Source organism: Myceligenerans crystallogenes, from assembly GCF_039529775.1.
GTDB lineage: Bacteria > Actinomycetota > Actinomycetes > Actinomycetales > Cellulomonadaceae > Myceligenerans > Myceligenerans crystallogenes.
In genome coordinates this window covers 25662-81872 of sequence record NZ_BAAANL010000003.1, presented here as the reverse complement: position 1 = coordinate 81872, position 56211 = coordinate 25662, and the positions used below count along the sequence as shown (strand labels likewise).

At 71.2% G+C, this 56211-nt stretch carries 54 protein-coding genes, 2 tRNA genes and 1 other RNA gene (1 of these 57 cut by a window edge); 32 read left to right on the top strand and 25 right to left on the bottom strand.

Going from position 1 to position 56211, the window contains the following annotated elements; genetic code table 11:
- From ABD208_RS08055 to ABD208_RS08035, 5 genes are all read right to left on the bottom strand, one after another.
- Positions 1-521, bottom strand: the 5' portion of a protein-coding gene (locus ABD208_RS08055; RefSeq protein ID WP_344101382.1) for a LuxR C-terminal-related transcriptional regulator. Its footprint begins 1498 nt before the window's first position; the window shows 521 of its 2019 coding nt (coding positions 1-521); its start codon is at positions 519-521; its stop codon lies beyond the left edge, outside the window.
- A 140-nt stretch (positions 522-661) separates the two neighbouring features.
- On the bottom strand, positions 662-1087 hold the full coding sequence (dtd, locus tag ABD208_RS08050) for a D-aminoacyl-tRNA deacylase (RefSeq protein WP_344101381.1): 426 nt from the start codon (positions 1085-1087) through the stop codon (positions 662-664).
- Positions 1088-1146: 59 nt separating this feature from the next.
- A complete protein-coding gene (locus ABD208_RS08045) occupies positions 1147-2208 on the bottom strand; it encodes an asparaginase (RefSeq protein ID WP_344101379.1) in 1062 nt (353 codons plus the stop codon).
- Positions 2202-2525, bottom strand: a complete 324-nt coding sequence (locus tag ABD208_RS08040; RefSeq protein WP_344101377.1) for a DUF2516 family protein — start codon at positions 2523-2525, stop codon at positions 2202-2204. Before ABD208_RS08040 ends, ABD208_RS08045 begins: the two co-directional genes overlap by 7 nt.
- A 64-nt stretch (positions 2526-2589) precedes the next feature.
- The gene (locus tag ABD208_RS08035) at positions 2590-2961 is read right to left on the bottom strand and encodes a DsrE family protein (protein ID WP_344101375.1); all 372 of its coding nucleotides are present in this window, start codon (positions 2959-2961) and stop codon (positions 2590-2592) included.
- Between the two features lie 134 nt (positions 2962-3095).
- On the opposite strand from ABD208_RS08035, the gene ABD208_RS08030 reads away from it, so the two are divergent.
- From ABD208_RS08030 to ABD208_RS08020, 3 genes are read left to right on the top strand one after another with little or no spacing between them, the layout of a single operon-like run.
- Positions 3096-3629, top strand: coding sequence for a heme-binding beta-barrel domain-containing protein (locus tag ABD208_RS08030; RefSeq protein WP_344101373.1), 534 nt, complete (start codon positions 3096-3098; stop codon positions 3627-3629).
- Positions 3630-3684: 55 nt separating this feature from the next.
- Positions 3685-4854 carry a CAF17-like 4Fe-4S cluster assembly/insertion protein YgfZ gene (ygfZ, locus tag ABD208_RS08025; protein ID WP_344101371.1) on the top strand — a complete coding sequence of 390 codons (1170 nt, stop codon included), beginning with the start codon at positions 3685-3687 and terminating at the stop codon, positions 4852-4854.
- A gap of 31 nt (positions 4855-4885) precedes the next feature.
- Complete coding sequence (locus ABD208_RS08020) at positions 4886-6013, top strand: FUSC family protein (RefSeq protein ID WP_344101369.1); 1128 nt, start codon at positions 4886-4888, stop codon at positions 6011-6013.
- A 110-nt stretch (positions 6014-6123) separates the two neighbouring features.
- Here the strand turns inward: ABD208_RS08020 and ABD208_RS08015 are convergent, their stop codons facing one another.
- Positions 6124-6909, bottom strand: a complete 786-nt coding sequence (locus ABD208_RS08015; protein ID WP_344101367.1) for a winged helix-turn-helix transcriptional regulator — start codon at positions 6907-6909, stop codon at positions 6124-6126.
- Positions 6910-7006: 97 nt separating this feature from the next.
- Between ABD208_RS08015 and ABD208_RS08010 the strand changes: the two genes are divergently transcribed.
- Positions 7007-7750, top strand: a complete 744-nt coding sequence (locus ABD208_RS08010) for a hypothetical protein (protein WP_344101365.1) — start codon at positions 7007-7009, stop codon at positions 7748-7750.
- Positions 7751-7767: 17 nt separating this feature from the next.
- Here ABD208_RS08010 and nth read toward each other — a convergent pair whose 3' ends face one another.
- The gene (gene nth, locus ABD208_RS08005) at positions 7768-8505 is read right to left on the bottom strand and encodes an endonuclease III (protein WP_344101363.1); all 738 of its coding nucleotides are present in this window, start codon (positions 8503-8505) and stop codon (positions 7768-7770) included.
- Positions 8506-8649: 144 nt separating this feature from the next.
- On the opposite strand from nth, the gene ABD208_RS08000 reads away from it, so the two are divergent.
- From ABD208_RS08000 to ABD208_RS07985, 4 genes are all read left to right on the top strand, one after another.
- Entirely contained in the window at positions 8650-10182 is a 1533-nt protein-coding gene (locus tag ABD208_RS08000; protein WP_344101361.1) for an MmgE/PrpD family protein, read from the top strand.
- On the top strand, positions 10182-11105 hold the full coding sequence (prpB, locus tag ABD208_RS07995) for a methylisocitrate lyase (RefSeq protein ID WP_344101359.1): 924 nt from the start codon (positions 10182-10184) through the stop codon (positions 11103-11105). The genes ABD208_RS08000 and prpB overlap by 1 nt, the downstream gene beginning before the upstream one ends.
- A gap of 67 nt (positions 11106-11172) precedes the next feature.
- Positions 11173-12306, top strand: a complete 1134-nt coding sequence (locus ABD208_RS07990; protein WP_344101357.1) for a bifunctional 2-methylcitrate synthase/citrate synthase — start codon at positions 11173-11175, stop codon at positions 12304-12306.
- A gap of 282 nt (positions 12307-12588) precedes the next feature.
- The gene (locus ABD208_RS07985; RefSeq protein ID WP_344101355.1) at positions 12589-13266 is read left to right on the top strand and encodes a Crp/Fnr family transcriptional regulator; all 678 of its coding nucleotides are present in this window, start codon (positions 12589-12591) and stop codon (positions 13264-13266) included.
- Between the two features lie 126 nt (positions 13267-13392).
- Here the strand turns inward: ABD208_RS07985 and ABD208_RS07980 are convergent, their stop codons facing one another.
- Both ABD208_RS07980 and ABD208_RS07975 read right to left on the bottom strand, forming a co-directional pair.
- Positions 13393-14340, bottom strand: coding sequence for a metallophosphoesterase (locus tag ABD208_RS07980; protein ID WP_344101353.1), 948 nt, complete (start codon positions 14338-14340; stop codon positions 13393-13395).
- A gap of 3 nt (positions 14341-14343) precedes the next feature.
- A complete protein-coding gene (locus tag ABD208_RS07975; RefSeq protein WP_344101351.1) occupies positions 14344-16662 on the bottom strand; it encodes a transglycosylase domain-containing protein in 2319 nt (772 codons plus the stop codon).
- Positions 16663-16769: 107 nt separating this feature from the next.
- Between ABD208_RS07975 and sp36 the strand changes: the two genes are divergently transcribed.
- From sp36 to ABD208_RS07950, 5 genes are all read left to right on the top strand, one after another.
- The gene (sp36, locus tag ABD208_RS07970; protein WP_344101349.1) at positions 16770-16934 is read left to right on the top strand and encodes a Sp36 family protein; all 165 of its coding nucleotides are present in this window, start codon (positions 16770-16772) and stop codon (positions 16932-16934) included.
- Positions 16931-17413, top strand: a complete 483-nt coding sequence (locus ABD208_RS07965) for a RidA family protein (RefSeq protein WP_344101347.1) — start codon at positions 16931-16933, stop codon at positions 17411-17413. Before sp36 ends, ABD208_RS07965 begins: the two co-directional genes overlap by 4 nt.
- A 114-nt stretch (positions 17414-17527) precedes the next feature.
- Positions 17528-17601, top strand: a tRNA-Pro gene (locus tag ABD208_RS07960).
- Between the two features lie 158 nt (positions 17602-17759).
- Positions 17760-19046 carry an NAD(P)/FAD-dependent oxidoreductase gene (locus ABD208_RS07955; RefSeq protein WP_344101345.1) on the top strand — a complete coding sequence of 429 codons (1287 nt, stop codon included), beginning with the start codon at positions 17760-17762 and terminating at the stop codon, positions 19044-19046.
- Positions 19047-19422: 376 nt separating this feature from the next.
- The gene (locus tag ABD208_RS07950) at positions 19423-20553 is read left to right on the top strand and encodes a 3-deoxy-7-phosphoheptulonate synthase (protein WP_344101343.1); all 1131 of its coding nucleotides are present in this window, start codon (positions 19423-19425) and stop codon (positions 20551-20553) included.
- Between the two features lie 74 nt (positions 20554-20627).
- On the opposite strand, the gene ABD208_RS07945 is transcribed toward ABD208_RS07950, so the two are convergent.
- From ABD208_RS07945 to ABD208_RS07905, 9 genes are all read right to left on the bottom strand, one after another.
- Positions 20628-21362, bottom strand: coding sequence for a glutamine amidotransferase (locus ABD208_RS07945; RefSeq protein ID WP_344101341.1), 735 nt, complete (start codon positions 21360-21362; stop codon positions 20628-20630).
- A gap of 66 nt (positions 21363-21428) precedes the next feature.
- On the bottom strand, positions 21429-22184 hold the full coding sequence (locus ABD208_RS07940; RefSeq protein WP_344101339.1) for an ABC transporter permease: 756 nt from the start codon (positions 22182-22184) through the stop codon (positions 21429-21431).
- A complete protein-coding gene (locus tag ABD208_RS07935; RefSeq protein WP_344101337.1) occupies positions 22181-23221 on the bottom strand; it encodes an ABC transporter ATP-binding protein in 1041 nt (346 codons plus the stop codon). Before ABD208_RS07935 ends, ABD208_RS07940 begins: the two co-directional genes overlap by 4 nt.
- 20 nt (positions 23222-23241) lie before the next feature.
- The gene (locus tag ABD208_RS07930; protein WP_344101335.1) at positions 23242-24012 is read right to left on the bottom strand and encodes a hypothetical protein; all 771 of its coding nucleotides are present in this window, start codon (positions 24010-24012) and stop codon (positions 23242-23244) included.
- Positions 24009-24956 (bottom strand): ATP-binding cassette domain-containing protein, encoded by a 948-nt coding sequence (locus tag ABD208_RS07925; protein ID WP_344101333.1) that lies wholly within the window; start codon positions 24954-24956, stop codon positions 24009-24011. The genes ABD208_RS07930 and ABD208_RS07925 overlap by 4 nt, the downstream gene beginning before the upstream one ends.
- A complete protein-coding gene (locus ABD208_RS07920; protein WP_344101332.1) occupies positions 24953-25348 on the bottom strand; it encodes a GntR family transcriptional regulator in 396 nt (131 codons plus the stop codon). Before ABD208_RS07920 ends, ABD208_RS07925 begins: the two co-directional genes overlap by 4 nt.
- Positions 25349-25529: 181 nt before the next feature.
- Entirely contained in the window at positions 25530-26633 is a 1104-nt protein-coding gene (locus ABD208_RS07915) for an aspartate-semialdehyde dehydrogenase (RefSeq protein ID WP_344101330.1), read from the bottom strand.
- Positions 26634-26638: 5 nt separating this feature from the next.
- Positions 26639-27964, bottom strand: a complete 1326-nt coding sequence (locus ABD208_RS07910) for an aspartate kinase (protein ID WP_344101328.1) — start codon at positions 27962-27964, stop codon at positions 26639-26641.
- Between the two features lie 162 nt (positions 27965-28126).
- Entirely contained in the window at positions 28127-28927 is an 801-nt protein-coding gene (locus ABD208_RS07905; protein ID WP_344101326.1) for a TSUP family transporter, read from the bottom strand.
- A 75-nt stretch (positions 28928-29002) separates the two neighbouring features.
- Here ABD208_RS07905 and recR point away from each other — a divergent pair, with 75 nt between their 5' ends.
- Both recR and ABD208_RS07895 read left to right on the top strand, forming a co-directional pair.
- On the top strand, positions 29003-29602 hold the full coding sequence (gene recR, locus ABD208_RS07900; RefSeq protein WP_344101324.1) for a recombination mediator RecR: 600 nt from the start codon (positions 29003-29005) through the stop codon (positions 29600-29602).
- 16 nt (positions 29603-29618) lie between these two features.
- A complete protein-coding gene (locus ABD208_RS07895; protein WP_344101322.1) occupies positions 29619-30188 on the top strand; it encodes a DUF5063 domain-containing protein in 570 nt (189 codons plus the stop codon).
- A 22-nt stretch (positions 30189-30210) separates the two neighbouring features.
- Here ABD208_RS07895 and ABD208_RS07890 read toward each other — a convergent pair whose 3' ends face one another.
- The 3 genes from ABD208_RS07890 to ABD208_RS07880 form a co-directional block, all read right to left on the bottom strand.
- On the bottom strand, positions 30211-31362 hold the full coding sequence (locus ABD208_RS07890) for an ABC transporter permease (protein ID WP_344101320.1): 1152 nt from the start codon (positions 31360-31362) through the stop codon (positions 30211-30213).
- Entirely contained in the window at positions 31359-32276 is a 918-nt protein-coding gene (locus ABD208_RS07885) for an ABC transporter ATP-binding protein (protein WP_344101318.1), read from the bottom strand. The genes ABD208_RS07890 and ABD208_RS07885 overlap by 4 nt, the downstream gene beginning before the upstream one ends.
- Positions 32277-32377: 101 nt before the next feature.
- Positions 32378-33901 (bottom strand): serine hydrolase domain-containing protein, encoded by a 1524-nt coding sequence (locus tag ABD208_RS07880; RefSeq protein WP_344101316.1) that lies wholly within the window; start codon positions 33899-33901, stop codon positions 32378-32380.
- Positions 33902-34044: 143 nt separating this feature from the next.
- On the opposite strand from ABD208_RS07880, the gene ABD208_RS07875 reads away from it, so the two are divergent.
- The 4 genes from ABD208_RS07875 (at position 34045) to ABD208_RS07860 (ending at position 40997) form a co-directional block, all read left to right on the top strand.
- Positions 34045-37026, top strand: coding sequence for a DNA polymerase III subunit gamma and tau (locus ABD208_RS07875; RefSeq protein ID WP_344101314.1), 2982 nt, complete (start codon positions 34045-34047; stop codon positions 37024-37026).
- A gap of 19 nt (positions 37027-37045) precedes the next feature.
- Positions 37046-37522 carry an NUDIX hydrolase gene (locus tag ABD208_RS07870; RefSeq protein ID WP_344101312.1) on the top strand — a complete coding sequence of 159 codons (477 nt, stop codon included), beginning with the start codon at positions 37046-37048 and terminating at the stop codon, positions 37520-37522.
- A gap of 501 nt (positions 37523-38023) precedes the next feature.
- Complete coding sequence (locus tag ABD208_RS07865; protein WP_344101310.1) at positions 38024-40132, top strand: HNH endonuclease signature motif containing protein; 2109 nt, start codon at positions 38024-38026, stop codon at positions 40130-40132.
- Between the two features lie 58 nt (positions 40133-40190).
- A complete protein-coding gene (locus ABD208_RS07860; protein ID WP_344101308.1) occupies positions 40191-40997 on the top strand; it encodes a nucleotidyltransferase domain-containing protein in 807 nt (268 codons plus the stop codon).
- A gap of 32 nt (positions 40998-41029) precedes the next feature.
- Here ABD208_RS07860 and ffs read toward each other — a convergent pair.
- An RNA gene (gene ffs, locus ABD208_RS07855) (signal recognition particle sRNA small type) lies at positions 41030-41126 on the bottom strand.
- A 190-nt stretch (positions 41127-41316) separates the two neighbouring features.
- On the opposite strand from ffs, the gene ABD208_RS07850 reads away from it, so the two are divergent.
- The 6 genes from ABD208_RS07850 to ABD208_RS07825 all read left to right on the top strand — a co-directional run bounded on the left by ABD208_RS07850 (position 41317) and on the right by ABD208_RS07825 (position 44943).
- A tRNA-Ser gene (locus ABD208_RS07850) sits at positions 41317-41401 on the top strand.
- A gap of 163 nt (positions 41402-41564) precedes the next feature.
- On the top strand, positions 41565-42731 hold the full coding sequence (locus tag ABD208_RS07845) for a tyrosine-type recombinase/integrase (protein WP_344101306.1): 1167 nt from the start codon (positions 41565-41567) through the stop codon (positions 42729-42731).
- 267 nt (positions 42732-42998) lie between these two features.
- Complete coding sequence (locus tag ABD208_RS07840; protein WP_344101304.1) at positions 42999-43226, top strand: helix-turn-helix domain-containing protein; 228 nt, start codon at positions 42999-43001, stop codon at positions 43224-43226.
- Positions 43226-43894: a hypothetical protein gene (locus tag ABD208_RS07835; RefSeq protein ID WP_344101302.1), complete on the top strand. Its 669-nt coding sequence runs from the start codon at positions 43226-43228 to the stop codon at positions 43892-43894. The genes ABD208_RS07840 and ABD208_RS07835 overlap by 1 nt, the downstream gene beginning before the upstream one ends.
- Positions 43891-44109, top strand: coding sequence for a hypothetical protein (locus ABD208_RS07830; RefSeq protein ID WP_344101300.1), 219 nt, complete (start codon positions 43891-43893; stop codon positions 44107-44109). The genes ABD208_RS07835 and ABD208_RS07830 overlap by 4 nt, the downstream gene beginning before the upstream one ends.
- A gap of 150 nt (positions 44110-44259) precedes the next feature.
- The gene (locus ABD208_RS07825) at positions 44260-44943 is read left to right on the top strand and encodes an HAD family hydrolase (RefSeq protein ID WP_344101298.1); all 684 of its coding nucleotides are present in this window, start codon (positions 44260-44262) and stop codon (positions 44941-44943) included.
- Positions 44944-44946: 3 nt separating this feature from the next.
- Here the strand turns inward: ABD208_RS07825 and ABD208_RS07820 are convergent, their stop codons facing one another.
- On the bottom strand, positions 44947-46287 hold the full coding sequence (locus ABD208_RS07820) for a helix-turn-helix transcriptional regulator (RefSeq protein WP_344101296.1): 1341 nt from the start codon (positions 46285-46287) through the stop codon (positions 44947-44949).
- Between the two features lie 180 nt (positions 46288-46467).
- Here ABD208_RS07820 and ABD208_RS07815 point away from each other — a divergent pair, with 180 nt between their 5' ends.
- Genes ABD208_RS07815 through ABD208_RS07800 form a run of 4 tightly spaced genes read left to right on the top strand, consistent with a single transcriptional unit; the run spans position 46468 to position 50344 of the window.
- Positions 46468-47715, top strand: a complete 1248-nt coding sequence (locus ABD208_RS07815) for a methionine adenosyltransferase (protein WP_344101294.1) — start codon at positions 46468-46470, stop codon at positions 47713-47715.
- A 1-nt stretch (position 47716) separates the two neighbouring features.
- Positions 47717-48607, top strand: a complete 891-nt coding sequence (locus ABD208_RS07810; protein ID WP_344101292.1) for a sulfatase-like hydrolase/transferase — start codon at positions 47717-47719, stop codon at positions 48605-48607.
- Positions 48604-49392: a nucleoside/nucleotide kinase family protein gene (locus tag ABD208_RS07805; RefSeq protein WP_344101290.1), complete on the top strand. Its 789-nt coding sequence runs from the start codon at positions 48604-48606 to the stop codon at positions 49390-49392. Before ABD208_RS07810 ends, ABD208_RS07805 begins: the two co-directional genes overlap by 4 nt.
- Positions 49382-50344, top strand: a complete 963-nt coding sequence (locus ABD208_RS07800; RefSeq protein ID WP_344101288.1) for a nucleotidyl transferase family protein — start codon at positions 49382-49384, stop codon at positions 50342-50344. Before ABD208_RS07805 ends, ABD208_RS07800 begins: the two co-directional genes overlap by 11 nt.
- 52 nt (positions 50345-50396) lie before the next feature.
- On the opposite strand, the gene gltX is transcribed toward ABD208_RS07800, so the two are convergent.
- Positions 50397-51803: a glutamate--tRNA ligase gene (gene gltX, locus ABD208_RS07795; protein WP_344101286.1), complete on the bottom strand. Its 1407-nt coding sequence runs from the start codon at positions 51801-51803 to the stop codon at positions 50397-50399.
- A gap of 116 nt (positions 51804-51919) precedes the next feature.
- Complete coding sequence (locus ABD208_RS07790) at positions 51920-52396, bottom strand: NUDIX domain-containing protein (protein WP_344101284.1); 477 nt, start codon at positions 52394-52396, stop codon at positions 51920-51922.
- 455 nt (positions 52397-52851) lie between these two features.
- Here ABD208_RS07790 and ABD208_RS07785 point away from each other — a divergent pair, with 455 nt between their 5' ends.
- The 3 genes from ABD208_RS07785 to ABD208_RS07775 all read left to right on the top strand — a co-directional run.
- Positions 52852-54426 carry a type I restriction-modification system subunit M gene (locus ABD208_RS07785; protein ID WP_344101282.1) on the top strand — a complete coding sequence of 525 codons (1575 nt, stop codon included), beginning with the start codon at positions 52852-52854 and terminating at the stop codon, positions 54424-54426.
- Entirely contained in the window at positions 54423-55526 is a 1104-nt protein-coding gene (locus ABD208_RS07780; RefSeq protein WP_344101280.1) for a PDDEXK nuclease domain-containing protein, read from the top strand. The genes ABD208_RS07785 and ABD208_RS07780 overlap by 4 nt, the downstream gene beginning before the upstream one ends.
- A 166-nt stretch (positions 55527-55692) precedes the next feature.
- On the top strand, positions 55693-56211 hold a 519-nt coding region (locus ABD208_RS07775), incomplete at its 3' end, for a restriction endonuclease subunit S (protein ID WP_344101278.1).

Genomic DNA, 56211 nt, shown 5'->3' with positions numbered 1-56211 from the left:
GTGCTCAGCGCGGTGTGCCAGAGGGCGACCTCGGGCCGCCCGACCACGCGGAGCACGTTCGCCAGCCCGGCGTGGACGGCGGTGCGGGTCGCGAGGTCGGCGTCGTCGTGCACGATCTGGCGGACCCGCGGGTCGCGGAACCGGAACCGGCCGCCGACCAGGTGCAGGTAGTGGCCGGCGGAGCCGGACACGACGTCGGCGATCCCGGCTCCGGTCGCGGCCAGCAGCACGTCGGTCCGGTCGACGACGGCGACGGCGGCGGTGAGCAGGATGCGCCGGGTGCCGTCGTCCAAGCCGGCCAGGCCCGGATGGGCGGCGCGCGCGGCAGGGACCGCCGGCAGCGGGTCCGGGAGCAGCGCGACACCGCGCAGGTGGTCCGCGGTGAGCAGGTTCTCGAGCTGGGTGCGGGCGGCCAGGTCACCGTTGACCAGGTCGGACAGTGTGACCGAGACGTGCGGCGCGACATTGCGCCACTGGATCCCGGCCGTGTGCTCTTCCGTGCGGGGGGTTGCGGAAGTCATCGGAAATCCTCCGAACTTTGTTCACGGCAGGAACAAGTATGCACCCGAAGCGCGCAAATTTCACCCAGCGTCAAAAGAACCCTGGTCGCTCGTCCAAGCCTGCGGTGCCGCCTTCGGCCCGCCCAGGGCCCGTGGGCCCCTCACGCCTCCAGCAGGAGGGTCACCGGACCGTCGTTCACCAGGTCAACGGCCATGTCCGCGCCGAACCGCCCCGTCGCGACCTCCAGCCCACGCCCGCGCAGCCCGGCGACGACGGCGTCGACCAGCGGCTCCGCGACCGGTCCGGGCGCGGCCGCCTGCCAGGTGGGCCGCCGCCCCTTGCGCGCGTCCCCGTACAGCGTGAACTGGCTGACCACGAGCACGGGCGCGCCGGCGTCGACGGCCGACCGCTCCTGGCGCAGGATCCGCAGCTCGGCGATCTTCCGCGCGATGGTGGCGGCCTGCTCCGCGCCGTCGTCGTGCGTCACCCCCACGAACGCCAGCAGACCCGGCCGGTCGATCTTCCCGACGATCTCCCCGTCCACCACGACGGACGCGCGCGTGACCCGCTGCACCACAGCCCTCATGCGCGCGATCCTACGTCCCCCCGACCCGCCGGGCAGGCGCCCCGGGCGGTTCCGCGCGGCTACGTCGCGGACCAGGGCTCGACGTGGCCGACCGGGTGGCCGCCGCCGAGGACCGGAGTGGCCGCCATCTCCTCCAGGGCCCGGAGGTCGACGCCCTCGATCTGCTCCGCGCCCGCCACCCGGAGGGCCGCCGCGAGAACGGCCGGGCGGGGGCGGGAGCCGCCGTCGAGGACCTTGAAGGCCAAGGCCGAACCGTCGGGGAGGCCCGCGCCGTAGACGCCGTCGGCGCCGTCCTTGGCGACGAGGCCGGGGACCGCGCGCATCGCGAGCGTGGCCTCGCGGCCGTCGCCGCCGACCATCTCCGGGTGGGCGTTCATCGCCCGGGCGAGGCGCGCCTCGGGGCTCGCCGCATCCCGGCCCGGCGCCCCCGCGATCCGGCCGAACGCCCGGGCGAGACCCGCCGGCGTCGTGCTGAACAACGGCGCCCCGCAGCCGTCCACGGTGACGTGCTCCGGTGCGGCGCCGGTCAGGTCCGCGATCCTCGCCCGGATCGCGACCTGCAGGGGGTGCGCTTCCGCGAGGTAGGACTCCAGGTCCCAGCCCGCGGCGACGCAGGTCGCCAGCATCCCCGCGTGCTTGCCCGAGCAGTTCTGCGCGATCGGCGCGGGCCCCGGCCCGTCGCCCTCCTCGACGTGATCCGCGACCTGCCAGGCGTACGCCGACGGCGCGTGCAGCGGCATGTCGGGCGTGTTCCGCAGGGACGACGGCGTCAGCCCGGCGCGCCGCAGGACCTCGCGCGCCGCGGCCCGGTGGAACGGCTCGCCGTTGTGACTCGCGGCGACCAGCGCGAGCAGCGGGTCCGGCAGATCGAGGCCGTGCTCCAGCATCGCGAGCGCCTGCAGCGGCTTGACCGAGCTACGCGGCCAGATCGTCACGTCCGGATCGCCGATCGCGAGCCGCACCGTGCCGTCGGGCGCGAGCACCACGAGATGGCCCAGGTGCACCGACTCGACGACGCCGCCGCGCACCACCCGCGCCAGCGGCGCGGCGCCGTCGGCGACCGTGCGCGCGGCCGCCGGTCCCGTCGTCCCCGGGGACGACGACGCCGGGCCGCTCACCATCCGCCGGACGTGCCGCCCGGGCGCCGCGGGCCGCGCCCGGTGCCGTAGTGCAGCAGGCGCGGGCGGACGTCGACCCAGTAGATCGCCGCGGGGACGATCGCGACGAGGTTGAGGAACACGTCGATCAGGAGCAGCACGCCGAGCAGCCCCACGACGCCGGCGAAGCCCAGGATCAGCAGCCATTTCGTCTTGTCGAGCTTGCCCTCGGACTTGTAGCCCCGGTCCGGGCGCCGCGCGGCGTCGATGATCGCGACGACCAGCGCGACGAAGACGCCCCACGCGATGATCAGGACGACGATGCCTTGTGGTGAGAACACGACCCCGAGCCTACGGCAGCGGGCCGCCCCAGGGCAGTGCACCCGGCGCGGTTCCCGCAGCTCGTCAGTACATCAGCGCCTGCGCCGCCGGCCGCAGGATCTCCTCCGTGAAGACGGGCGCGCCCGCGATGCGGATGCCGGGGAGCACGTCGCCGGGCGCGATGCCGCGGCGGGCCGCGCACTGCGTGCAGAGCGTCACGGTGCCCTCGGCGAGCACCGCCTCCAGCAGGTCCTGCAGCGGGGCGGCGTGCTCCAGCTCCAGTTCCGCGGCCTTGCCCGGCAGCGCGAACCACGCGGCCTCCCCCGCGAGCCACAGGCTGACCTCCGCACCCGCGGCGACGGCCGCGGCCGCGACGGTGAACGCCTGGTTGACGGTCTCGGGCCGGTCCAGGCCCGAGGTGGTCTTGATCACGAGGGGCCGGTGCGTGTCGGTCATGCCGTTTAGGATCGCACCATGGATGAGTACCAGGCGCTCGAGGCCGTGTTCACGGGCCTCCTCATTGCCGCAGTCCTGACCATCACCTGGTTCGCCGGGTACACCGTGTACAAGCTCTTCTCCGGCCAGCGCTGATGGCGTTCGAGTTCCCCGAGGGGCTCGCACCCGAGGTCTACCCGCTCGCCTGGCTCGTGGGCCGCTGGAGCGGCAGCGGCGTGATCGACCACCCCGCCACCGGCAAGAAGGACTTCACGCAGGAGCTCACGTTCGACCACGACGGCGGGCCGTACCTGCGTTTCGAGTCGACGCTGCGCGTCGTCAGCCTGTCCGACGACGGCGTGTCCGGCGACGACGGCGTCTGGTCCACCGAGACCGGGTACTGGCGGGTGTCGACCGACCGGCCCGACGGGCTCGAGGACGACCGCCACCCCCTGGAGGTGGTGGTCGCCGACGCGTCCGGCCGCATGACGATGTACGTCGGCGCCGCGGGCAGCGGCCGCATCGACCTGGTGAGCGACGCGATGGCCCGCACGGCGACGTCGGCCGACGTGCGCGCCTCGAAGCGCCTCTACGGACTCGTCGAGAGCCGCCTGATGTGGGTGGAGGAGCTGGCCGCGTTCGGCGAGCCGCTCCGCAACTACGCGTCGGCCGAGCTCGACCGGCAGTGAGGTGCCGCCCGGGAATTCCCGGGCGGCCGGCAGTGCTGACGAGAGGGTGACTGACGTGACGTACTCCAGCCCGTTGCTGAGCCGATCCGGGGCGGTCGCCGCCACCGGCGCCGACGAGGGTGTCGCCTGGCACTACGGCGACCCCGTGGCCGAACAGCGGGCGCTGGCGCGCGGCGGCGCCGTCGTCGACCAGTCGCACCTCGGCGTCGTGCGCGTCTCCGGGCCAGACCGGCTCGGCTGGCTGCACTCGATCACGTCGCAGGACGTCGAGCACCTGGCGCCGCGGCAGTCCACGGAGCTGTTCGTGCTCTCCCCGCAGGGGCACCTGGAGCACGCCGTCGGCGTGGTCGACGACGGCGAGGCGACCTGGCTGATCGCCGAGCGCGCGTCCGCCCCCGGCCTCGCGGCCTGGCTCGAGCGCATGAAGTTCATGATGCGCGTCGAGATCGAGGACCTGACGGGCCAGTACGTCGCGATCGGCGAGGCGGTCGACGCCGAGGGGACCGAGGACGAGCCCCTCACCTGGCACGACACCTGGCCGCGAGTGGTCGGCGGCGGCACCCGCTACGGGCCGCCCGAGGACGAGCACCCCGGCGCGGACCGGCCCTGGCGGCTCGTGCTGGTCCCCGCGGCCTCCCTGACCGACGAGATCGCCGCCCGTGAGGCGGCGGGCTGGCGCCTCGCGGGCACCTGGGCCACCGAGGCCCTGCGCATCGAGGCGTACCGCCCGCGCCTCGGCCGCGACGTCGACGAGCGCACCATCCCCCACGAGCTCGACTGGCTCCGCACCGCCGTGCACCTGGCCAAGGGCTGCTACCGCGGGCAGGAGACCGTGGCCCGCGTCCACAACCTCGGCCGGCCGCCGCGCCGGCTCGTGTTCCTGCACCTGGACGGCTCGAGTCACCTGATCCCGGAGCCCGGTGCCGAGGTGCGGGTCCGGCCGGCCGACGCCGCGGCCGCCTCCGGCGCACCGGGCAAGGTGATCGGCACGCTGACGTCGGTCGCGCGGCACCACGAGCTGGGGCCGATCGGCCTGGCCGTGCTCAAGCGCAGCGTCCCGGAGGACGCGGAACTGCTCGTCACGTCCACGGCGGGGGGCGACGTCCTCGAGATCGCGGCCACCCAGGAGACCGTCGTGCCCGGCGAGGGCGTCTCGGCGGACCGTCCCGAGTCCCACCGCGACCGCCTCACCCCCGGCCTGCGCGGAGGCGACGGGCTGCTGTGAGCACCACCGCCCGTCCCGCGCGCCGCCGGCCGTGAGCACCCCGGCCGCCGCGGGCCCGGGCGACGCCGTCGGTCGTCCGGCGCTGCGCAGGCTCGTCCTGCGCACGCGGGCCCGGCAGGGGTGGACGCGGATCCGGGCGGGTCTGCTGCCGATCGGCCAGGCCGCCGTCGCGGCGGGACTCGCCTACCTGGTCGCCACCGGGCCGCTCGGTCACGAGCAGCCGTTCTTCGCGCCGGTCGCGGCCTGGCTGTGCCTCGGGTTCTCCTCGCAGCGCGACCTGCGCAAGGTCGCCGAGATGGCCGTCGGGGTGGCCGTGGGCGTGGGGATGGGCGATCTGGTCGTCCATCTCATCGGGTCGGGCTGGTGGCAGCTCACCGTGGTCCTGTTCACCTCGGCCGTGCTCGCGCGGTTCATCGACTCCGGGCCGCTGCTGGTCATGCAGGCCGGTGCGCAGGCGATCATCGTCGTCGGGCTGCCCGCGGTGGCCGGCGGCCCGCTGGGACGCTGGACCGACGCGCTGGTCGGCGGCGCCGTCGCGCTGCTGGTCGCGGTGCTCGTCCCGGGCGACACGCGCCGTCGTCCCCGGGCGCTCGGCGAACGCGCGCTCACCGAGCTCGCGGAGACCCTGGAGGGCATCGCACGCAGCCTGTCCGAGGCCGACGCCTCCGAGGCCCGCGCCGCCCTCGTGCGCGGGCGGGCGTCCGAGCCGGTGCTCGACGAATGGCAGACCGCCGCCCGCAGCGCCCGCGACCTGGCGCGGGTCAGCGTCGGCCGCCGGCACCGGGAGGAGCTGGGCCGGCTCGAGGAACAGGCGGTGCTCACCGATCGCGCGATGCGGTCCGTCCGGGTGCTCGCCCGGCGCACCGCCGCCCTCGTCTCCTCCGGGGACGCCCACGAGGTGGAGTCCGTGGCCGAGCTGGTCGGCCGGTTCGCCGCGGGCGTCCGCCTGCTCGCGTCCGACGTCGGCCGGGGCGGCTCGGCCGGACGCGCCCGCGAGGTCCTGCTGGAGACGGCGTCGCTGGCGGACCCGCACTCCGTCGGCGACGGCGACTGGCAGGTCCAGTCCCTGGTGATGCTGCTCCGCTCCCCGCTGGTGGACATCCTGGAGACGGCGGGCCTGGCCCCGGAACCGGCGCGCGCGGCCCTCCCCGAGCTGTGACGAGCGTCGCCGTGCGACCACGAGCTTTCCGTTGATGTCTCTCGGCGGATGCTCGCCGATCTCGTGGTCGCGCAGCTAACCTCGTGGCGCGGCAGCCCGCCGGGCGACGATTACGACGAGCGGGTCGGGTCGCGGGTCGCCGTGGCGCCGTTCCCGGCTTCCGTTCCCGCACCGCGGCCCGGCTCGCGAGCGGCGTCGTCCGCCGGGACCTCCGCGGCCCGCTCCTTCGGCGGGTCGAACCGGTAGCCCACGTTCCGCACCGTCCCGATGAGCTGCTCGTGCTCGGGCCCGAGCTTGGCGCGCAGGCGCCGCACGTGGACGTCCACGGTGCGCGTGCCGCCGTAGTAGTCGTAGCCCCAGACCTCCTGCAGGAGCTGGGCGCGCGTGAAGACCCGGCCGGGATGCTGCACCAGGTACTTCAGGAGCTCGAACTCCTTGTACGTCAGGTCGATCGGGCGCCCGCGCAGGCGGGCGGTGTAGCCGCCGGCGTCGATCGCGAGATCGCCCGCGGCGATCTCCTGCTGCGAGTCCTCGGCGGGACCGCGCGACGAGCGTTCGACGACGAGCCGCAGCCGCGCCTCGACCTCGGCCGGCGACGCGGAGTCCAGCAGCAGGTCGTCCGCGCCCCACTCGTGCGTCACGACGGTGAGCCCGCCCTCGGTGAGCACCAGCACCAGCGGGACCGTCAGGCCCGTGGCGTGCAGCAGCCGGCAGGTCGTGCGGGCCGCCACGAGATCGCGGCGCGCGTCGAGCAGGACGACGTCGGCGTCCGGGGCGTCCACGAGAGCCGAGGGTTCCATCGGGAGCACCCGCACCCGGTGCGACAGGAGCCCCAGGGCCGGGAGTACATCTGCAGATCCGCCGTTGGCGGGTGTGAGAATCAACAGCTCTGCCATCGACCCACCTCCTCTCGCCGTTCAGGGCACTGCGGAAGTCTGCCTTGTTGCTTGTTGCGTGCATGTTACACGGCTCATTCATGGAACACTCTGGTGCGTGTCAGTGTCATCCCGGGCCGTGACGACCGCCGTGCTCGCAGCCGCCGTGGCGGCCGGTGCCTACGTGGAACCCCGCCCGCTCGTCCTCATCGGGGTCGCTGCCCTGCTGGTGATCCTGGTGTCGCTCGGCTGGCCCCACATCCTGCGGCTGCCCGCCCCCGGGGGCTCGCGGCTGGTCGTCCTCATCGGCGGCCTGGGCGCCGCCGCCACGACCTGGTACACCCCCAGCGAACCCGTGCTGCGGTTCCTGCCCGCGATCATCGCGATCTCGATCGTGCTCGCGTTCGTCGCCGAGATGATGCGGCGCGACGGACGCCGGCAGCTGACCGAGTCCATCACCGGGACCACCGCCGGGATCGTCGTGGCGGTCTGCGCGTCGGGCTGGGTCGCCGCCGCGCGGACCGACGCCGGCCCGAATCTCGTGGCGACGGCCGCGGTCGCGCTGGCCGTCGCGGCCGCGAGCGCCGCGCTCCCGCTGAAGGGCTGGCGCGCGCTGGCGGTGGCCGTCGGCGCCGCGATCGTGACGGGCGCGGGCGTGGCGACGGTGCTGGCACCGGCCGTCGACACGGTGAGCGGCGCCTGGACCGGCGGCGTCACCGGGATCGTGGTGGGCGGCCTGCACCTGCTCCTGGAGCGCCTGCCCGCGCTGCGGGGCAAGCTCGCGGGGATCTCGGCGGCGACGGTGCCGGTCGCCGTGACGGGGATGTTCGTGTTCGTGGTGGGGCGGCTGGTGATCCTGTAGGGCCCGGCGGGCCGGCGTCAGTTCGGCCCGGCCGTCCGGACCAGCCGCGCCGCCGCCGTCGGGTCCTGTTCGCCGAGGTCCGACGACGGGCACCACCGCGCGACCGGGCACGCCCCGCACGCCGGGCGCATGGCGTGGCAGACGCGGCGGCCGTGCCACACCAGGTGGTGGCTCAGCATGGTCCAGTCCTTCCTCGGGAACAGCTCGCCGACGGCGTGCTCGACCTTGACCGGGTCGTCCTCGCCGGTGAGGCCGAGCCGGCGGGCGAGCCGGCCGAAGTGGGTGTCCACGGTGATCCCCGGCACGCCGAACGCGTTGCCCAGCACCACGTTGGCCGTCTTGCGGCCCACGCCCGGGAGGGTGACGAGGTCCTGGAGCCGGCCCGGGACCTCGCCGTCGTACCGTTCCTCGAGCGCCTTGCCGAGGCCGATGACGGCCTTGGCCTTGGCGCGGAAGAAGCCGAGCGGCCTCAGGATCTCCTCCAGGTCCTCGGGGTTCGCCTCGGCGTAGGAGGCGGCGTCCGGGTACCTCGCGAACAGCGTCGGCGTCGTCGCGTTGACGCGGACATCGGTGGTCTGGGCGCTCAGGACCGTGGCGACGAGGAGTTCCAGCGGCGTCGTGAAGTCGAGCTCGGCACGGGCGTCCGGGTAGGTCCCGGCCAGGACGCGGTCGATCCTGCGGGCGCGGCGGACCAGGCCGGTGCGCGTCTCGTCCGCGAACTTCTCGGCTCGCGTTCCCCGGGTGCCAGTCGCCATGCCTGCCAGGGTACGGGTCCGATTTCCGGTTTCGCGAAGCGGGCGGGTAGTTCCGGGCGGTTCCGGGAACCTGGCTGTCAGGGTCACCGCATAGGCTGGACGACGCTACGACGTCGTACCGCAGAAGCCTGGGGAGAGCACAGAATGCCGTACACCCATCACCTCCGCGTCCACAAGAGTGCGGAGCACCTCGCGCGGCCGGACCAGCTCGCGTGGAAGCTCGCGGAACTCGCGACCGACCCGGTCGCGCCCACGAGCGAGGTCACCGACATGGTGATCAACCGCGTGATCGACAACGCGTCGGTCGCGGCGGCCAGCCTGACGCGCGGGCCCGGCGCGGCCTCCCGCGCACAGGCCGAGGCGCACCCTTACACGCCGGGTTCCACGGTGTTCGGCCTGCCCGCCGGCCAGACCTTCAGCCCCGAGTGGGCGGCGTGGGCCAACGGCGTCGCCGTGCGTGAGCTCGACTTCCACGACACGTTCCTGGCCGCGGAGTACTCGCACCCGGGCGACAACATCCCGCCGGTCCTGGCCGTCGCGCAGCACGCGGGCCGCGACGGCGCGGCGCTGGTGCGCGGCATCGTCACCGGTTACGAGATCCAGGTGGACCTCGTCAAGGCGATCAGCCTGCACCAGCACAAGATCGACCACGTCGCGCACCTCGGCCCGTCGGCCGCGGCGGGCATCGGCACGATGCTCGGCCTCGACACGGAGACCGTGTTCCAGGCGATCGGCCAGGCGCTGCACACCACCACCGCGACGCGGCAGTCGCGCAAGGGCCAGATCTCCACGTGGAAGGCGCACGCCCCCGCGTTCGCGGGGAAGATCGCGGTCGAGTCGGTCGACCGCGCGATGCGCGGCCAGACCTCCCCCGAGCCGATCTACGAGGGCGAGGACGGCGTCATCGCGTGGCTGCTGGACGGCCCGGAGGGCGCGTACGACGTCGTCCTGCCGGGTCCGGGCGCGCCGCGCACCGGCATCCTCGACACGTACACCAAGGAGCACTCGGCCGAGTACCAGGCGCAGGCGATCATCGACATGGCGCGCGCGCTCGGCACCGAGCGGCCGGAGCTGCGCGACCCCGCGAACATCGCCTCGATCGTGCTGCACACCAGCCACCACACCCATTACGTCATCGGCTCGGGCGCGAACGACCCGCAGAAGTACGACCCGACGGCGTCGCGCGAGACGCTGGACCACTCGATCCCGTACATCTTCGCGGTCGCGCTGCAGGACGGCGCCTGGCACCACGTGGACTCGTACGCGCCGGAGCGGGCGCAGCGGCCGGACACGGTGGAGCTGTGGAAGAAGGTCACCACCACGGAGGACCCGGGGTGGACGCGGCGCTACCACTCGACGGACCCGGCCGAGAAGGCGTTCGGCGGGCGCGTGGTGATCACGACGACGTCGGGTGAGGTGGTCACGCGCGAGATCGCCGTCGCGGACGCGCACCCGCTCGGCGCCCGCCCGTTCGCCCGGGCCCAGTACGTGGCGAAGTTCCGCACGCTGGCCGACGGCGTCCTGGAGGACAAGGAGATCGACCGGTTCCTGGCGCTGGCCGAGCGGCTCCCGGAGCTGTCCGCGGCCGAGGTCCGGGAGCTGACGGTCGTCGCGCGGCCGGGGCTGCTCTCCGCGGCGCCCGCGCCGCGCGGTCTGTTCGACATCGAGGCCCGCTGATGCTGTTCAGCCGGGTGACGGCCGCCGAGAAGCGCCGGGCGTTCCGAGAGTCGCTCGCCTCGGGCGAGATCCTGCAGTTCCCGGGCGCGTTCAACCCGCTGTCCGCGCGCCTCGTCCAGGACAAGGGGTTCGACGGCGTGTACGTGTCCGGGGCGGTGCTGTCGGCGGACCTCGGGCTGCCGGACATCGGGCTCACGACGCTCACGGAGGTGGCCGGCCGGGCCGCGCAGATCGCGCGCGTCACCGACCTGCCCGCGCTGGTCGACGCCGACACCGGGTTCGGCGAGCCGATGAACGTGGCCCGGACGGTGCAGACGATGGAGGACGCGGGCGTCGTCGGCATGCACCTCGAGGACCAGGTGAACCCCAAGCGCTGCGGGCACCTGGACGGCAAGGAGGTCGTGGAGCTGGGCGAGGCGGTGCGCCGCGTGCGGGCCGCTGTCGACGGGCGCCGCGACCCGGACTTCCTCGTCATGGCGCGCACGGACGTGCGCGGCACGGAGCCGGGCGAGCGCGGGCTGAGGCTCGCGATCGACCGGGCCAGGGCCCTCGCCGACGCGGGGGCGGACGCGATCTTCCCCGAGGCCATGAACGATCTGTCGGAGTTCGAGGCCGTGGCGGCCGCGGTCGACGTACCGGTGCTCGCCAACATGACCGAGTTCGGCAAGTCGGAGCTGTTCACCGTGCGGCAGCTCGCGGACGCCGGGGCGCGCATCGTGATCTACCCGGTGACCCTGCTGCGCAGCGCGATGGGCGCCGCGGAACGCACCCTGGACACGCTGGTCGCGCACGGCACCCAGGCCGCCGCCGTCGGCGACATGCAGACGCGCGCACGGCTGTACGAGCTGACCGACTACGCGGGCTACAACCATTTCGACTCGTCGGTCTTCACCTACGAACCGGCGCAGAATCACACGCACTGATCCTGACCGGCCGCGGCAGCCGCCGTCGTCGGACAGGAACCTGGAACACCTCACGAAGGAGTGAAAGATGACCGCTACACCCACGAGCGAGATCCGCAAGGGACTGGCCGGCGTCGTCGCCGACACCAGCGCGATCTCCAAGGTGAACCCCGCGACCAACTCGCTGCTCTACCGCGGCTATCCCGTCCAGGACCTGGCGGCGCGCGTCAGCTTCGAGGAGGTCGCCTACCTGCTGTGGCACGGTGAGCTGCCGACGGCGGAGCAGCTGGCCGAGCAGACGCGCGCCGAGCGCGCGGCCCGCACCCTGCCGGACGACGTCAAGGCCGCGATCCTGGAGCTACCGACCGCCTGCCACCCGATGGACGTGTGCCGCACGGCCGTCTCGCAGCTCGGCGCGCACGACCCGCAGGCCGAGGACTCCTCGGTGGAGGCCGAGCTGGCGAAGGCGCTGCGGCTGTGGGCCGTGATGCCGTCCGTGGTGGCGCTGGACCAGCGCCGGCGGCGCGGGGAGCTGGGCGTCGAGCCGCGCGACGACCTCGGGTACTCCGCGAACTTCCTGTGGATGGCGTTCGGCGCCGAACCGGAGCCGGCCGTGGTGAAGGCGTTCGAGGCGTCGATGGTGCTGTACGCGGAGCACTCGTTCAACGCGTCGACGTTCACGGCGCGGGTGATCACGTCCACGCTGGCGGACATGCACTCGGCCGTGACCGGCGCGATCGGCGCGCTCAAGGGCCCGCTGCACGGCGGGGCGAACGAGGCGGTGCAGGAGACGTTCGAGGAGATCGGGTCCGCGGACCGCGCCGTCGCGTGGCTGGAGGACGCGCTGGCCTCGAAGAAGAAGATCATGGGCTTCGGGCATCGCGTGTACAAGAACGGCGACTCGCGCGTGCCGACCATGCGGTCCGTGCTGGGCGACATGGTGGAGCACTACGGCGAGCCCGGGGTGCTCGACCTGTACGACACCCTCGAGCAGGCGATGTTCGAGCGCAAGAACATCCGGCCGAACCTCGACTACCCCGCCGGCCCGGCCTACCACCTGATGGGGTTCGACACGAACATCTTCACGCCGCTGTTCGTGGCGTCGCGGATGACGGGCTGGACCGCGCACGTCATGGAGCAGCGAGCGGCGAACGCGCTGATCCGCCCCGTGTGCGAGTACAACGGCCCCGAACAGCGCGAGGTCCCCGGCTCCGCGCGGTAGGGCCTCCGGGCCCGGCGTCGCGACGGCCGGCGCGTCGCAGGGCCCGGCGCGGCGCGGCGTGGGGCCCGGCCCCGCGAGGCACGGCCGCGTGCCGGGTCCTGCCTCGGCGTGCGCCCCTGCGCCGGGCGGCACGCCGGGGTGCGGCAACACGCTCCGATCGTGGGTTTTCCCGGAGAGTGCGGCACACTGGGTACAGGTACAACACAACACACGGACGCGGGATGTCGCGTCGGCAACAGCCGCACGCGGCACCTGGGTCCCCGACGAGTGAGGACTCCACTGGTGGACGACGAGGTCGTACTCTCAGCACCCCTGTTCGCGGACATGGAGAGCGGTGAGTCGCGCGCGCTCTTCGAGTCGATGGTCCCGGTGGACCTCGTCCGCGGCGACGTTCTCTTCCGCGAGGGCGAGCCCGGGGACCGGCTCTACGTCATCGCGTCGGGCAAGATCAAACTCGGCCGCCGCTCGGCCGACGGCCGCGAGAACCTGCTGTCGATCCTCGGGCCGGGCGAGATGTTCGGCGAGCTCTCGCTGTTCGACCCGGGCCCCCGCACGGCGTCGGCGTCCTCCGTCTCGGACGCCCTGTGCTACGAGCTGCGGCACGAGGCCCTGGTGAAGTGGATCGGCGAGCACCCCTCGGTCTCGATGCAGCTGCTCGGCGCGCTCGCGCGGCGCCTGCGCCGCACCAACGAGACCCTGGCCGACCTGGTCTTCTCCGACGTGCCGGGGCGCGTCGCCAAGGCGCTGCTCGACCTGTCCGCCCGCTTCGGCGAGCCGAACGACGACGGCGTCCGCGTGGCCCACGACCTCACCCAGGAGGAGCTGGCCCAGCTCGTGGGTGCCTCCCGCGAGACCGTGAACAAGGCCCTGGCCGACTTCGCGACCCGCGGCTGGGTCCGCCGCGAGGGCCGCGCCGTGGTGCTGCTGGACATGGACCGCCTGGAGCGCCGCGCCCGCTGAGCCCGCCTGCTGAGATCGCCTGCTGAGATCGCCTGCTGACCAGGCACGATCGCCCGGACCACCAGCCGTACGGTCCGGGCCGTCGGGGTCCGGGCGGACTACCGCCGGGTCCAGGACCGCCGCGGCTCAGTCGACCTTGGCGGTGAGGGTGAGCAGGGTCGCCTCCGGGCGGCAGGCGAAGCGGAGCTGCCAGTAGGGAGAGGTACCCGCGCCGGCCGAGACGTGCAGCCAGGTGGAGCCCTCGCCGCCCTGGTCGTCGGGGCGCTTGCCCGGCCAGCCGTGGAGGCCCGAGGCGCGGCCGCGGTCGAGGTCGCAGTTGGTGACCAGGGCGCCGACCACCGGGAGGCAGAGCTGGCCGCCGTGGGTGTGGCCCGCGAAGATGAAGTCGACGCCGTCGTCGCGGAGCTGGTTGAGGACGCGGCGGTAGGGCGCGTGGACGACGCCGAGGCGCAGGACCGGGTCCTCGCCCGCGTCCGCCGGCTCCGGCTCCGCCCGCGGCTCCGGCATCACGTCGCGGTCCAGGTGCGGGTCGTCCATGCCGACCAGGTCGAGGACCCGGCCGTCGCGGAGGGTGATCCGGTCGCGGCGGTTGGTGAGGTCCGCCCAGCCCGCCTCCCGGAACGACTTCGCCAGCGACTCCGTGGGAAGCGGGACGAGATCGTCCCGCTTCTCGCGGGCGTCCGGCAGGAGGTAGCGCGCCGGGTTCTTGAACACGGGCGCGAAGTAGTCGTTCGAGCCCATGACGAACGCACCCGGGATCTCGGTCAGCGGGCCGAGCACGTCGAGCAGGGGCGCGAGCGAGCGCAGGTGCCCGAAGTTGTCACCGGTGTTGATGACGACGTCGGGCGAGTAACCGGCGAGCGACCGCACCCACTCCTGCTTGGTGCGCTGCCCGGGCGTGAGGTGCAGGTCGCTGACGTGCAGGATGCGGATCGGCCGCTCCCCCGGCGCCAGCACCGGCACCGAGAAGCGCCGCACCGTGAACAGCTTCGACTCGAGGTGGGCGTAGGCGATCCCCGCGGCGGCCGCACCGCCGACGGCGGCAAGCGTGGTCAGTGCGGTGCGTGCGCCCACGGATCAGCCGTCCTTCTTCTCGCCGCCGCCGGCGTTCCCGCCGCCGGTGTCGCCACCGCCCTCGGAGCCACCCTTGTCACCGCCGCCGTCCGGGTCGCCGCTGCTGCGGGGCGGCGGAGGCGGTGATCCGACCATCGCGGGATTCGGCGCGGCGAACGTGGCGGCGGGCAGTCCTGCCACCGCCTGATCCATGTACCTCCGCCAGGCCGGCGTGGCGACGGTGCCGCCGTACAGCGGTCCGGACTTCGCGTTGGGGTTGTACCACGAGGTGGCCGGGAGGTAGACGTTCCCGTGCGGGACGTTACCCCCCTCCTCACCCACCCAGACCGAGGTCGACAGATTGGGCGTGTACCCCGTGAACCAGCTCTGGGAGGCGCTCTGGGTCGTCCCGGTCTTTCCGGCGACCTGGCGGCCGTCGGCCAGGCCCTTGATGGGATAGGCGGTACCCCACGGCTGACCGGTGAACACCTTCTGCATCGCCCAGGCGACGGTGTTGGCGACGTCCGTCTCGATCGTCTTCTTGCACTCCGCGCCCGGCACGTCCATCTCCTTGCCGGACGCCTGGGTCACCTTCAGGATGGCGACCGGCTTGCAGTAGGTACCGCCGGTCGCGAAGGTCGCGAAGGCCGCCGCCTGGTTGACCGGCGTCGACGACTGGATCCCCAGGGTCATCGACGCGACGACGTCGATGTCGCTGGGCTTCGGCGTGTCGATCGTCCGGAACGAGGGAACCGCCGAGGTCATCGGGCGGAAGCCCACGTCGAAGGCGGTCTTCTGCACGTCGCAGAGGTTGAGCTGCTGCGACATGCGGGTGTAGACCGTGTTCAGGGACTGGAACGTCCCCTGGAGCACGCTCACCGTTCCGCTCGGCCCGCCCTCGACGTTCTGCACCGGATACGGCTGATGGGTGAAGTAGCTCTGGCAGCCGGACGCGTTGAAGGTCGTCTCGTAGGCGCTGAAGTTCGAGGCGCTGATGGGGTCGTAGAGCTGCCGCCCGCTGCGCAGCCATTCCGCGAGCACGAACGGCTTGAAGTTCGAGCCCACCTGGAAGCCGCGCGAGTTGCCGTGCAGGTAGTCCGCCGAGTAGTTCAGCGCCGTGTGCCCGGGAGCGGGTTCCGCGGCCGGGTCGTACGGAACGTTCTGCGCCATCGACTTGATGCGCCCGGTACCGGGTTCGACCGACGTGATCGCCGCCTCGAGCCCGTAACCGTTGCCTGCGGGGACCGCCGCGTTGATCGTCTCGTCGGCGGCCTTCTGCATCTTCACGTTGAGCGTGGTCACGATGTCGACACCGCCGCGGTACAGCAGTGCGTAGCGGTCGTCACGGGTCTTGCCGAACTCCTCGTGGAGCAGGAAGTCCTTGACCACGTAGTCGCAGAAGAAGGCCGAACCCGCGGGCGCCTCCTGGCAGCCGAGCTGCAGCTTGCGCGGCTTGAGCGTCTCCTTGATCGGGATGCTCTGCGCGTCCTTCATCTCGTCCTTCTCGATGTACCCGAGGGAGTACATCTTGTGGAGCACGAGATTCCGGCGCTCCTCGTTGCGCTCCGGGTTCTCGAGCGGATCGAACCCGCTCGGCTCCTTCGTGACGCCCGCGATCGTCGCCGCCTCGACGATGCTCAGATGCGCCGCGCTCTTGCTGAAGTAGCGCTGCGCGGCGACCTCCACGCCGTAGATGCTCTCGCCGAACTGAGCGATGTTGAGGTATCCCATGAGGATCTCCTCCTTGCTCATCTTCTTCTCGAGCGCGATCGCCAGCTTCGCCTCACGGAGCTTGCGCTGGATCGTCGACTCCCGCGCCTCGAGCACGCCGAACGGGTCCCGCTCCTTGAGCGCCTCCTCGATCAGCACGTTCTTCACGTACTGCTGCGTCAGCGTCGAGGCACCCTGCGTGTTGCCGCCCGTCGTGTTGCTCACGGCGGCACGCACCATGCCCTGCGGGTCGACCCCGTTGTGCTTCCAGAACCGCTCGTCCTCGATCGCCACCGCCGCGTGCTCCATGTGGTCGGAGATCTCGTCCAGCGGCTTCACGATCCGGTTCTGCTCGTAGATCCGTGCCAGCAGCGTCTTGCCGTCGCTCGCGAAGATCCGCGACTGCTCGGCCAGCGGGGACGGTTCCAGCTCCGCCGGCACCTCCTCGAACAGTTCCACGCCCGAGTCCACCGTGGTGTCCATCCCGGCGGCCAGGGGGATCAGCATCCCCGCGCCGATGAGCCCGCCGGCCCCCGCGACCAGGACAAAGGCGAGAAGAAGAGCGACGAGCTGGGTGGCGGGGATCTTGCGGGTGATCCGCCGCTCGGGTTCCACGGGGTGAGCCGACGACATGCCCTCAGGGTAGTGCGCGCCCCTGACATCGCACCCTCATCCGGACCCTGGCGGTGTGCGGGTCGTGTGTACGGTGCGAGCACCCCGGCCGGGCTACGATCCTCAGCATGGCTACCACGTGGGAGTACTCGACGATCCCCCTCCTGATCCACAACACCAAGGCCGTCCTCGACCAGTGGGGCGCCGACGGCTGGGAGCTCGTCCAGGTCGTGCCGGGCCCGGACGGCACCGGGCTCGTCGCCTACCTCAAGCGCCCGACGGGCGAGAAGTGAGCGAGACTCCCGGGGCCGCCGGCCCCGAGGCACGGCTCGCCGCCCTCGGCATCACGCTGCCCGACGTCGTCCCGCCCGTCGCCTCGTACGTCCCCGCGGTCCGCGCCGGACAGTACGTGTACACGTCGGGCCAGCTCCCGATGGCCGACGGCGCCCTCCTGGCGACGGGCAAGGTCGGCACCGGCGCAGGGCTCGTGGACCCGGAACTGGCGAAGGACCTCGCCCGTACCTGCGCGCTGAACGCCCTGGCGGCGGTCCGCTCGCTCACGGGCAGCCTCGACACCGTCGCACGCGTGGTGAAGGTGGTCGGCTTCGTCGCGAGCGACCCGTCGTTCACCGCCCAGCCGGCCGTGATCAACGGCGCGAGCGACGTCCTCGGCGAGATCTTCGGCGAACCCCACGCCCGCTCCGCGGTCGGCGTCGCCGTCCTCCCGCTGGACGCCCCGGTCGAGGTGGAGATCACCGTCGAACTGGCCTGAACCCGGCGCCGGCCGGACGTGATCCGGCTCACCGGTTATTCGGTTTCGTGCCTGGCCCTCGGGTCGGCTATGCTGAGCAGGCTTCCGCAGCCCCAGGGCACGTGGACGGCACATCGGGGTGTGGCGCAGCTTGGTAGCGCGCTTCGTTCGGGACGAAGAGGTCGCAGGTTCAAATCCTGTCACCCCGACCCGCAGAAGGGCTCTCTGACCAGTAGAAATACTGGGTCAGGGAGCCTTTCGCGTTGCCGCCGGAGCCGGTTCCCCGGCCACGCGACCCCTCCCACCGCACACCGCGCCGCCCGCCGTGAGAACCTGGACCGGCCCACACGCGATCCAGGAGGCCGCGATGGAACCGATCGTTCTGGTAGGCGGTGGCCTGGCGAGCGCCCGGGCCGCCGAGACGCTGCGCGACGAGGGGTACGACGGCGACGTCGTCGTCGTGACCGCCGAACCGCACCACCCGTACGAGCGACCGCCCCTGAGCAAGGACCTGCTGCGCGGGGACGCGGAACGCGACGTCGTCTTCCCGCTCGACGGGACCTGGTACGGCAGGCACGACGTCGAGGTGCGACGCGGAACCCTCGCCGTCGGCCTCGACCCCGCCGCGCACACGCTCACGTTCGCCGACGGCGGCAGCCTGGCCTACTCGCGGTGCCTGATCGCGACCGGCTCCTCGCCGCGGTCGCTCGACATCCCCGGCACCGACCTCGGCGGCGTGCACTACCTGCGCACCCTCGACGACTGCGACCGCCTCTCGCAGGTGCTGCTCGACGCGTCGCTCGAGGGCTCGGGCCGGATCGCCGTGATCGGCGACGGCTGGATCGGGCTGGAGGTCGCGGCGTCGGCGCGGACGCTGGGGCTGGAGGCCACGGTCATCGGGCGCGGGGCCGTGCCGCTGGGCCGGGTGCTCGGCGCGGAGATGGGCGAGCTCTTCGCCGGCCTGCACACCGAGCGCGGTACCCGGGTGATCCGGAACACCGACGCCGTGCGCATCCTGGGGGCGGACTCCCGGGTGACCGGCGTCCAGCTGCCGGACGGCACGCGGGTGGACGCCGACATCGTCGTCATCGGCGTCGGCGCGACGCCGAACGTCGGGCTGGCCGAGGTCGCGGGCCTGGACCTCCGCTCGGGCGAGCTGGGCGGAGGCATCGCCGTGGACGGCACGCTCAGCACCTCGCACCCCGACGTGTTCGCCGCGGGCGACGTCGCGAGCATCCCGTCGCCGCACTACGGCAGGCCGCTGCGCGTCGAGCACTGGGCGGGCGCCAGCGACGGCGGCACGCACGCCGCCCGCGCGATGCTCGGGAACCGCGCGCCGTACGACAGCCTGCCGTTCTTCTACACGGATCAGTACGACCTCGGCATGGAGTACATCGGCTGGGTCGGCCCGGGCGACGGAACCGGCAGCGGTTCCGGGGGCGGGCAGGGCAGGGTCACCCGCGACGGGTACGACGACGTCGTCGTGGCGGGGTCGGTCGCGAAGCGTGAGCTGGTGGCGTTCTGGGTGCTCGACGGGCGCGTGCGTGCCGGGATGGCGGTCAACGTCTGGGAGCAGGTGGACCGGATCAAGGAGCTGATCCTGTCCGGGCGCCAGGTGCCGCGCGAGGAACTGGAGGGATTCACCGCGGCGTGACGGTACGCCGAGGAAAGGGCGGGGAAAGCCGTCACCGCGTCGTCATCCGGTCGCGAACGTCACATGAACACTCCGCCCACATGGCGGATCCGGCTGGACACGACGCGCGGGCGCGGCGTAGCTTCGTGGACGTGAACATCCGTTGGTATCAGCGCTTTACGTCGGCTCCTGGTGGAGCCTGGCGCGCTGACGCCTGATCACATCCACCGGAGCCGCAAGAGGGCCTAGGACACCGACCGTGTCCAGGCCCTTCGTCATTCCAGACGGGCCGCTCCGGACACGAGGCGGTGGCGGAACCCGCCTGGGCACAGGTCAGCACCGATCAGTACAGCCCAGCCCTGCCGAGCACCATCGAGACCTCAGGAGATCCGATCCCATGAGCACGCCCGCCACCGAACCCGCCCTCGATCCCGCCGACCGGTCCGTCCCGGCCGAGGTGCGCGCCCGCACGTCCGACCTCCGCGTCCGCGCGCTGGAGCCACTGCCCGCACCGGCCGACGTCCTGGCCGAGATGCCGCTGGGCACCAGCTACGGCGACCTGGTGGCCACGTCCCGCCGGGAGGTGCGTGACGTCCTGACCGGAGCCGACGACCGGCTGCTGACCATCGTGGGCCCGTGCAGCGTCCACGACCCTGTCGCCGCCCTGGACTACGCGGGCCGGCTCGCCAGGACCGCCCGCGAGCTCGCCGACGACCTGCTGATCGTGATGCGGGTCTACTTCGAGAAGCCCCGCACCACCGTCGGCTGGAAGGGCCTCATCAACGACCCGCACCTGGACGGCACGCACGACGTGAACCACGGGCTGCGCCTGTCGCGGGAGGTGCTGCTCGGCGTGCTGGACGCCGGGGTGCCCGCCGCGTGCGAGTTCCTCGAACCCACCAGCCCGCAGTACATCGCGGACGCCGTGACCTGGGGCGCCATCGGCGCCCGCAACGTCGAGTCCCAGGTCCACCGGCAGCTCGCGTCGGGCCTGTCCATGCCCGTCGGGTTCAAGAACGCCACGGACGGGAACGTCAAGATCGCGGTCGACGGCTGCGTCACCGCCGCGAGCGAGCACACGTTCTTCGGGATGGACTCCGCGGGCCGCGCGGCGGCCGTGGAGACCTCCGGCAACCCCGACTGTCACATCATCCTGCGCGGCGGCCGCGGCGGCCCGAACTACCACCAGGACGACATCACCGCGGCCCTGGAGGTGGCGCGCAAGAGCGGGCTCGGCGGCGCCGTGGAGCACGGCCTCGTCGTGGACGCCAGCCACGGCAACTCCGGCAAGGACCACCTGCGCCAGGCCGAGGTCGTCACCGAGATCGCCGCCCGCCTCGCCGACGGCGAACAGGGCATCACCGGCCTGATGATGGAGTCCTTCCTCGAACCCGGAGCCCAGCAGCCCGGACCCCTGGACACCCTCACCTACGGCCAGTCCGTCACCGACAAGTGCATGGACTGGACCACCACCGACAACCTCCTGCACACCCTCGCCCAGGCCGTCCGCACCCGCCGCGGCGCCTGAGCGAGCTCCGGTCGAATCCACGAGCTGCCGCATCCCGGCCGTCCGGGGTGCGGCAGCTCGCGGACCCGGCGGCGTCAGTCCCGGGCGTACCGGGTCACGAAGTTGCGCAGGATGCGCATCGGCTCCGTGACCGGGACGGTGCGGCAGTGCTCCACCACGGCGGCGGCCTCTTCGGGCGGGAAGTAGCCGTAGCTCTTGTACACCTCGACCCGCAGTTCGATGCCCGCGAAGTCCAGCTCCGGGTGGAACTGCGTCGCGTAGAGGTTCTGCTTCACGCGGAACATCTGGATCGGGCAGCCCGCGGACGCCGCCAGCAGGACGGCGTCGTCGGGCAGCTTGCGTACCGCCTCCTTGTGGCCGACGTACGCGGCGAACGACGGCGGCAGGCCCCGCAGCAGCGGATCCGCGGCCGCCTCCGGCTGCAGCTCGATCGTCACCGGCCCGGGCGCCTCGCCGAACGTCCGGTCGATCTCGGCGCCGCGGTGCGCGCCGAGCGTCCCCACGCCGTAGCAGGCGCCGAGGAACGGGAAGTCCTCGGCCACGACCCGGTCCAGCAGCGCGAAGATCTCCGTCTCCACGCGCCGCTGTGCCGCGGACTTCATCACGGGCGGGTCGGAGTAGTTGAACGGGCCGCCCCCGGTGATGACCGCGGAGTAGTCGCCCAGGTCGACCTCGCCGAGCGACCGCTCCTCCATCCGGACGCGGTGCAACCGGCCGGGGTCGAGGCCGCCGTAGTCCAGGAACGCCTGGTACTCGGCGTCGGCGGCCTCGTCCTCGGCCCGCGTCGCGAGCAGCAGGAACGGCTTCATGCCCCGAAGCGTAGAGAGTGCGCGGTGCACCCGCACCGCCGGGGACGACGCCGCCCCGCCGGGGGATCAGGTCCAGCGGAACAGCCGGACCCCCAGCGGGAACAGCACGGCCGTCCACGCGGCCATCACCAGCACCTGGGTCAGCGGGAAGGCGTCACCGAACCACCCCGCCAGCATGCCCTGCGCGGCGGCTCCGACCGGGGTGTACTTCGAGACCTCCTGCATCCAGTCCGGCATCACCGGCAGCGGCACCCACACGCCGGAGAACAGCAGCGACGGGAAGTACAGCAGCATCCCGAGGCCGCTCGCCGCGGTGGCGCGCTCCGCCCAGGCGGCCACGAGCAGCCCGAGCGAGAACATCGCCGTCGTCGCCAGCACGAAGCAGAGCAGGACGGTCGCCGGGTCGACGGCGAACGGCACGCCCAGGATCGTCACGGCTCCCACCACGGCGGCGGCACCCGCCACCACCAGCGCCACGACGTTGATCACCAGGTGCACCCCGATCAGCCGCCGCGGCGGCATGGGCGTGGTGGCCAGCCGGCGCAGCACGCCCTTCTCCCGGAACGTCGCGAACTGCACCGGCATGGTGGTCAGGGAGATCGTCGCGACGGCCAGCCCCAGCACGGTCGGCACCCACGCGGTGACGGCGGGTGCCGAGTCCCACGGGAGCGCCGGGTCGTCGATCGGCTCCCCGAACGAGGGAATGAGCAGCCCGAGCGCGACGAGGATCAGCGCGGGAAAGACCAGCGCGAAGAACACCCCCGCCGGATCCCGCAGCCACACCCGGGTCTCGACCCGCAGCAGGGTTCCTACGGCGCTCATGCCGCGACCTCCTGGTCCTCGGTCTCGTCCGCCCGGTACCTCCGGCCGGTCACCTGCACGAACACGTCCTCCAGACTGCGCTGCACGGTGCGGACGTCGTCGGGGACGACGTCGGCCGCGGCGAGTTCGCGCACGACGGCGAACAGCACCTTGCGCGTCCCGGTCACCTCGATCTCGCCGCCGTGCGCACCAGCGACCCCGCCCGCGGCCGCTGGTGCGAGGGTCACCCCCGCCACGTCGTCGTCCCGTTCGGCGAGCTCCGTCAGCAGCCGGAACGCGACCCGGCGGGCGTCGTCGCCGGCGAACCGGAGGCGGACCGCGCGTCCGCCGCCCAGCCCGTCCGTGAGCTCCGCGGGCGTGCCCTCCGCCACCACGATGCCCCCGTCGATCACGACGAGCCGGTCGCAGAGCCGCTCGGCCTCGTCCATGAAGTGGGTGACCAGCAGGATCGTCACGCCGGACGCCCGGACCCGTTCGATCAGGTCCCACGTGGCGCGGCGGGCGGACGGGTCGAGGCCCGTGGTGAGCTCGTCGAGGATCGCCACCTGGGGCTTCCCGACCAGGGCGAGAGCGATCGACAGCCGCTGCTTCTGCCCGCCGGACAGCTTGCGGAACCGCTGCGTGCGGTGCGCGGTGAGGTCGAGCAGGTCCAGGAGCTCGGCCGGGTCGGCGGGATCGGCGTAGAACGACGCGAAGACGTCGAGCGCCTCGGCCACCGTGATGTTGTCGTGGAGCGCGGCCTCCTGCAGCTGCACGCCGACGTGCTCCCGGATGGAACCGGGGTCCGCCTGCGGGTCGTGGCCGAGCACGCGGACGGTGCCGCCGTCGGCCGGTCGCAGGCCCGCGAGGCATTCCACCGTGGTCGTCTTCCCGGCCCCGTTGGGGCCGAGGATCCCGAAGATCTCGCCGCGCCGGACCTGGAAGGACACGTCGGCCACGGCGGTCCTGGGTGCCGCACCCTGGACGGGGTAGGACTTGCGCAGGTGCGCGACGTCGACGACGACGGGTGCGCCGCCGGGTGCCTCGTGGTGCGCCATTCCATGTCCTCCTGCCGGGCTCATGCGGGGTTCTGCTTCACGGGAAGGTCGCCGAGCAGCTGTCGCACCACGAGGTAGACGGCGACGGCCAGGACGCCGAGCGCCCCGAGGCTGACGGCGACCGGCATCGGGCCGGTCATGCCGAGCAGGCCCTCCGCGAGCGCCGTGGCCGGGCCCGCGTACAGGGCGATGTCGGCGATCAGCGCGGGGATGCCGAGCAGCAGGCACAGCGCGAGTCCGAGCCAGGGGCCCAGCCGCGTGAACCCGGCGGCCACGGCGGTGCCGAGCAGGAAGTAGATCAGCGTGACGAGCCCTTCGCCCACCAGGTTCACGCCGAAGGTGACGGGTCCCGTGCCGCCGGAGATGCCGAGGCTGCGGTGCCAGTCCCAGCCGATGAGGCCCCAGACGAGCTGCTCGGCCAGGTAGAGCACGGCGATGACGAGCCCGAAGATCAGCCCGGTCCACGCCGCGCCGCGGGCCAGCCCGTGCAGCAGGGCGCGCCGGGTGCCCCCGGCCGCGAGGTGCGGGCGGATCAGCGCCATCGGGAGGATGACCCCGAGGGAGAACCCGAACCAGCGCACGCTGCCCAGCACGTACTCGACGGTGCTGCCCTCGAGCGCGCCGAGGCGCCACTGGAGCACGGCGACGAGCACGGCGGCGAACGCCAGGATCGGCCAGTACCACACGCCGACGACCCGTACGGCGGTCACGACCCGTCTCTCCACGGCCCGGACGCCCGCCCGGTGCGTGCGGGCGCGGCGGGCCTCCAGCGTCTGCGCGACGGCGTTCATCGGCGGGCCTCCTTCCGGGTCAGGTGGACGAACAGGCTTTCCAGGCCGACGCCGCCGACGGTCACGCCCTCGGCGGCCGCGGCCCGCGCGGCGTCGTCGGGCATCGTGCCGAGGACGGTGACCATGGCGGTGGCGCCGAGCTCCTGCCGGTCGAGCACCTCCCGGCCGTGCGTCAGGCGGTCGACGGCGGACGCCGGGCCGGTGAGGGCCGTGGCGCGCGAGCGGAGCTCGTCGGCGGGTTCGGCGAGGAGGACCCGGCCGGCGTCGACCAGCACGACGTGCTCGAACAGCCGCTCCGTCTCCGCGACCAGGTGGCTGGACAGGATGATGGTGCGGGGATGGGCCGCGTAGTCCGCGAGCAACGCGTCGTAGAAGGCGTGGCGCGTGGGCGTGTCCATCCCGAGGTACACCTCGTCGAAGATGGTCAGCGGCGCGCGGGAGGCCAGGCCGATCGTGGCGGCCAGCGCGGACCGTTTGCCGCGGGACAGCGCGGCGGGCTTCTTGCGGACGGGGATCTCGAACAGGTCGAGGAGCTCGGCGGCGCGGCCGGCGTCCCACTCGGGGCGCAGGTCCGCGTAGTACGCGAGGGTGTCCGCGCACTTCTGGTCGGCGAACACGTCGCCGCCGTCCTGCACGAACTGGACTGCGGACGTCAGCGCGGCGTCCTCCCACGGATCGCGCAGGTCTCCGCCCGCCCCGACGACGACGCTGCCGTGCGTCGGGCGGCGGAACGCGGCGAGCAGGCCGAGCATCGTGGACTTGCCGGCCCCGTTGCGGCCGAGCAGGCCGGTGATCTGGCCCGCGGGGATGTCGCAGGTGATCCCGTCGAGGGCGGTGGCGCCCGGGGTGCGGTGCACGGCCCCGTTCGCGTCGGCGCTCCAGGAGCGGGGGTAGGTGACGGTGACGTTCTCGAAGCGCGCGCCGAACGGCGGCAGGGCGGTCATGAGCGGGCCTCTTCCGGGGGGTGGGGGTCGGCGGCGGGCTTCCGGCGGTCGCGGATGTAGCCGACGACGTCGTCGAGCGGGATGCCCAGGACCTCCGCCTGGGCCAGGGCCGGGGCGAGCACCTTGTCGAAGTAGTCCTCGCGGTGGCTGGACCGCAGCCGCTCGCGGGCGCCGGGGGCGACGAACATGCCGAGGCCCCGGCGCTTGTAGAGCACCTGCTCGTCGACCAGCAGGCCGAACGCCTTCTGGGCGGTGGCGGGGTTGATGCGGAAGGTGGTGGCGAACTGGGTGGTGGACATGACCTGGTCCTCCTCGGCGAGCTCACCGGAGAGCACCTGCGCGCGGATCAGCTGAGCGATCTGCAGGTAGATCGGCTCGGGACCGTCGAACACGGCGACCCTCCTCTCGTCTTGGTCGTCCGGGTGGGGGTTCTTCGGTTCAGGGGTTCATTACCTGAGTAATGAACCACAGACCTGGGTCCGCGCGCAAGTGCTTTCACGACCCGGGCAGCAGGACGCCGGGGTGGCCGGCCCCGCAGGACCAGCCACCCCGGCGTTCGACGAGGTACGCCCGTTACACCTCGGCGGACTCCAGCGTGTCGAGCTCCGCCAGGTCGTGCGCCACCAGCTCCGCGATCTGGATCGTGTTGAGCGCGGCTCCCTTGCGCAGGTTGTCGTTCGAGACGAACATGACCAGGCCGCGCCCGTCGGGCACCGACTGGTCCTGCCGGATCCGGCCCACGAAGGACGGGTCCGCGCCGGCGGCGGCGAGCGGCGTCGGCACGTCCGCCAGCGCGACGCCCGGCGCCCCGTCGAGCAGTTCCCGCGCCTTCTCCGGCGTGATCGGCCGCGCGAACTCGGCGTGGATCGCCAGCGAGTGGCCCGTGAAGACCGGCACCCGCACGCAGGTCCCCGCCACCGCGAGGTCCGGCAGCCCGAGGATCTTGCGCGACTCGTTGCGGAGCTTCTGCTCCTCGTCGGTCTCGCCCGAACCGTCGTCGACCAGGTTGCCCGCGAGCGGCATCACGTTGAACGCGACCGGCGCCACGTAGACCTCCGGGTCGCCGAGGTCCACGGCCCCGCCGTCGTGCACCAGGCCCTCGAGGCCGTCGCCCGCCGCGACGGCCGCGCGCGCCTGCCCGGCGAGTTCCGCGACGCCCTTCAGCCCGGACCCGGAGACGGCCTGGTAGGTGGCGACCTTGAGCCGCTCGAGCCCGGCGGCGTCGGCCAGCGGCTTGAGCACCGGCATCGCGGCCATCGTGGTGCAGTTCGGGTTGGCGATGATGCCCTTGGCGGCGTCGCTGACGGCGCCGGGGTTCACCTCGGAGACGACGAGCGGGACCTCGGGGTCGAGCCGCCAGGCCGAGGAGTTGTCGACGACGACGGCGCCCGCCTCCGCGAACCGCGGCGCGTGCTCGCGCGACGTGCCGCCGCCGGCGGAGAACAGCGCGATGTCGATGTCGGAGAGGTCTTCCGTCGCGGTGTCCGCGGTGTTCTCGACGGGCACCTCGACGCCGGCGAAGTCCAGCGTGGTCCCGGCGGACCGCGCCGAGGCGAACAGCCGGAGCTCCTTCACGGGGAACCCGCGCTCGATCAGCAGGCGGCGCATGACGCCGCCCACCTGCCCGGTCGCACCGACGATCGCGACGTTCACACCCTGCTCGGAGATCATGGCCATCCCGCTCACCGCCCCGTTCCGGCGTAGACGACGGCCTCGCCGTCGGAGGAGTCGAGCCCGAACGCGGTGTGCACCGCGCGGACGGCGTCGTCCAGCGAGTCGGCCCGCGTGACGATCGAGATGCGGATCTCGGAGGTCGAGATCATCTCGATGTTGATGCCCGCGTCACGCACGGCGCCGAAGAGCCGCGCGGAGACGCCAGGGTTGGACTTCATGCCGGCGCCCACGAGCGACAGCTTGCCGATCTGGTCGTCGAACTCGAGGGCCTCGTAGCCTACCTCGTCCTTCACGTTCCGCAGCGCGGCGAGCGCGTCGGGGCCGTGGCCCTCGGGCAGCGTGAACGAGATGTCCGTGCGGCCGGTCGCGGCCGCGGACACGTTCTGCACGATCATGTCGATGTTCGCGCCGGACGCGGCGACGACCTCGAAGATCCGCGCGGCCATACCCGGCTTGTCCGGGACGCCGACGACGGTGATCTTCGCCTCCGACCGGTCGTGTGCCACGCCGGAGATCAGCGGGTCTTCCATGGCGTTCTCCTCCTGCTGTGCGCCGTGCTCGGCGGTGCCGTCCGGGGCGTTGGGGTCGATCGGGTCTCCGAAGGTGCCGGACACGACGGTGCCCGGGGCGCCGCTGAACGACGACCGGACGTGCAGCCGGACGCCGTACCGCCGCGCGTACTCGACGGCCCGCAGCGCCAGGACCTTCGCGCCGGACGCGGCCATCTCCAGCATCTCCTCGTAGGTGATGCGGTCGATCTTGCGCGCCGTCGGGACGATCCGGGGGTCCGCGGTGAACACGCCGTCGACGTCGGTGTAGATCTCGCAGACGTCCGCGTTCAGGCCCGCCGCCAGCGCGACCGCCGTCGTGTCGGAGCCGCCGCGGCCGAGGGTCGTGACGTCGTTGGTCGCGCTGTTGACGCCCTGGAAGCCGGCCACGATCGCGACCTGCCCCTTCTCGATCGTCCCGAAGATGCGTTCCGGGACGACGTCGACGATGCGCGCCTTGCCGTGGGCGGCGTCGGTGATCACGCCGGCCTGCGAGCCCGTGAACGACTTCGCCTTGATGCCCAGGTTGTTGATCGCCATCGCGAGCAGCGACATCGAGATCCGCTCGCCGGCGGTCAGGAGGATGTCCAGCTCGCGCTGCGGCGGGAGGGGAGTGATCTGCGCGGCCAGCTCGAGGAGCTCGTCGGTGGTGTCGCCCATCGCGGAGACCACCACGACGACGTCGTTCCCGGCTCGCTTGGCCTCGGCGATGCGCTTGGCCACCCGCTTGACGCTCTTCGCGTCAGCGACCGAGCTGCCGCCGTATTTCTGCACGACAAGTGCCATGTGCCTGCTTCCTGTGACCGGCCTCCGTCTGTCTCAACGGCCCGCCGGGAGCGGTCTGCTTGCGCGGTCAGGGTACGACGACGGTCATGGCGCGGCCAGGAGATTCCAGCCCTTGGTCATGGGCTTGCGTGGTCGCGGCGGTCTCCGGCCGCCGCGGCGACGTCACCGGCCGTTCAGGTACGACGACGCCACGTCCCAGCCCAGCCGCAGGATGAGCACGGCGACCACGGCGACGAAGACGACGCGCACGAACCTCGATCCCTTGGCCACCGCCATGCGGGCGCCGAGGTAGGCGCCCACGAGATTGGCCGCGCCCAGGCCGAGACCCAGCTGCCAGATCACGTGACCGGCCGGGACGAAGAAGATCAGGGCGCCGAGGTTCGTGGCGAAGTTGACGATCTTCGCGATGGCCGACGCCGGGAGGAACGAGTAGCCCAGCACGCTCACCAGGGAGATCACCAGGAACGTGCCGGTTCCGGGGCCGAGCAGGCCGTCGTAGCCGCCGATCAGCAGGCCCAGCGCGGCGGCGATCCGGCGGTGGCCGTTGCCGACCCAGCGCAGGTCGTCGTACTCGCCGAGCCTCGGCCTGGCGAGCGTGAAGATCAGCACGCCCGCCAGCACCGCGAGGATCACGGGCTTGAACAGCTCGGCGGGGATCAGGGTGGCGAGGGCCGCGCCGGCGACCGCGCCGCCGAGGGCGGCGACCGCCATCGGCCCGGCGGTCCGCAGGTCCGGCCCGACGCGCCGGTAGTAGGTGACCGACGACGTCGCCGTGCCGACGATGCTGCCCAGCTTGTTCGTGGCGAGCGCCTGGACGGGTGAGATCCCCGGGACCAGGAGCAGCGCGGGGAGCTGGATCAGCCCGCCCCCGCCCACGACGGCATCGACCCAGCCGGCGCACAGGCCGGCGAGCAGCAGGAGGACCACGGTCCACGCGTCGAGTTGCACTGCATCGATCTCCACCACTGTCGCATTCTCTCCCGCTTCTCCCCCGCGCCCGCCCCCTGGTTGTCAGTCGCTCCACGTAGGGTGAGCCACGTGTACGAAGGTGCGGTCCAGGATCTGATCGACGAGCTCGGGCGGCTGCCCGGGGTCGGCCCGAAGAGCGCGCAGCGGATCGCGTTCCATCTGCTCGCCTCGGAGAACCACGAGGTGAAGCGGCTCGTCGACGCGCTGGTCGAGGTGAAGCGGCGCGTCCAGTTCTGCGAGCTGTGCGGCAACGTCGCCGAGGCCGAGCGCTGCCGCATCTGCTCGGACCCGCGCCGCAGCGACGAGGTGATCTGCGTCGTGGAGGAGCCCAAGGACGTCGTCGCCGTCGAGCGCACGCGCGAGTTCCGTGGCAGATATCACGTGCTGGGCGGGGCGATCAACCCGATCGAGAACGTCGGCCCCGACGACCTGCGGATCAAGGAGCTCATGTCGCGCCTCGCGGACGGCGTCGTGCAGGAGGTCATCATCGCCACGGACCCCAACGTCGAGGGCGAGGCGACGGCAACCTATCTTTCCAGACTGCTCGGATCGATGGAAATCACTGTCTCGAGGCTGGCCTCCGGGCTGCCGGTCGGTGGAGACTTGGAGTACGCCGACGAGGTCACCCTCGGGCGCGCCTTCGAAGGCCGGCGGATCGTCGGCCGCTGACCAGGGAGTGAGAACGATGAGCGAGATCGCCCAGGACTCCGACCTCCGGGAGGTCGCTGACCAGGCGTCGGCCCAGGCCCGGACCTTCCTCTCGACCCTGACCCGCGTCGCGTCCGGCTCGATCCCGGGGGCGGAGCTGTCGCTCCTGCTGCTGGCCACGAGCGACCTGCTCGCCGTGGGCGCCCGGCTCGCGGCGATCGTCGACGTCGTCCCCGCCGAGCGGTACGAGCCCGACGCCGGGCCGGAGACCGACATGGACCCGCTGCGCATCGCCCTGTCGCAGCTGATGGACGGCTTCGACGACTACCTCGAGGTCTCCGACCCGATGCTCGGCGAGGAGGTCGGCCCGGCCAGCCTCTCCGGGGACCTCGCCTGCGTCGCGGAGGCCGTCGCGAAGGGCCTGCAGCACTACGACACCGGCCACGAGCTCGAGGCCCTGTGGTGGTGGCAGTTCAGCTACTTCTCCCTGTGGGGCGAGCGTGCGGCGTCGGCCCTGCGCGTGCTCCAGTCGGTGCTGGCGCACCTCCGCCTCGACGTCGACGACGACGTCGCCGCCGAGGCGGAGTACGACGCGCTGCACGCGTAGGGCCGGGCGCCGGGCACGCGGGTCAGGCGACCCGCGTGCCCCGCGGCAGTTCGCGCGCCGGGATCCGCAGCCGACCGACGGCGACGACGACGCCGCCGACGCCCAGCAGCAGGTTCATCCCGAGGCCCCAGGGCCAGGCCATCTGGTCGGTGAGCTGCGGCTCCCGGGGGCCGTTCGGATCGAGCCCGTCGGCGGAATCCGAGATCCAGCACTCGTTCCGCTCGGCTCCCTCGTCCGTCATCAGCCACCGCACGCCGTACTGCAGCGCACCGAGCGGGCTCAGGCCGTCCGGCTCCTCCATGCCGTCGGGGCCCTGCTCCAACGGCTGCGCGTCCGCGACCAGCACGAACGGGTTCGGCGCGAGCATCCACCAGGTGAGCTCGTGGTGCCAGACCTCCTCCGTGCGGGTCTCCCACTCGCAGTCCTCGCTCAAGCCGGAAGCCGTGTCGTACGAGGTCGCCGTCCAGACGCGCACCTGTTCGGTCGTCGTGGTCAGCGGCGCCAGCAGCCCGAACAGGATCGGCAGCACGGCGGTGATCGTCCCGATGGTCAGGTAGGTCAGCACCGCGGACGCCGAGGGCTTCGTCACCAGGGCGGAGAAGCCGAGCCCGATCGCGCAGACGATCCCGAGCACCACCGCGAGCATGAGAAGCGTGCCCACGAGCGAGAGGGCCGACACCCCGCCGGCCGCCAGCGCCCACAGGACGAACGGCACGCTCACGACGAGGAAGGACAGCGCCGCGATCCACGCCGCCGCCAGCTTGCCGAGCACGATCTCCGCCGGGCTGAGCAACGTGACCTGCAACGTCGCCAGCGTTCCCGCGTTCCGGTCACCGTTGATCGATCCGGAGGACAGCGTCGGTGCCACCAGCAGGCCGAGGAACAGCACGAAGCACACGACGATGCCGTAGATCATGCCGCCGAGGTCACCGTCCCCGGTGACCGCCGGATCCCTGAGCGCCCACGTCGTCAGCCCCGTGATCACCCCGACCGCCACGACCCACAGCCCGAGCGCCGTGCGCCACCGCGTCGACCGGATCCGCTGCCGCAGCTCCAGGCGCGTCATCGTCCTCAGGCCGTGCCAGGACACGGACCAGTCGCCACGTCCGGCAGCGCCGGGCGCCGTCGCTCCCGTCGGCGCGGGCGCACCCGCGTCCGTCGTCGTCCCCGTCATCGCCGTTCCTCCTCGAGCGCCAGGTACTTCTGCTCCAGCACGCCGCCCGCGGGGGCGAGGCTCACCACGTCGACCTCCGCACGCACCGCGTCGCCCAGCAGCCGCGCGGCGGCCGCGTCGTCGGCGAGCGGGACGAGCACGGCCCGGGCGTCGTCGGGCATGACCTCGAACGTGACGTCGGTGCCCTCGAGGAACGTGATCAGGGCGTCCCGGTCCAGGGCCGTCATGCGCCACCGGCGGGTGCGTCCCGCCGATTCCACGGACTCCTCCGCGACCGTGCGGCCCCTCGAGATGAAGACGGCGTCGTCGGCCATCTCGTCGAGCTCGGTCAGGACGTGCGACGACACCAGGACCGTCTTGCCCTGGGCCGCGAGCTGCCGCACGAGCACGCGCAGGTCGACGCGCGAGCGCGGGTCGAGGCCCGAGGCGGGCTCGTCGAGCAGCAGCACGTCCGGGTCGTGGACGAGCGCCCGCGCCAGGCCGAGCCGCTGCTTCTGCCCGCGGGACAGCACGTGGGCCGGCTGGTCGGCGAGCTCGCCCAGGTGGACCAGCCCGAGAAGCTCCGCGGCCCGGGCCTCGCCGTCCGCCGGGGACATCCGGTAGGCGGCCGCGACCGTCGTCAGGACCTCACGCGCCGTGAGCGAGTCCCAGGTGCCGAACACGTCCGGCATCCACCCGGTACGGGACCGGGCCTGGTAGGCGTGCGTGGCCGGGTCGACGCCGGCCACGCTGATGCCGCCCGCGTCGGGCAGCAGGAGCCCGGCGAGCATGAGCAGCAGCGTCGTCTTGCCGGAGCCGTTCGGCCCGATGAGGGCGGTCACGCGTCCGGGCTCGGCCGCGAGGTCGACGCCGGCCACGGCCTGCACGCTCCCGAACGACCGTCGCACGCCGTGCGCCGTGATTCCTGAGGACATGCTCCGGACCGTACCGCCAGTCACTGACATCAACCAGGAAAGTAGCGGGCGAATCTTCGGGCGCGCGGACGGCCCGGGAGCTCGGCGCCGTCCGGACGGCGTCAGATCGCGGTGCCCTTCGCGTCCAGCACGTGGGTCTCGCCGAAGGACACGTTCAGGTCCATCCAGGCCGTCACCTCGTCGCCGTCGAAGCGGAGCGTGAGCGTCGTGGTGAACGGCGTCGCCACCGAGACCAGGTGTGCCACCAGGAGATCCGGCTCCGCCCAGGCGGCGGCGCAGGCGACCTCGGCGGGGCCGTCGCCGAGATCCGCCGTCTGCCGCACCCACTCGCCGACGCCCAGGGCGAAGCCGTGTTCCGCGCCGCGCCGCACGAAGCGCAGCGCCAGGCGGCCGTCGTCGCCGGCCGACAGCTCGAGCTCCTCGAGGTCGCCGGCGTTCGGCGTCATGCGGTAGGTGCGGCCGAGCATCGGCGTGTCGGGCATCCCGGCACCGGCCGCGTCGCCGGGGCCCGCGGGTCCGTCCGGCGTGCCGTCGGGGCCGCCCAGCGGCTGCGGGAGCGGCAGGCGCAGGTCCCACGTCACGCCGTCGTCGGGCGGCAGCACGGCCGACGACGGCCGCGCGCCGTCGTGCGGCAGGCCCGTCTCCTTCGCCGCGGCCGGGTCGAGCGCCGGGAGCAGACCGTCCCAGACGGCGTCCTGCACCGACTGCAGGTTCCGGACGCCCGCGGTGATCGCGAGGACCACCTCGTGCTCGGGCCAGACGATCGCGTACTGGCCGAACGCGCCGTCGGCGCGGTAAGCGCCGAACCGCGAGCGCCAGAACTGGTAGCCGTAGCCCTGCTGCCACTCGAGCCAGTCGTGCGTGGTCGCGATCTGCCGGCTCGTGGCGGCGTCGATCCACCCGGCGGGGACGAGCTGCTCGCCGTTCCAGGAGCCGCGCTGCAGGCAGAGCTGCCCGAGCTTGGCGATGTCCTCCGTGCGCAGGCTCAGGCCGTAGCCGCCGACGTCGAGGCCGTCCGGGTCCTGTTCCCAGGTGGCGCCCTCGAACCCGAGCGGGTCGAGGACGCGTTCGCCGAGGTAGTCGAGGAGGCGGCGCCCGATGAGGCGTTGCACGATGACGCCGGCGAGGTAGGTGGCGCCGGTGTTGTACCGGAACTGGCTGCCCGGCTTCTCGGGCACGGGCATCGCGAGGATCTGGCGGATCCAGTCGCCGTCGGGCCGGCCGAGGTTCGTGGGGACGATCGCCTCGATCGTGGACGTCTCGTTGCCGGTGCTCATGGTGAGCAGGTCGCGGACGGTCATCGCCCGCAGGTTGTCCGACGGCGCGGCGGGGGCCTCCGCGGCGAGGTGGTCCAGGACGCGGTCGTCCAGGGAGAGCAGGCCGTCCTCGATCGCGAGGCCGACGGCCAGGCTGGTGAAGCTCTTGCTGACCGAGAACAGGAGCTGCGGGGTGGCGGCGTCGTACGGCGACCACCAGCCCTCGGCGACGACCTTCCCGTGCCGCAGGAGCATGAAGCTGTGCGCGGCGTCGAGACCGTCGAGGTTGCGCACGAGGCGGAGGACCGCGGCGGGGTCGAGGCCCTCGGCCTCGGGGGTGGAGCGGGGCAGGGGGCGCGTCGTCGTCACGACGTGCATCGTAGGGAGGAGGCGCCGTCGTCGTCCATCGTGGTGGTCCGCGCCGTCCGCGCCGTCCGCGCCGTCCGCGCCGTCCGCAGGATGATCCGCCTCACCCTTCGTCGTTGTCAGTCACCCCGTCTAAGGTGGCTGGCGTGACCACCGCCTTGTACCGCCGCTACCGGCCCGACACGTTCGCCGAGATGATCGGCCAGGAGCACGTGACGGGTCCCCTCATGCAGGCGCTGCGGAGCGGGCGGGTCAACCATGCCTACCTGTTCAGCGGGCCGCGCGGGTGCGGCAAGACGACGTCGGCCCGGATCCTCGCGCGCACGCTGAACTGTCACCGGAACACCCCGGAGACGCCGATCGACACGCCCTGCGGCGAGTGCCCGTCGTGCGTCGAGCTGGCGCGGGGCGGGCCCGGGTCGCTCGACGTCGTGGAGATCGACGCCGCCAGTCACAACGGCGTCGACGACGCGCGGGACCTGCGCGAGCGGGCCACGTACGCGCCCGCGCGGGACCGGTTCAAGATCTTCATCCTCGACGAGGCGCACATGGTGACGCCGCAGGGCTTCAACGCGCTGCTGAAGATCGTCGAGGAGCCGCCGCCGCACATCAAGTTCGTGTTCGCGACGACGGAACCGGACAAGGTGATCGGCACGATCCGGTCGCGCACCCACCACTACCCGTTCCGGCTCGTGCCGCCGGAGGTGCTGTCGCCGTACCTGGAGAAGCTGTGCTCCGCGGAGGGCGTCGAGGTCGGTGCGGGCGTGCTCCCGCTGGTGACGCGCGCCGGCGGCGGTTCGGTGCGCGACTCGCTGTCGGTGATGGACCAGCTCATCGCCGGTGCGGCGGACGGGGAGGTCGGCTACGACCTCGCCGTGGGGCTGCTCGGGTACACCCACGCGACGCTGCTCGACGACGTCGTGGACGCGCTGGCCGCGCGGGACGGAGCGTCGATCTTCCGGGTGGTCGACCAGATCATCGCGACCGGGCACGAGCCGCGGCGGTTCGTCGAGGACGTGCTGGAGCGCCTGCGGGACCTGATCGTGATCGGCGTCTCCGGCGAGGCCGCCGACGCCGTGCTGCGCGAGCTGCCCGCCGACCAGCTGGAGCGGATGCGGGCGCAGGCCGGGAGGCTCGGCGTCGCGGAGCTGTCCCGCGCGGCGGATCTGGTCAACGCGGCGCTGACGGAGATGACGGGGGCGACGTCGCCGCGGCTGCACCTGGAGCTGCTGTGCGCGCGGCTGCTGCTGCCGGGCGCGGACGACGGCGCCGCGGGGCTCGCGGCGAGGATCGACCGGCTGGAGCGGGGCGGGATCGTGACGGGCGGCGGCGGTGCTGTCGCCGGCGGAGCGGACCATGCGGGTACGGCCGCGGCCGAGCCTGCGGGTGGCGGGGCCGCCGCGGGCAGGTCGAGCCACGCCGCCGCGGGCGGGTTAGGCGGCGCCGCCGCGGGCGGGTTAGGCGGCGCCGCCGCGGGCGGGGGGCTGAGCGGTGCCGCAGCCGCGCGGGCCGTGGTCGAGGCGACGCGGGGGAGGAAGGGCGACGCGGGCGCGGGTGGTGCCGTGCCGAGCGGATCCGTGCCGGGTACGGACGGCGGGTCGGAACCGGGCTCGGTCGCCTCGGTCGCCTCGTCGGCGTCGGATCCGGGTGCGGCCGCAACGGCGCCGGAGCCTCCCGCTCCCGCGGCGGCGCGGAGTGCGGACGTACCCGTAGCGTCGGGCGAGACGGCGGCGCCAGGACCCGTGGCCGAGGACCATGTCCAGGATTCGGATACCGGAGAAGCTCCGGCGCCGGGCACCGGCCATGCGCAGCCTTCCGAGACGGCCGTGACGGCGGCGGCACCGGCCGAGCCCGAGAACGTTCCCGCAGCCGGGCCGCCCGGCGGCATGACCACGGAAGAAGTGCGCCGCCGCTGGCCCGAGGTGCTCGAGACGCTCGCGTCGGCCCGGGTGACCTGGTCGCTGGTCGGGCAGAACGCACAGGTCTCCGCGCTCGACGGGGGCGTGCTCCGGCTCGCCTTCCGCGCGGACGGGCTCGCCCGGGCGTTCTCGAACCCGCGGCACACGAAGGCCGTCGAGGACGCCGTCTACCAGACCCTGGGGCTCCAGGTGAAGGTCGAGGGGATCGTCGGGGGCGGGCCGGACGGCGGAGCCGGTCCCGGGGGTGGCCCGGGTGGGCCGGCCGCGCCCGGCGACGCTCCGTCCGGTGTCTCCGGCCGCGGAGGTTCGACGGGCCCACGGGTGCCCGCGACGGTGAACACTCCGGTGGCGGCGGCCTCCTCGAGCAACGGAACGCGCGCCTCGGCCGGCGGGGGCCCGGTGGCCTCGGCCGGTTCGGCGAGCGGCCAGGCTGACGACTCCTCCGACGACGACGGTGGCTGGCCGGCGGTACCCACGCCGGGGCGCCAGGCCGCGATCCCGGCGGCTGACGGCATCGCGCAGGACGGTCAGGTGGGCGGCGGGGCAGGCGTGGCCGCGACCGCTGCCGTGGTCGCAGGAGCCGCCGCCGTGGCGGTGGCGGACCGGACGGCTGAGGCAGCCGCGCCGTGGGCGGACAGCGTGCCGCCCTCGGCCCCGGCCGCAGTGCCCGGCGCACCGGGAGGTGATCCCGCCACATCGTCGGCAGGAGCCTCGTCGCCGGACGCACCGGCGCCGTCCGTCGGCACGACGCCGTCGGACGACGACGTCGTCGACCCCGGCGCGACGAGTTACGTGCCTGCGGCGCCGTCGGACGACGACGAACCTCTGCCCGAACCTCCGCCGGACTACGACGAGGGCTACGCACCCGAGCCCGTCCGGCCTGCTCCGAGCCGGCGGCCCGCCCCTGCCGTGCACCGCGACCCGACCCCCGATGTCGCGTACGCGCCGGCCGGCGGGCGGAACCTGACCGGCGCGGAGCGCGCCCGCGAGGCGCTGCGCCAGGCCCAGGCGGCGCGCGGCCCGGCGCCCGAGCAAGGTCATTCCGGCGGAGCGGGCGGCACGGCGCCGACGCGCTCCCCCGCCGCGACCTACGAGGAACTGTCCGCGGACGATCCGGACATCGCCGGCGGCAATGGTCTCGTCGGCGTCCCGCTCGTGGTGAAGGTGCTGGGCGGCACCATCATCGAGGAGACGGTCGAACAGGCGTGAGCGACCCGGGACGCATCGCGTGAGCAGCATCCTGAGCCGCGGCACGGCCGACGGCGCGGCCGACGGCGCGGCGACCCTGCGCATCGTCGCCGCGATCGTGATCGGCACCGATGGCCGGCACCTGCTCGTCCGCAAGCGCGGGACGACGTCGTTCATCCAGGTGGGCGGCAAGATCGAGCCGGGCGAGGCGCCGCTCGCGGCGATGGTGCGCGAGGCGGAGGAGGAGGTCGGCCTGCGGTTCTCCCCTGAGCGCGTCGAGGTGCTGGGCCGCTTCGACGCGCCTGCGGCGAACGAACCCGGCCATGTCGTCGACGCCCACGCGTTCCTGGTGCGGCTGCTCCCCGGTGAGACGCCGCGGGCGCAGGCGGAACTGGAAGAACTCGTCTGGATCGACCCGGACGTTCCGGCAGTCTCCCCAGGCACCACCCCGTCACGCCAGTTCTCGATCGCGCCGTTGAGCCTGGATCTGCTCGCCGCCTGGGCTGCGCGGCGGTAGCCGGGCCGGTCTACCGCCTCCCTGACGCTGGTCATGGGGGGAATGAGCCTGACATTGCTCACTGGGAATGGGCCTGACTGGAAATGGGCCTGACGTCGATCAAGGGGGACGAGCCCTCTGTCGGACAAGAACGCATGCCTGTGGATGAGAAATGTTGTCCACAGATTCGGAGGAATACGATTTCTGAGCATGCGTGTTCGAACGGAAGTAGTGACAATTGATGTCATGATGCTTCGTCGGTTGAGCCTGCTGTGGGACGGTCCGGATGCCGCCCCCGGCAGCGTTGCGCCCGGCGATGACGGCGCACGTGGGCCTCGCGGTTCCGGCGGCGAGCCGTCTGGTCCTGCTGACAGCCCTGCCCGTGACGACGAGGGCGCCGCAGAGATGACTGCCGGACCGGTGGGCCCTCTGCCGGACCCGGCTTCGCGAGTGGCGGACCCGGCTTCGCGGGTAGCGGACCCGGCTTCGCGGGTAGCGGACCCGGCTTCGCGGGTAGCGGGCATGGTCCGCGTGCCCGACCAGCCGGGCGTGGGAGATCTGGCGCAGGCGGTCGCGGAGGTGGCTGAGGCCGAGGCGAGGGTCGGGGCCGCGTCGGCGAGTCTGATGGCGGCGATCGAGCGGTGCCGCCGGATCGCCGATCGGGTCTCCCGGGACGTCCTGGTGGATGTGGAGGCGGCATCGACGGCGACGCGCGCACAGGGCAGGCGCGGCACGCCGGAGGAGTGGATGGCGCAGCTCGCCCGTCGCGGTCTGGCCGCGGAGCTGGGTGCGGTCCTGCAGGTCTCGACCCAGACCGCCGGCGGCCTGCTGGCCGACGCGGAGATCCTCGCAGGCACCGGCGCCAGGGTGCTCGCCGAGCTGGCCCGCGGGCGCATCTCGTTGCAGCACGCGCGGGCGATGGCCTCCCAGCTCGCCGGGCTGGAGCCGGACGTGGCCGAGCTGGTGACCGACGAGGTCCTGAGCCCGCCAGTCGTCGGCGGCACCGAGGGCGGGGCGCCCGGAGACCTCGAGGACCCCAACGGCGGGCAAGATCCGGACGCCGCCGGCTCGCCCGAGCGTCCCGGGAACGTGTTCGCCGGTGGTGTGCTGTCGCCGGGGCAGGTGCGTCGTCGCGCCCGCATCTCCCGCGAACGGCACCACCGCGAGCCGCTGCGGGCTCGTTGCGAGAAGCGGGCGGACCAGCGCTACGTGCGCCTCGACCCGGCCGGGGACGGCATGGCCTACCTCGAAGCTTTCCTCCCTGCCGTGACCGCGCACGCCATCGACGACCGCCTCCAGCGCACCGCACGACAGGCCCGCGCCCACGGCGACCCCCGCACCCACACCCAGCTCCGCGCCGACACCCTGGCCGACCTGGTCCTGGCGGATGCAGACGACGCGGCTCACGCGGCCACGACGACATCGGCCGACCTGCTCCTGGCCGGTCCAGGAGACCCGCCCGATGCAGCAGACGGGGCCCTGCCGGTATCGCGTGACGGTGTACTGCCCGGTACACCCCGGGGCGAGGCGGCGCTCGTTTGCCGCGTTCATCACCACGGCAACGACCACAGCAACGACCACGGCGATGGCCCCGGCACCGACGACGGCTGCCAGGACGTGAGCATTTCAGGTAACGCGCCTTTGGCTGAGGAGGCGGGCGCGCACGGGCATGTGCTTGATGCCGATCCGAGGGCCGGGTGCGTGCCCCTCGTGCCGCTGGCGCGGGCGATCCGCCCGGTGGTCCACGTGACCGTGCCACTCCTGCGGCTGGCGGGCCTGGACGGGCACGAGCGGCTGGATCCCGGGGCGGGGCCCGCGATGCTGGACGGGCAGGTCCCGATCGACGATGCGACCGCCGCGCGCCTGGTGGCGCAGGCACCCAGCCTGCGGCGCCTGCTCACCCTGCCCGAGAACGGCGCCGTCGTCTCGGTCGGCAGGGACTCCTACGCCGTGCCCGCGGATCTGCGCGCCTGGCTGGCCACCAGGGACGTGACCTGCCGGTGGCCCGGATGCGCCGCCCGCGCCGACAGGTGCGACATCGACCACGTGACCGACTGGGCCGCAGGCGGCCGCACCGACCACGACAACCTCATGCACCTGTGCCGCGCCCACCACGTCCTGAAGCACCAGACCCGATGGACCACCCGGCTCGAACCCGACGGCACGACCACCTGGACCAGCCCCACCGGACGCACCTACACCACCCGGCCCCAGCAACTCGTCACCGCCGCCGAGGCCACCGAGGCCGCGGAGACCAAGGAGACGCCGCGGCAGATCCTCGAACGCTACGGCCTGCCCGCGACCGACCCCGCCGACCAGGCCCACCACAGAGAGAAGGCAGAAGCCAAGGCGAAGGCCCGCGCCGCACGAGCCCGCGCCGCACAAGCCCGAGCAGCCAAGGCCCACCCGGCAAGAGAAACCGAGATAGCAAGGAGGGCCGAGACCGCACAGAGGGCTGAGACCGCCACGGGAGCCGAGATCGCCAGGGAAACACAGATCGCCGAGCCGGTAGAACCAGCGCGAACCGGGCCGACGGGAACCGAGACCGCACAAACCGACGCCGTGCGAACCGACGCCACGTCGCCTCACCCCCCAGATCACTCCCGCCCCAACGGCCCGATACCCTTCTGACGCGCACCGCCCGCTCAACGGAGCAGGCCAGTTCCTCCCAGCCGTAAAGGTCACGCCCATGCGCAACATCCCCAGCTCGATGGACCCCACGGTGGTCTCGGCGATCGACGCACGCCTGGACGCCGTCGAGGCACAGCACCGCGTCCGCATCCTGTGGGCGATCGAGAGCGGCAGCCGGGCCTGGGGCTTCCCCGGGTCCGACTCCGACTACGACTGCCGTTTCCTCTACGTCTCATCCGTCGAGGACTACCTCGGCCTGCGCGGGCGCCGCGATGTCATCGAGACGCCGCTCGACAGGATCTTCGACGTCAACGGCTGGGACGTGCGCAAGGCGCTCGGCCTGATGGTCAAGGGCAACGCGACGGCCGGCGAATGGCTCCGCTCCCCGATCGTCTATCGCGGCGACGCCGGATTCCGCGGCACCCTGCTCGAGCTGGCGAACGACGTCGTCGACCCCTACGCCCTGACCAACCATTACCTGCACATCGCACAAAACCAGCTCGGCCTGCTGGAATCCAGCGGCGCCCTGAAGAAGTTCTTCTACGCGCTGCGCCCGGCAGCCACGCTCCGCTGGATGCGCGTACGCGACGACGCCGTCCCGCCGATCGAGCTCGGGCAGCTCCTCACGGAATCCGAGGCCGACCCCGAGGTCCGGCATGCCACCGCCGAACTTGTCGACCTCAAGGCGAGAACCCGCGAACTGGGCGGCGCCACGATCCCGGCCGTCCTGCGCGACTTCGTCACCGCGGAACTCGCCGCCGCCGCATCACGGCTGCCGGGACTCGAGTCGGCCCGCGTGGACCCCGACACGGCGTGGAAGCGCGCCGACGCCGTCTTCCTCCAGCTCCTGGAGTCCCGGGAGTAGCCGGCACACGGCTCGGCACAGGCGTCCGGGCATGCAAGGACCCCTCGCACACCCACCAGAGCTCACTTACCCTTGCTGCCTTCCGGCCCTGGGGGAGTTCGGCGAGATGGTGCCGCACGAGGGGTCTGCCCACAGCCTAACCGAGCGCGTCGCCGAATCCCGAATCCGACGGCGGCACGACGCCGTTCGCAGGCGGCGGCGTACGTCACACCGAGGTCACCGTCTTTCGATTCGGTCCCGGGCCCCTTGGTCCGGTATCCTCATCAGGCTGTTCCCGATACGTGCGAGCGTGTCCCGAACGCTGTGCCCTCGGGTGCAAGGAGGATTCGCCTAGCGGCCTATGGCGCACGCTTGGAAAGCGTGTTGGGTTCACGCCCTCGGGGGTTCGAATCCCCCATCCTCCGCCGGACTAGCCCCGGGATCTTCGGATCCCGGGGTTTTTCGTTGCAACGGCGCGGTTTCCGGGCTGTCTGTTCAGTTGGCACCTGTACGCGCGGATGCGCTCCAGATAGCATGAGACTAGTACCAGGATAGTCACACGAGCAAGCGCATCGGAGCAGGTGAAGGGTGAAGCGGAGCACCAAGGGATACCCCCGCGGGATCGACCGGCCGCGGGGCGCGACATACCGGGCGCGCGTGGTCTGGGAGGGGCGGCAGGTCTCGATCGGGCACTTCCACACGCTGGGGGATGCGAAGGCGGCGCTGGCGATCGCACGGTCCGAGGTGGCGCGGCAGACATTCGTGCCGCCCAAGGAACGACGCCGCCTGGCCGCTGCCGTCGTCGAGCAGGAGGTCCGGCAGTCGCTGACCGTGCGGCAGTGGTCCGAGACGTGGCTCGCCGGGCTCAAGGCTGCCGAGCGCTCCCCCGGGACCATCACGTCGTACAGGTCCACGCTGAATGTGCACATCCTTCCGGTGCTCGGCGACCGGCGGCTCGTCGATGTCACGACGAGCGACATCGACGAGCTGCTCGCCGACGTGCGCGAGGCGAAGGGGCCCTGGGCGAACGTCGCGCGGACCGTGCGGGCGATGTTCTCCGCCGCCGCGGCCCCCAGAGTCCAGGCGGGCGGGCTCACCGAGTCACCGGTCGTGGTGTCCGTGCCGAAGCCGAAGCGGATACGGAAGCTCGCTCCGGACGAGATCCCGACGGCGGAGCAGGCCGCGGCGCTGCGCAAGGCGATGCCGCCCGAGCTTGCCATCGCCATCGACCTCGCCGCCTGGTGCGCGATGCGACTCGGCGAGGTGCTCGGGCTGCAGCGGCGCGACCTCGAGAACCTCGACGACCCGAAGCGAGCCATGCTGCACGTGCGCCGGCAGTGGCACACGAAGAGCAATCCGCCCGCGTACGGCGACCCCAAGCGCGGGTCGGCGCGGTCGATCTCGATCCCGCCGCGAGTCGCGGCCCGGCTTGCCGAGCATATGAAGGAGCACGCTGGCTCCGGCCCCGAGGGCCCCGTGCTGCCCAGCCCGCGCGACGCGACCCGGCCGATCTCCGAGCAGGCGTTCAACACCGCGTGGAACGCCGCCAGGAAGGCCACCGGGGTCAGGTTCATGTTCCACGACCTGCGCCACCTCGGGCTGTCGCTTTACGCCCAGCAGGGAGCGACACTCGCCGAGATCATGGCCCGCGGCGGTCACACGAACGTCGACGCCGCGATGATCTACCAGATGAGCAGCGCCGACCGGGACCGCGAGCTTGCAGCACGACTCGACGCCGTCGAAGAGGGCGCGTAGCCGCTTTCGCGCGGTTATCGCGCCGTCACGCCCCACGCTTTGAGCATGATTTCGGTCACAATCTGGCCCGCTTCCGGGTTCATAGACGGACGTGTACGGACGGTCAGGGTCCTGGACGGACGTGTACGGACGTTGGACCTGAATACCGAACGCTTGTGCGCTTCGGAATGTCGTACATATGTTCGCCGCAGAAGAACGCACGACCGGGCATCCATCCGCCAAGATCTCCGCCCGGCCGTGCATACCCCCTACCCGGAGGCACGACGAATGTACGACGTTCCCAAGCGCGCCAGCGACTCCCAGCACTCCCTCACCATCGCTCAGGTGGCCGAACGCCTGCAGTGCTCGCCGGACACTGTGCGCCGCGAGATCGCCCGCGGCAACCTGAAGGCGGTCCGCTTCGGCCGCCTCATCCGTATCCGCGAAAGTGACCTGGACCGCGCGCAGCGCGCTGTCACCCCGGCCCAGATGGCCTACTCAGGTGCGGACCGCTGATGGGGCGCGCGAACGCCATCGCGGCGTACACGCTGTTCCCGAACCTGAACCACCGCGCGCACCGCGCTCTCGACTACATGGCGCTCGTGTCGCTCGACCCGCCCGGCACAGGCGGCAATGAGCCGCTCCGCTACTACGGCGGGCACGCCGCCATCGCAGCCGCTCTCGGACTCGTCGACTGGAGCGTTGGGCAGCTCGACCCCAAGGAACACCGCTCCCAGGCCGAGGTCGTACGACGCGTCATCAAGGAACTCACCGCCGCCGGAGCGATCACGACCGAAGTCGGCGGTTACCGAGCCAGGGCGGCCGAGTACCGCCTCCATCTCGACCCCCTCGAACAACGAAACGGCGGGGCATTGAACAACGTAGCGGCGGGGCATTCGCAACGTCACGGCGGGGCTTCACCCCGCTGCGACGGCGGGGCCAAGAGAAGGAAGACCCACTCAACTCAACTGGAAGGAGAAAGGGGTACGTCTCCCAACTGTCGTACAGACCGCGCGCGCGACGTCGAACCGATGAATTACGAACTCGCGAGCCAAGTGGTCATCAGCGCCCTCGGATCCCGCAGCCACGACGCCGTCGAGCGGCGTAGCCGCGACCGTCAGATCAGCACGAGAGCCGCAGTCCTCGAACTCGCCGCCGAACTCAAAGCCAGGAGCGCAGCATGACCACCGTTCTCCCCTTCAAGCCCGCTGATGATGCCCAGCACCTCGCCGCACTCGCGCTCGCACAGGCCGGCGCTGTCCCCGCCTGGGACACCTCACGCACCGTCGTCCTTCGCTGGGCGGAGCTCGTGGACCTTGAGCCGGACCCTGCCGTCGCTGTCCACTTCGCCGTGCACCTCGTACTCGCTGACCTCGACCGGCACAGCGCTCCAGCATGAGTCCGTGATTCCGGCTCCTCGTGGGGGTAGGGGCGTCGGAGTTTCATGAACCGATCGGCACGTCCGCGCCGCCGTCCCTGCGCACACACCTTCTCAGAACGTGACCCCCCCTTTTGCGGACGTCCGCCCAGGTCACGATAGGCTCCAAGCATGATTCGCGCGGTGTTCTTCGATGTCGGCGAGGTCCTGGTCAACGAGACGCGGGAGTACGGGACGTGGGCCGACTGGCTCGATGTGCCGCGTCAGGCGTTCTCGGCGGTATTCGGGGCGGTGATCGCTCAGGGGCGGGACTACCGGGAGACGTTCCAGGAGTTCCGCCCCGGCTTCGACCTGAAGGCTGAGCGTGAGCGCCGCGCGGAGGCGGGCCAGCCGGAGTGGTTCGGCGAGGACGACCTCTACCCAGACGTCCGTTTCTGCCTGTCGGAGCTTCGGGGCCAGGGCCTCGTCGTGGGGATCGCGGGCAACCAAACGCTTCGCGCGGAAGGCCTCCTGCGTGAGCTGAACCTGCCGTGCGATGTCCTGGGGACGTCGGACTCGTGGAACGCCGAGAAGCCAGATGTCGCGTTCTTCGAGCGGCTCGTCGTGGAGGCGGGCGTTCCCGCGAGCGAGATCCTGTACGTCGGCGACCGCCTCGACAACGACATCCGGCCCGCGCAGACGCTCGGGATCGAGACCGCGGTGCTTCGACGCGGCCCATGGGGTCATATTCTGCGCGGCGAGACGGCGGCCCGGATCCTGGGTGAGGACTTCGAGGCGAAGTGCCTGTTCCGACTGAATGCCCTGGCCGAGCTGCCGGAACTCGTGGCGAAGCACAACACCGGCTCCGCTGCGTAACCGCTACCGAGAAGTGCCGGTGAGGGCTGTGGCGCGTTCGGCAAGCTGGGGTCCGTACGGGGTGACCGCAAGGGCCGCGACGACGTCGTGCATGCGATCGACGGCCGTGGCATACGGCGCGTTCTCCATGATCGACATGGCTTCCTCCGCATGCCCGACGGCCTGGTCTGGGTCGAGTTCCGCGGAGGCCGCCGCGAGGTCGAGCAGGAGCACCGGGCGCTGCTTGATCGACTTCTCGTCCAGGCCGTCCAGCGCCGAGGTGAGCCATGTCTGCGCGGCTTGTGGGTCGCCACCCAGGAGTTCGGCGTTGCCTGCGAATCCCGCCAGGCGCGCAGGGTCGTAGAAGTCGAACCACTCAGGCCTGAGTTCGTCGTGGTCGGTGAGTTCCGCTCCAGCCATCGCGATGTGGGCGCGGGAGCGCGCGGGATGTCCGGTACGCGCGTGGACCTCGGCGGCGACGCAGTTGACCCAGGACCGCAGCCAGGCGCTTTCGCTCTGTGCGGCGTGGGCGGCGGCTTCGGCCAGATGGGGCCGAGCGTGGGCGGCGTCGCCGGCGAATCCGGGGACGAAGGCGTGGTGTGCGGTGATCGCGGCGGCCAGGTCGTGGTCGAGCGTCTGCCCGACGGCCGTCCGCGCGGTCGCGAAGCATCTCTCGGCGAGTTGTGGTCGGGACAGGTCGAACAATGCCACGCGCGCGGCGAGCAGGGCCGTCTCGGCAACGGCGGCCGATAGTGAGGCGGTGAGCTGCTGTGTTGGTGCGATCTGCCGTAGGAGCTGGGTTCCGAGACGCAGGTGTCCGAGGACCGCTTCGAGCATGGTCGTGGCGTCGAGGTTCCAGTAGAAGCCGCGGTTGAGTGCGGTGATCGCGCGGTACGACTCGACAGCTCGCGGGTCGAGGGCTGATCGTGCAGGCCGGAGCGCGGCGAACGCGCCGTCGGCGTCGAACGAGACGGCGGCAGGGGCAATACCGGCGGCGAGAAGCAACCGCAGGAATTGCTGGCGGCCGATGCCGTCGTTGCCGTTCATCATCAGCTCCCACACCATGTCGTGTTCCTGACCTGTCAACGTCGAGCCGACCCCGGCCAGCGTGGCGAAGTCGCCTGCGACCCCCGACGCAGGTTCGGGTGTCGGGGCAGCGTCTGAACCCAGCAGCGCGTCCAGTTCCTCCGGGGAGACCTTCAGCGCCTGCGCCAGCCGTAGCCGCATCCACGGTAGAGGCTCGGTGGTTCCGGCCTCCCAGCGGTAGACGGTCGTGCGTTCGACCCCCAGGCGGGCCGCGAGGGCGTCCTGGCTCAACCCGAGCACCTTACGACGCTCGGCAAGCTTCGCGCGCCTGTTGCTCATCACGCCTCCCGTTACGTCCGTGCAGGTCACGGGCTCGCTGCAGCATCCGTGCAGCAAGAATGCCGCATTCGTGCACTACGTGGTGCGCTGCCGCGCCGGTTCGATGAAACACAGCTCGCAACATCGTCGTCGCGAGCGTCACGAAGTTCCATCCGCAAGTCGTTCGGAAGGAGCACCACCATGCACGTGACAGTCGAGAACCGTTCAGTGACCCCAGCACACGAGGCCGAGTTCGAGGTCGTGGAGCGCAAGGGCATCGGGCATCCGGATTCGATGGCGGACATCCTCGCGGAGGAGTTCTCCCGCCGGTACTCGCGGTACGGGTTGGACACGCTCGGGATCGTGCCGAACCACTGGGTCGACAAGGTGGCCCTCATCGGTGCGGCAGCGACCGTCGACTTCGGCGGGTTCAGTGTGGACAAGCCGATCAGTTCGTACCTGTTCGGCAAGCTCACACGCGCGATCGGTGACACGTCGATGCCGATCGAGGACCTGTTCCGCAACGCCTCGACGGACGTTCTCGTGGCGGCGACCCGTGACCCGCGGATCATCGACTACGTCCGACACGCTGTGGAGAACACCAGCGGGACGGCCGTGGATCATCCCCCGGCGTTCTACCGGCCGATCGATGCCGTCGCGGCCGAGCAGGCCACGGCGCTGCGAGCGAACGACACTGCGTTCTGCGCGGCGCATGCGCCCGCGACACCGACCGAGCAGCTCGCGATCACGCTGGAGAACCTGGTCAACGGCCCGGAGTTCGCCACGATGTTCCCCGCGGCAGGCTCGGACGTGAAGGTGATGCTGCTGCGTGGCGACGCCCGCCTGGACGTGACCCTCTGTCTGCCGTTCCATCCGGGGATGACGCCGACGGGTGAGTCGTACCGGGGGATGCTGGCCGCCGCGCACGAGCACATCGCCGCTCTGGCAGCAGTCGCGGCGCTCGGGCTGGGGATCTCCGACCCAGTGCACGTGGCGGTCAACACGAAGGACGTCGAAGGAGGCGCGTACCTGGCCCCGTTCGGTACGTCGCTCGGCAAAGGCGACTGCGGCCTCGTAGGCCGCGGGAACAAGGCCGACGGAGTCATCGCCTCGTCACGGTCCGCGGGTGTGGAGGCGCTGGCCGGGAAGAACCCCGTTCACCACACCGGCAAGCTCTACACGCTGGCCGCGACTCGGATCGCCGACCGAGTCCACGCGGAGCTCGGGCTCGCGAACGAGACCGTTCTGATGTCTCGCAACGGCGACCCGCTGGATCAGCCGGCGTTCGTGGGCGTGCGGCTGGGTGGCCGGGCTGGGCGTGCGCAGCGGGTCGTGATCGACGAGATCGCGCATGACACGATCTCGCGGCTGGACCTGCTGACCAAGTGGCTGCTGGAGACGCCCGCGATCGAGCGGTTCCGGGACCCGCGCGTCCAGGTGGAAGGCTGACATGCGGGACCACGCCGACCGCGACGTCGTCCTGGTGACGCTCGACTCCTGCCGCTACGACACCGCCGTGCAGGCGGTCACACCGAACCTGGACCGCCTCGGCCCGCTGCTGCAGGCCGAGACATCCGGGACGTTCACCCTCCCGGCGCACGTCGCGTTCTTCTCCGGGATGACGCCGCGTCCGCTGGACGGCGAGCATGACCTTGCGGGGCAGCAGTACCGCAGCATTTGGCGGTCGACGGCGGCACGGCCGTCAACCGCGGCGACGGCCGTGCCGTTCACCGGTCCGATGCTCATGGATCACTACAGCCGCAGCGGCTTCAAGGTCATCGGCGCTGGTGGTGTCACGTTCTTCGACCCGAAGGAACCGGGCAACTGGCTTCCCAGCCTGTTCGACACGTTCTACTACTTCGGCCGCACCAACGCCACGGCGGCCGACACCCGGGTCCGGTACCGCGAGGAGTCCCTCACGCTCGCCCACCCCGAGATCCTGGCCGACGACGCACGCGCCGCGAAGCGATTCTTCCTGTTCATCAACTGTCCGAGCACGCACATCCCGTACACGACCCCGAACACGCGCCTGACCAACCGCACGCGGGCGCTGCTGGAGCGGCTCTACCGCCTGCACGACAGCAAGCAGGTGACGCCCGACGCCTTCGCCCCGGACGAGGTCGCGTCCCTGCACTCCATGCAGGTGCGCGCCCTGGAGTGGGCGGACCAGCAGCTCGGCATCTTGTTCGACCGGCTCGCCGACCGTGAACCACTGGTCGTGTTGTGCGCCGATCACGGCGAGGAATTCGGTGACGACGGACGCTACGGCCACGGGCACCCTCACCCCTCCGTCACCACCGTCCCGCTCTGGTCCGGCATCCTGCGCCAGGAGCAGCCATGAACCCCGCCGCCGAGACATGGCTCGCCGACACGATCCGACTCGCACGCCGACTTCCAGCCGCCGTAGCCCCCGGCATCCTCGCTGACCGCTACCTCGAACGACTTGGCTGGGACCAGAACGCCGATCCGGACGTGCCATGGATCGTGTTCGACGGCCCCTCCGCTGTCGGCAAGGACACTCAGATCGCCCTGGCCGCGACAGTCCTGCGCGGCCGAGGTCTCACGGTGTCGGTCGTCGGAGGCACGGGCGTACGAACACAGCTCGGCCCGATCACCGACCGCGCCGTCGAAACGAACGCTGCCCTGCCTGGACGTTCCCGGTGGACTGCCGACTACCGGCTCAAGGCCGCAGCGTGGGAAGCGCTGCGACGCCACATGCCTGCACCTGGATCGGCCGACATCGTGCTGTGCAACCGCGGCCCGCTCTCGCAACTCGTCTACTCGGCAGTCAGCGGAGCGCCGGAACTCCTCGACACCGAACCAACACGCCTTGAACAATCCGCACGTCCCCGGGACACCCACCTCCTGCTCTCGTGCCCGGACGACGTCGTAGCAGCCCGGGCACACCGTCGGGCCTCCGTCGGCGACAAGCCGCTGCGGACGCTCGACACACCTGAGTTCATCGCACGCGCCAATCGCGCCTACCACGACCTCGCGACCTACGTGCCCTGGGTACGGGTCGTGGAGGTCAGCGGAGGCCGCGAAGAGAACTTCGCCACGATCATGGCCGTCGTCGACTCGGTGCTTCCCCACGACGCCGATCGGGGAGGCGAGGATGCGGCCTGACCCGTGGACCGAGCATCCCACGATCCAGCGCCTGACCGGACCGATCCGCACCCGCCTCGGAATCTCGCCACATCATGCATCGCTGCAGGTAGGTGCCCTGCGCACCCACCTCCTGACCGCGGCACTCGCCCACGCAGCGGCCATCGCCCGGAACACCCGCGCCGAGGTTCTCCTTCGCTGGGACGACACCGATCCAGCCCGGGCAAAGCCTGACAACGAACTCTCACTCGTCCACGAACTCACCGATGTCGCAGGGATTCCCCTCCACGCCGGCGGGCACCCTGCCGCGCTTTTGCGGCAGTCTGGACGACAACCCGCCTACGACCGCGCCCTCGCGCACCTGAGCCGCCTCCACCTCACCCGCACGGCGCGCGAGGGCGGAACCGTCCTGGACCTCGAGGCGGTTGACGACCTTCTGGCAGGTCACGGGATCGATCCCGTGGAGAAGGCACACCAGAGCGTGGTGAACATCCGCCGGGTTCCAGCACCACAGCACTCCACGCTTCGCCTCACCCGATCCGACGGCACCCCGCTGTGGCACCTGGCCACAGTCGTCGACGACATCGACGCCGGGATCAACCTCATCGTGCGTGGCACCGACAAGATCGACGCCACCAGCATCCAGGAACGCCTCCGTGCCGTGTTGGCAGCCCACCATCAGGTGGCATACCTCTTCCTGCCCAGGCTCACCGGCGCGCCCGGCACACCCAAATTACGCGTCCGCGACGCACTCGCCAATGGCATTAGACCGGAAGCACTGCGCTGGTACCTCGCCGAGACCTATCTTCGCAACGACGAACCGGCCACGACGTTCGACCACATCCTTGAACGGCTCCGGCCCGTACTACCTCGCGCTCGAGACAGCCGGATCGACGTACACCGGCTGGAGGCTCTCAGCCACAAGGTCGAGTCACGCCGACGGGCTGCCGCCCGACGGGGTCCGGAGCACTGAGCGAGGTCCGAATCGGTCCTGGTCCGGGTCGGTACGCCCGGACCAGGACCGATCAGCCAAGCCGATCCGCGGCGGCCCTCAGCCGCTCCACTGTCCGGTCGCGGCCCAGGACCTCCATCGACTCGAACAGTGGCAGCCCGACCCTGCGGCCGGTGATCGCGACGCGGACCGGGGCCTGCGCCTTACCGAGCTTCAGCCCGTACTCGGCACCGATCTCCTCCAGCGCCGCCTTGAGCGCGTCGGCGTTCCAGTCGATCTCGCTATACCGGTCGATCGTGGCCGTCAGGATGTCGGCGGCGTGATCACCGCCCATCGCCTTGTCCCAGGCGGCCTCGTCGATCGCGGGCTCGTCCAGGAAGAAGAAGTCCACCATCTCCACGACGTCACCCAGCAGCACGATCCGCGTCTGGACCAGCTCCGCGACGGACGCGAACACCTCCGGGTCGTACGAGGTGGTCGGCCACGGCACGTCGTCGGACGTCAGCCACGGCTGCACGGCCTTGGTGAACTCCGGAACCGTCATCGCGCGGATGTAGTCGCCGTTGAACGCCTGGAGCTTCTTCACGTCGAAGAATGCCGGGGACGGGTTCACGTCCTCGAGCCGGAACTCCGCCACGATGTCGTCCCACGGCACGATCTCGCGATCGTCCGCCGGAGCCCACCCCAGCAACATCAGGTAGTTCCGCATCGCCTCAGCGAGGTAGCCCTCGGCGCGGAAGTCCTCCAGCGCCACCCGGTCACGACGCTTGGACAGCTTCTGCCGCTTCTCGTTCACCAGGATCGGGGCGTGCACCCAAATGGGAGCGTGCGCGCCGAGTGCCTCCCAGATCAGCTGCTGCTTGGGAGCGTTCGGCAGGTGCTCCTCGGCACGCATGACGTGGGTGATGCCCATCTCCATGTCGTCGACAACGTTCGCCAGCAGGAACACCGGCGAACCGTCACCGCGGGCGATCACGAAGTCCTCGATCAGCGCGTTCTCGAACTCCGGCTTCCCACGCACCAGGTCCACGACGGTCGTCGTGCCCTCGTCCGGTGTCCGGAACCGGGTCGCCCGGCCTCCACCGGGCTCCAGACCGCGGTCACGGCAGAACCCGTCGTAGCCATGGTGGCTCGACCCGGTGCGCGCGACGACGTCCTCACGCGCGCAGTCGCAGAAGTATGCCCGGCCGTCCGCGAGCAGCTTGTCGATCGCCTCGTGGTGCTTGCCGACGTAGTCCGACTGGAACAGCGGACCCTCATACTGGGACTTGTCGATCCCCAGCCACGCCATCGTGTCGATGATCCCCTGGACCCACTCCGGCCGGTTCCGCGAGGCGTCCGTGTCCTCGATGCGCAGCACCAGCGACCCACCCGTTTGTCGCGCGAACACCCAGTTGAACAGCGCCGAACGAGCGTTCCCGACGTGGAACATGCCCGTGGGCGAGGGTGCGAAGCGAACTCGGATCTCGGGGTTGGTCACAGCGCACCAGCCTATCTGTACGAGACAGGGGGCGGCGGGATTCTGGCTCACTTCCAAGGTCTCGCATCACCCGCTCGCGCCAAGGTGAGGCACGCAGGACTATTGGTCACGAATGCTCAGGCGACGAAACCAGCCTCGGCCAGCAGGGCGTCCCTGTTCGCCAGTACGAACTCCTTGAGTGCCACCGGCTTGAGGTCGATCGCCTCCAGAGTCCCATCGTCGAGCGGGATGTAGTCCAAGTCGTATCCACCGCGTTCGGGCTTGCTGAGCTCCGACCCATGCCGCTCGGCCAGGTTCAGCGACGTCAGCCGGGCCACGAAGAAGTGCTGGATCGCGACGCCAGCGTCGGTGGGGTCCGAGGAGAGGAAGACCTGCTGGTAGCCGTCGGCGGTCGCACCCAACTCCTCGGCCAGCTCTCGGCGCAGCGCATCCTCCACGGATGCATCCGTGTCCTCGACTCCGCCGCCCGGCGAGGTCCAGTACGGAGCCTGCCCCGGCTTGGTCCGCTTGATCAGGACCAGCCGCCCCTTGTCGTCGACGACGATCCCACGCGCTCCCCGTCGGCCAACTGCAACCGCCTGCGCAACGCTCATCGCTGATCCCCCTTCCCTCGATCAGGTCGACGGTCGACCTGCCACAACAGGTCACTACGCTATCCAGGCCCACCCCAGGCGTACTTGTCCCCCGGTCATGTGTGTCCGGAGTCCCCCGGACACACATGACCGGGGGACCCCGGACGCAGGTGTCCGCCAAACCATCAATAGAACCGTCCATAGGAACCGTCCGGTCGTGGCGAACTGGGGTGGGGAACCTCACCACTCGCGCACGAGCGGATCGCCGCACCTCCTACCCATCCCGAGACGAGCCATGAGTTCGCGCGCGTCGCTGTCTACGAAGTGGGCAGGCACGGTGACCACACCGCGGGCGCGGGCATGTCATCCGAACAGGCGTGCGCCCTGCCTGATAAAGTCCCTGGAGGTATGCGGTCTGGGTCAGCACGTCGAAGAGTGGCACCCGCTGCACACGCGGCGACAGGAGAACAGCGAGCATGAACCGAGAGACCCAGCGCGCGGAACTGCACAAGACGATCTGGAGGATCGCGAACGATCTCCGGGGCAGCGTAGACGGCTGGGACTTCAAGCAGTACGTGCTCGGCTTCCTGTTCTACCGGTACATCTCCGAGAACCTCACCGCCTACCTGAACGAGGGCGAGCGCGACGCCGGCAGCGCGGACTTCGACTACGCCAAGGTCCGCGACGAAGACGTCACCGACCCCACCTTGGTCGCGGGCATCGTGGCGGAGAAGGGATTCTTCATCCGCCCCTCCGAACTCTTCGTCAACGTCCGCGCCCGCGCCCCTCGCGACGCCGACCTCAACATGACGCTGGAGAAGGTCTTCCGGCACATCGAGTCCTCCGCCGTCGGCACCGACGCCGAGGACGATCTCAAGGGCTTGTTCGACGACGTCGACGTCAACTCGAACAAGCTCGGACCGACGGTGGCCAAGCGAAACGAGCGGCTCGTCAAGCTGCTTGACGCGATCGGCGACCTGAACCTCGGCAACGGGACGTTCAGCGAGAACAAGATCGACGCGTTCGGCGACGCGTACGAGTACCTGATGCAGATGTACGCGTCCTCGGCCGGGAAGTCCGGTGGGGAGTACTACACGCCGCAGGAAGTCTCCGAACTCCTGGCCCGCATCACCGTCGTCGGCAAGACCAGCGTGAACAAGGTCTACGACCCGGCTTGCGGCTCGGGTTCGCTGCTGCTGAAGTTCCGGAAGGTGCTCGGCAAGGACGGCGTCCGGCAGGGGTACTTCGGTCAGGAGATCAACCTGACGACCTACAACCTGTGCCGGATCAACATGTTCCTGCACGACGTCAACTACGAGCAGTTCGACATCGCCCACGGCGACACCCTGATCGAACCGGCGCACTGGGACGACGAGCCGTTCGAGGCGATCGTGTCCAACCCGCCCTACTCCATCAAGTGGGAAGGCGACGCGAACCCGCTGCTCATCGACGATCTCCGCTACACCCCGGCCGGCGTGCTCGCTCCGAAGTCCAAGGCGGATCTGGCGTTCACGATGCACATGCTGCACTGGCTCGCCGTGAACGGGACCGCGGCGATCGTCGAGTTCCCGGGCGTGCTCTACCGGGGCGGCGCGGAGCAGAAAATCCGCAAGTACCTGATCGACAACAACTACGTCGATGCGGTGATCCAGCTCCCGCCGGACCTGTTCTTCGGCACCACGATCGCGACCTGCATCATCGTGCTCAAGAAGTCCAAGAAGACCAACGACGTGCTGTTCATCGACGCCTCGGAAGAGCTCGTCCGCAGCGGCAACAAGAACAAGCTCTCCGAGGGCAACCAGAACAAGATTCTGGAGGCGTTCACCGCCCGCAAGGACATCGCCCATTTCGCCCAGCTCGTCAGCAACGAGGCCATCGCCGAGAACTCCTACAACATCTCGGTCTCCTCCTGGGTCGAGGCGGAGGACACCCGCGAGGCCATCGATATCGTCGAACTCAACGAGCGGATCGCCGACATCGTGAAGCGCCAGTCCGCGCTGCGCGAGCAGATCGATGCCATCGTCGCCGACCTGGAAGGAGAGCCGTTGTGAACGGTCCTCTGGACTTACCGGCGGAGTATCCGCAACTGCTCGCGGAAATCAAGCAACGGATCAGACGAGCGCAGACGCGGGTCATGCTGTCGGCCAGCGCCGAACTGATCCAGCTCTACTGGGAGATTGGCTCACTGATTGATGCCCGCCAGCGGCGTCAAGGATGGGGGGCGAGGGTCATCCCACAGCTCGCACGCGACTTGCGTAGCGAGTTGCCCGACGAGAAGGGCTTCTCCGAGCGCAACATCGACCGGATGCTCGCGTTCTACCGTGAGTACTCCGACGTCGAGTTTTCGCCACAGCTGGTGGCGAAAACCAGCGCACCGGGCCAGACCCTGGAGATCTCGCCACAGCCTGCGGCAAAGTTCCCAGGCGAGTTGCTCCTCAGCGTGCCCTGGAGCCACCACGATCTGCTCCGCGCCAAGGTGAAGGACCCCGCGACTCGCGCCTGGTACATGCGCGCGAGCATCGAAAACGGCTGGAGCCGGTCCGTCCTGCTCGCCCAGATCCAGACCGGCGCGCACGAACGCGCGGGCCAGGCCGTCACGAACTTCGGGCTGCGCCTGCCGCCGCCGGACTCCGACCTTGCCCGGCAGGCACTCAAGGATCCGTACATCCTCGACTTCCTCACGATCAGTGACGACTTCCGCGAGCGTGAACTCGAAGCCGGACTCATCGCACACATGGAACGGTTCCTCATCGAACTCGGCCAGGGCTTCGCGTTCGTCGGGCGGCAGCACCACCTCAAGCTCGGCGACCGGGACTTCTACCTCGACCTGCTCTTCTACCACCTCAAGCTGAGGCGGTACGTCGTGGTCGAGATCAAGCGCGGCGAGTTCCAGGCCGAGTACGCAGGCAAGGTCAACCTCTACTGCAACCTTGTTGACGACCAGCTCCGACACCCGAATGACGCCCCGACCATCGGCCTCATCCTGTGCCAGGAACCCGACCGCCTCTTCGCGGAGTACACGCTGCGCGGCATCGACAAGCCGATCGGCGTCTCCGGCTACGAACTGACCCGCGCGCTTCCTGCCGAGCTTGAGGCCACGCTCCCAACGATCGAACAGATCGAAGCCGAGCTCCAAGGAGGGGCTGAGTGAACCTCCAGGCCGGCAGCGTAGCGGCTGGATCAGCCCCAGACCCCGACTCGTCAGGCCTCTGTCCCGCACAGCGGGCCAGCCGTGCTGCTCCAATTCGGGAGACGGCGTCTCCTGAATTCAAAGGTCGACTCTTCGAATACGAACTCGATGACCAGGAGGATGCATAGTGAGCCGCATCGACGACCTCATCAAGCAGTATTCGCCTGACGGAGTTCGCTTCCTATCGATGGGCGACGTCTTCGAAATGAAGGCTGGAAGAAACATTCTTGCTGCGGCGATCTCGGCAGTCGCAGACGGTGATCATCCATTCCGGTGCTATGGCGGGAATGGACCGCGAGGGTACGTGGCCGACTACAGTCACGATGGTGCGTACCTCCTGATAGGTCGCCAGGGTGCCCTTAGCGGAAACGTCAAGCGAACCACTGGGAAGATCTACGCGACTGAACACGCCGTGGTCACATCACCCCGGTCACTCGATGTCATGGACATCGCATTTGCCTACCACCTGCTCGTTGCGATGAACCTGAATCAGTACGTGTCAAAGGGTGCACAACCTGGCCTGGCCGTTAGCACGATCGCAAGAGTCAGAATACCGGTGCCGCCGCTTGAGGTTCAGCGGGAGATCGGGAGGATCTTGGATGCCTTTACGGAGCTGGAGGCGGAGCTGGAGGCGGAGCTGGAGGCG

What these genes read in the sequence shown, in the direction of transcription:
- ABD208_RS07810 (WP_344101292.1), top strand. Translation starts at nt 47,717, where the DNA reads ATGCGGGACCACGCCGACCGCGACGTCGTCCTGGTGACGCTCGACTCC.
- ABD208_RS07890 (WP_344101320.1), bottom strand. Translation starts at nt 31,362, where the DNA reads ATGACGGGGACGACGACGGACGCGGGTGCGCCCGCGCCGACGGGAGCG.
- prpB (WP_344101359.1), top strand. Translation starts at nt 10,182, where the DNA reads ATGCTGTTCAGCCGGGTGACGGCCGCCGAGAAGCGCCGGGCGTTCCGA.
- nth (WP_344101363.1), bottom strand. Translation starts at nt 8,505, where the DNA reads ATGGCGACTGGCACCCGGGGAACGCGAGCCGAGAAGTTCGCGGACGAG.
- ABD208_RS07825 (WP_344101298.1), top strand. Translation starts at nt 44,260, where the DNA reads ATGATTCGCGCGGTGTTCTTCGATGTCGGCGAGGTCCTGGTCAACGAG.
- ABD208_RS07865 (WP_344101310.1), top strand. Translation starts at nt 38,024, where the DNA reads ATGGTCCGCGTGCCCGACCAGCCGGGCGTGGGAGATCTGGCGCAGGCG.
- ABD208_RS07975 (WP_344101351.1), bottom strand. Translation starts at nt 16,662, where the DNA reads ATGTCGTCGGCTCACCCCGTGGAACCCGAGCGGCGGATCACCCGCAAG.
- sp36 (WP_344101349.1), top strand. Translation starts at nt 16,770, where the DNA reads ATGGCTACCACGTGGGAGTACTCGACGATCCCCCTCCTGATCCACAAC.
- ABD208_RS07910 (WP_344101328.1), bottom strand. Translation starts at nt 27,964, where the DNA reads ATGGCACTTGTCGTGCAGAAATACGGCGGCAGCTCGGTCGCTGACGCG.
- ABD208_RS07785 (WP_344101282.1), top strand. Translation starts at nt 52,852, where the DNA reads ATGAACCGAGAGACCCAGCGCGCGGAACTGCACAAGACGATCTGGAGG.
- ABD208_RS08000 (WP_344101361.1), top strand. Translation starts at nt 8,650, where the DNA reads ATGCCGTACACCCATCACCTCCGCGTCCACAAGAGTGCGGAGCACCTC.
- ABD208_RS07840 (WP_344101304.1), top strand. Translation starts at nt 42,999, where the DNA reads ATGTACGACGTTCCCAAGCGCGCCAGCGACTCCCAGCACTCCCTCACC.
- ABD208_RS08045 (WP_344101379.1), bottom strand. Translation starts at nt 2,208, where the DNA reads ATGGTGAGCGGCCCGGCGTCGTCGTCCCCGGGGACGACGGGACCGGCG.
- ABD208_RS07990 (WP_344101357.1), top strand. Translation starts at nt 11,173, where the DNA reads ATGACCGCTACACCCACGAGCGAGATCCGCAAGGGACTGGCCGGCGTC.
- ABD208_RS07820 (WP_344101296.1), bottom strand. Translation starts at nt 46,287, where the DNA reads ATGAGCAACAGGCGCGCGAAGCTTGCCGAGCGTCGTAAGGTGCTCGGG.
- ABD208_RS08030 (WP_344101373.1), top strand. Translation starts at nt 3,096, where the DNA reads ATGGCGTTCGAGTTCCCCGAGGGGCTCGCACCCGAGGTCTACCCGCTC.
- ABD208_RS07815 (WP_344101294.1), top strand. Translation starts at nt 46,468, where the DNA reads ATGCACGTGACAGTCGAGAACCGTTCAGTGACCCCAGCACACGAGGCC.
- ABD208_RS07915 (WP_344101330.1), bottom strand. Translation starts at nt 26,633, where the DNA reads ATGGCCATGATCTCCGAGCAGGGTGTGAACGTCGCGATCGTCGGTGCG.
- ABD208_RS07895 (WP_344101322.1), top strand. Translation starts at nt 29,619, where the DNA reads ATGAGCGAGATCGCCCAGGACTCCGACCTCCGGGAGGTCGCTGACCAG.
- ABD208_RS07930 (WP_344101335.1), bottom strand. Translation starts at nt 24,012, where the DNA reads ATGAACGCCGTCGCGCAGACGCTGGAGGCCCGCCGCGCCCGCACGCAC.
- ABD208_RS07945 (WP_344101341.1), bottom strand. Translation starts at nt 21,362, where the DNA reads ATGAAGCCGTTCCTGCTGCTCGCGACGCGGGCCGAGGACGAGGCCGCC.
- ABD208_RS08015 (WP_344101367.1), bottom strand. Translation starts at nt 6,909, where the DNA reads ATGGCAGAGCTGTTGATTCTCACACCCGCCAACGGCGGATCTGCAGAT.
- ABD208_RS07935 (WP_344101337.1), bottom strand. Translation starts at nt 23,221, where the DNA reads ATGGCGCACCACGAGGCACCCGGCGGCGCACCCGTCGTCGTCGACGTC.
- ABD208_RS07860 (WP_344101308.1), top strand. Translation starts at nt 40,191, where the DNA reads ATGCGCAACATCCCCAGCTCGATGGACCCCACGGTGGTCTCGGCGATC.
- ABD208_RS07940 (WP_344101339.1), bottom strand. Translation starts at nt 22,184, where the DNA reads ATGAGCGCCGTAGGAACCCTGCTGCGGGTCGAGACCCGGGTGTGGCTG.
- ABD208_RS07950 (WP_344101343.1), top strand. Translation starts at nt 19,423, where the DNA reads ATGAGCACGCCCGCCACCGAACCCGCCCTCGATCCCGCCGACCGGTCC.
- ABD208_RS07790 (WP_344101284.1), bottom strand. Translation starts at nt 52,396, where the DNA reads ATGAGCGTTGCGCAGGCGGTTGCAGTTGGCCGACGGGGAGCGCGTGGG.
- ABD208_RS07830 (WP_344101300.1), top strand. Translation starts at nt 43,891, where the DNA reads ATGACCACCGTTCTCCCCTTCAAGCCCGCTGATGATGCCCAGCACCTC.
- ABD208_RS07800 (WP_344101288.1), top strand. Translation starts at nt 49,382, where the DNA reads ATGCGGCCTGACCCGTGGACCGAGCATCCCACGATCCAGCGCCTGACC.
- dtd (WP_344101381.1), bottom strand. Translation starts at nt 1,087, where the DNA reads ATGAGGGCTGTGGTGCAGCGGGTCACGCGCGCGTCCGTCGTGGTGGAC.
- ABD208_RS07955 (WP_344101345.1), top strand. Translation starts at nt 17,760, where the DNA reads ATGGAACCGATCGTTCTGGTAGGCGGTGGCCTGGCGAGCGCCCGGGCC.
- ABD208_RS07885 (WP_344101318.1), bottom strand. Translation starts at nt 32,276, where the DNA reads ATGTCCTCAGGAATCACGGCGCACGGCGTGCGACGGTCGTTCGGGAGC.
- ABD208_RS07835 (WP_344101302.1), top strand. Translation starts at nt 43,226, where the DNA reads ATGGGGCGCGCGAACGCCATCGCGGCGTACACGCTGTTCCCGAACCTG.
- ABD208_RS07925 (WP_344101333.1), bottom strand. Translation starts at nt 24,956, where the DNA reads ATGACCGCCCTGCCGCCGTTCGGCGCGCGCTTCGAGAACGTCACCGTC.
- ABD208_RS07805 (WP_344101290.1), top strand. Translation starts at nt 48,604, where the DNA reads ATGAACCCCGCCGCCGAGACATGGCTCGCCGACACGATCCGACTCGCA.
- ABD208_RS08035 (WP_344101375.1), bottom strand. Translation starts at nt 2,961, where the DNA reads ATGACCGACACGCACCGGCCCCTCGTGATCAAGACCACCTCGGGCCTG.